This is a genomic window from Bradyrhizobium sp., from assembly GCF_027307225.1.
Lineage (GTDB): Bacteria > Pseudomonadota > Alphaproteobacteria > Rhizobiales > Xanthobacteraceae > Bradyrhizobium.
On record NZ_DAHUXJ010000142.1, the window covers coordinates 1 to 55,636 of the forward strand.

A 55,636-nucleotide genomic window follows, 5' to 3' on the forward strand; every position below is an offset into this window, starting at 1 on the left:
GCTAAACCTATTGGACCTGTTTCGGTTGGAGGGGCTCCGCTCACTACGACACCGGCGCTATCGGGGTCGATACAAAGCCCGGAAGGCTGATGCACGTGTAGGGCGCGGGGCTTCGGTCTCGCGCTCTTCGGTCAGCCGATCGCCTCGCCAGACGTTTTGGCCTCCCCACGTCCTTCCCAATTCGGATTATTGGGAAGATCTGACAACCAAAACTCACGCCAACTGATTGAAAAGATTGGTCGGGGCAGCTGGATTCGAACCAACGACCTGCAGTACCCAAAACTGCCGCGCTACCAGGCTGCGCTATACCCCGATCCTCGGAAGACCACGTCGATACACGCTTAGGCCCCCATCAGCAAGGCGGGACGCATCGGGCGGTTTTCGAGGGATGCCTCAAAAAGGCAGTCAAGACAATCAGATAACGCCTTGACTGCGCAAACGAATGAGGACGCTTGATCGTTTTGCCGGGGAGTGGCTTATTTGGTGTTGAAGAGCGGATGCGCCACGCGATCGCCGGCCTCAATGCCGTACTTCTGCGCGGTGCCGGCGATGACCTCGAGCACGCCCTTTGCCAGCCCCCGGGACGGAATGATCTTGGTCGACAGCGGCTCGGTATTTTCTGCGATACGCAGGATCCGGCCATCTGCCCGAATGAAAATCATATCGAGCGGGATGTAGGTGTTCTTCATCCACATCGAGACTTCCTGCTCCGGCGAGAAATCGAACAGCATGCCTTTTCCCTCGGGAAGCTCCTTGCGGTACATCAATCCCGTCGTCTTCTCCTCTTCAGTCGTCGCCATCTCGACTGAAAACACATGCACACCCGTCTTGGTCACGATCTCAAGCGGCTGAATCGATGCCGCATACACAGAGCCCGCAAACGTCGCGACCGCGCCGGCCAGCGCCAGAAGCATCCAAATTCGCAGTTTCGGAAAACGCCAAGCGGCGGCCGGACCAGACTTCATCAACATTCGCCTCACCACGCCATAATTGTAGCGCACCGGCCACTCGTTCCGATGCCGCGCGGTTGTAACATCCGCGCAGCCGCTTGCGGCAGTCACTTTCGCGATTTTTAGGGCTGAATGCGCGCCTTGGACGGCGCATCAGGCATAACACGCCGAAATCAACTCGGCGGACGGGTCGGGCATTTAGTGCGACGACAGACCCGGCGAGCCGGTCTCCGGCTGGATCTCGGCGGCCATCATGCCTTTGGAACCCGGTCCAAAGCGGACCAGCACGTATTGTCCAGGACGCAGTTCCGTCATGCCGTAACGGCGGAGCGTTTCCATGTGGACAAAGATGTCAGGGGTACCCTCGCCGCAAGTCAGGAAGCCGAATCCGCGAAGCCGGTTGAACCACTTCACCTGCGCTCGCTCGAGTCCGCTGGTCGGGGTGACGTTCACATGCGTCCGCGGCGGGAGCATTTGGGCGGGATGGATCGCGGTCGACTCATCCATCGAGACGATCCGGAACGCCTGATAGCCCTTGGCCCGTTGCACGCACTCGCAGACCACCCGCGCGCCCTCATATGCGGTTTGATAGCCGTCGCGGCGCAGGACCGTCACATGCAGAAGCACATCCGGCCAGCCATTGTCGGGTACGATAAAGCCGTAGCCCTTTGAGGCATCGAACCATTTGATAAGGCCGCTGATTTCGACAAGGTTGGCTGCGGCATCGCCCAGCCCCTGCATTGCATCGAGCGCTGGATCGCGCGGATCACCGGCCGAAAATCCAGAACCGAGTCTTCCCGGTGCAGCCGCCCCCCCGGGCGATTGACCTCCGAACTTCTTGGACTCAAATCCGTCCGACCCCATGACCCCGGACCCCACACATCAACATCCCGCCAGCGAACGCTGCGGTGACCGTCGCGTCTGCCAATCTTCAAGAAGACGCCAGCGAATCTTTCGAATCAAAAGATAACACTCCCGACCGCGGCGCATAGACAAAAAACGATTCTTTCGGAACCTATGAACAGCCTTGCGCATTGGCGAATCAATTAGACATCAGTTCCCCACAAATGGCCCGAGCGTGTCCCCGATATCGTGGCGGATCACCAGATCGGCCATGTCGTCCTGTTCGGTCGGCTCGTTGTTGATGATGACAAGGCGCGCACCCAAGTTCTTCGCCATCAAGGGAAAACCGGCGGCCGGCCAAACGACTAGCGAAGAACCAATCGCAATGAACAGGTCGCATTGCTGCGTGAGTTCCGTCGCGCGGCGCATCGAATCTTCCGGCATTGCCTGGCCGAACGAAATGGTCGCCGTCTTGACCGGCTCGTCGCAGGTAGAGCAGTCCGGCGCATGACCCGAAGCTTCGAAACGCTCCTTCACCCAACCAAGGTCGTAGGTTAGGCCGCATCCGATGCAACGTGCATAGGTCGTGTTGCCATGCAACTCGATGACGTGGCCGTCCGCGAAACCTGATGCTTGATGCAAATTATCAATATTCTGGGTGACGACCGCCGGGACCTTCCCGGCGCGATAGAGCGAGACCAGCGCCCTATGACCGCGTCCCGGCGAAGCGGCGGCGAACGTCGGCTCCATCGCAAAGCGGCGCCGCCAGGATTCATCCCGCGCAGCGCGGTCGGCGACAAATTCATCAAAACGGATCGGCCGGTTGCGTGTCCACAACCCACCGGGCGAGCGGAAATCCGGAATTCCACACTCCGTCGAAATCCCGGCGCCTGTAAAAGGAACGATGACGTCGGCTTCTGCGATCATCTCGCCAAGCCGCTCGATGCCGCTGCTGCTGTCCGAAGCAATCACTGCCGACAAGCCCTGGGGTTTCCGCATATCACATACAATACGGATGGCCTGATGGCTATCTCGCGATCGCTCAGGCAGCTTCTGCGACACCATCTCACACTTCGCCGACCTTTCGGACGGCTTCGTCGCCCTTCTTCGGCTTGGCGACAACGGGCGCGGTCAGCGTTTTTTGGTGAGCCTGCCATATTGGCGACTAGGCGCAGCGTCGCTTATCCACAATCACAATCTCGGGGCGGCTTATCCAATTCACGCCTCAATCTCAGATGCCAATATCTTCGGGACGCGAATCAACAGAGATGGGCAATGACCGAAAAAAATGATCGGCTCGCGCGCGAGCGCGAAGAGATCGCCGCGCGCGTGGCGCGCTTTAAAGCGACACAGGAGAAATTCAAACGCGAACGTGAGGAATTTTTCACGACAACGCTCGAGAACGCGCGCCTTGGCGAGGGCTCACACCGCGCGCTGGACCGGACGCCCTCGTGGCCATGACAGGCTAGTGCGGCGAATTTGAAGTTCCTATCAGTTTCGCCGTGAGTTCGTTATAGGAACTTCAAATTCAAAGCCGCACTAGAATCACATAATTGGCTAGCGCTCCTTTGATTCCGAAGTTCGCGTCGGAGGGGCCGCAATAGCTTGCGCACTTCGGAATCGGAGCTCTAGGGATTTCCGACCCAAATCAGAAAAGCCCGGAGATACTCCGGGCTTCTCTTTATGATTAGGCCGATTGCCTATCTGTAGTAGCGGTGCCAGTGGTGATGGTGGTGCCAGTACGGCCCACCATAATACGCATAACCCGGACCATAGGCTGGCCCATCGTACGGACCGTAGCCATAGCCATAGCCGGGACCGTCATAACCGTAGGCTCCCGCGGCGCCCGCCGCCACCGCGCCAGCGGCCAAGCCGAAAGCCAATCCGGGTCCGATTCCGCGCGCCTCTGCCGGGGCCGCGACGGTGGTTGCGCCAAGCGCTGCAACCGTCGCCAATACTGCCAGTGTCTTCGTCATGCGCGTTCCTCTTCCTCCGTTGTACACGCGTAGCCAACGCGGCGCGACGGTGATGGTTGCGGAGGGAACCATGGATGAAATTTAAGATAGGCCGGAACTAAAAAAGGAGCGATCGAATGGACCGCTCCTTTTTGTACGTCAACTTGTCACGGCTTACGGGCAAGGATGTCTCATGCCATCGAAGCCGAGATAGGTGCCGCTTGCGGGATCATATGAGCGGTAGCGTTGCGCACAGTACGACGCATCGGCTACCGCCGGGCCTTCAGCCGGGACAGCCTGCTCGAACGCGACCGTTGGTCCGGCATCATAGGCGTAGCTGTCGCCATAGTAGCCGTTGTCATAGGCGTAGTTGTCGCCATAATAATATGGATCGTAACCATAGCCATAGCCTCCCGCAGCGATTGCTGCGCCGGTGGCTACGCCTGCGACCGCGGCACCAGCCGCAAAGCCGGCATCACGTCCAAATCCCCGGCCGCGATCGCCGCGGAATTGGCCTCGTTGCGCAAACTGCCGATTGCCTCTGGCGAATTGCCCATTACCGCGCGCGGCGAAATTGGCGCTGCCGGCGTTGGCCCGCGCTCCCTGAAAATTAGATTGCGCACGTGGACCGCCGCCCATGTGTCCGCCGCCCATCGAGGCGCCGCCCATGTGTCCACCGCCCATGTGTCCAGCGGCCGCATGAGCGCCGCCCCGGCCCGCGTGCGCCTGCTGCGCCAGCGCGGGGGTTGCAAGCGCCAGCGAAAGCGAAAGAGCCGTAGCTCCCAAAACTCCAAATCTGGTCATATCTTTTCTCCAAGAGAGTGAAGTCAGACAAACAGCCGCGCGCGCTGATCGTTCCGATGCATTGCAAAATGTACGGGGATCAGCGGACCAGCATCGTGATGATGACAAGAACAACGGCCCCTATCAGTCCTGCCAGAAAGATGGCACGACGAAGCGGCGTATTCAGAACGATCTCCCCTCCCCGGGCTTTTTCTGCCGGATATGGCTTTTGTTCCATCATGCGGCTCCTCTACGGATTCAAGAATTTGAAGGTCGCGTTGGTTCCGCAAGCCGCAGCTGCCTGCTATTGAAGTTCCCGAGAGGTAGGAACAACAAACGGTCCACCCAGGGAGAACAAGAAAGATGCGATATCTCCACACCATGCTGCGCGTCCGCAATCTCGACACTGCGCTCAAATTTTATCGCGACGCGCTCGGTCTGAAGGAAGTCCGCCGGGTCGATAACGACAAGGCCAAGTTCACGCTCGTGTTCCTGTGTGCACCCGAAGACGAAGGTATTCTGGCAGCTTCGAAGGGCCGCGGCGCGCCGCTGGTCGAACTCACCTATAATTGGGAGGAAGAAAAATACGGGGAAGATCGCTATTTCGGTCATCTTGCCTATGAGGTCGACGATATCTACGCGACCTGCGCGCAACTAATGAAGCTCGGCATCACCATCAATCGGCCGCCGCGCGACGGACAAATGGCTTTCGTACGTTCACCGGATCTTCACTCGATCGAGCTTTTGCAAAAGGGCGATGCGAGGGCGCCGGCTGAGCCGTGGACGTCGATGCCCAATACCGGACATTGGTAGGCCTGGCCTGGAGCCTGCTTTCTCCGGCATCGGAACTTCGCTTCTCGCCACGCGTTGGCCGCTCATGGAAAACTGAGGAGGCTGAGATGGCGAGAGGGCTTTTGCTCTGGCTTTTGGGCGTGCCTATTCCGGTGATTATTCTTCTGTGGCTGTTCTTCGGCCACTGACAGATACCCAATCATACTTGAGCATTTGATATCAGGTTCTGCTGACGGCGGGGCCTGATCTTTTTTCGTCAGCATAATCCTCAGCCACGAAATTTCCCTTTGCTCAAGAATTTGCGCTATCACCCCACTGATCGCTAATGGGAGCAAAAATCGTGTCAAGCAACCAGAGCCAAATCACCATCTGGGGCCGCGCCAACTCCGTCAATGTCCAGAAAGTGCTGTGGTGCCTGCACGAACTTGAACTCCCCTATCAACGCATCGACGCAGGCATGGCGTTCGGCAAGAACCGCGAGCCGGAATATCTGGCGATGAATCCCAATGGCCGCGTACCGACGCTGGTTGACGGCGATTTCGTGCTTTGGGAATCCAATTCCATCATGCGCTACTTTGTTCGCGCCTATCGGCCGCAGTCTTCGCTTTACCCACAGGACCCGAAAGTGCGTGCCAGCACCGACCGCTGGCTCGACTGGACGCTGTCGACGCTGCAACCAGTCGAGCGTCCGGTATTCTGGGCGCTGGTGCGAACCCCGGTCGAGCAGCGCGACATGGTCGCGATCCAGAGGGATGCCGATGCCGAAGCGGCGCAGTGGCAGCTCATCGAGTCGTATCTCAAGACGCGCCGCTTTATCACGGGCGACGGATTCACTCTGGCGGATATTGCGCTCGGCGCCTTCGCACGGCGCTGGTTCGGAGTTGAGGGAATCACGAAGCCGACATTCCCCCACCTCGAACGCTGGTTCGCAGACCTCGTTAGCCGGCCGGGTTTCGTGCGATATATCGCGCCGCCGATGTCTTGAGGCAGCAAAGCGCGATTGGAAGCGGCGCGGTTATCTGACGAACTGGACGCCGAACGAGCGGCCGCGCCGCCAGACGACGTTGCATGGACGTCCCTTTTTCGCGTCGCGCGAAAAGGCGAGCCGCACCCGGCCCGATAGCACGGTCGAATCCGACACCGTGATCTTCGCGCCTGTGGACGACATGTCGTGCACAAGGCACTGACGAGCCGCAAAGCCACCTTCCAGAGTGATCCACGCCGTCTGCTGCACGGACCTGCGGACGTCACGTTTTTTGGCTGCGGGCACGATCGATTGTTCCAGTTTGAAATAATCCCTACCTTCCTATCGAAGGGGGCTTTAAAAACTGTTGCGCGGTTCGCGGAGTCGGCTTCCTGGCGCAAATCTGCGCAATGGCGCTCCCTAGCGGAATCGAACCGCTCTCTCCACCGTGAAAGGGTGGCGTCCTAACCGATAGACGAAGGGAGCAAGGCGCCCGCCGCGGCTGCCTCACTTGGATAACCGGAAGAATATATCCAGCAAATCAATGCTTTGGATGGATATCTTCACTCCGCCGGTTCGGCCGAAAAGGCGGCGAAGACCAGCGCGCGAACGTATAATGGCGTTTGCGTCCCCCGGCAAGCCGGGCGTGGACCAGTTTGCCCACAGCCTCTTTGGCGAGCCGCGCCAGCGTTTCGTGAACGGCACCGTCTTCGGGGACCAGCAGTCTCCCCCGAACCCTCCGTTCATTTCGTAGCCGCCAGCTTCGGCGGGTGAATTGCAAAGAGGGCACCACGTTTCGTGTCTAACGACGCTCGATTTCGCGACGAACAATATAGTGATCGCAGAGATCGCCAACACCGGTGCGCGTCTGTCGACTTCAATCTCATCGAGAGCCCGGAAAGATTTCAGAAGCAACAATCAAGCCTGCTGAGGATATCGAGCTCCTCCTCTCGGTTGGCCAAACATCCAGCCAAGCTATTGATTTTCACTCGAAAGCGATGCTCCCATGGGAGAAGCATCGTCATTATCCATCACGAGGATCCGCAATTTTGCCGGAGGCCACAAAAGCGGCGCGCCGTCTCGAAAGCTTCAGGCGCTTGCTCACCCATATCAACGAACGGATCCTGCCTGATCTCGGCTTCGTGTTGTGGGATGGTTCCACCGTACCCGCCGATCTTCGCTCCGACGCGCTGGCCTTCGCTATCGCCGATGAGGGCGCCATAGCCGCCATGATCCGGCGGCCGAACGTCGACACCTTCCTCAATCTCTGGGTCACGTCGCGGTTTGATCTGCGCAACGGATCGTTCTTTGATCTCGCTGCGCGACGGCCGAAGACGCGCACCAGAGACCTGATGAAATCGTTCAACAAGCGTCTCGCGCTCACGACGCTCGCGAAGTTTTTGCTCGTGCCGCGCGGCGGACCGTGGCCGCTGGAAGCCGTCCGCAGCGACAAGGCGCGCATGGACGGCTCGGAAGCGACCAACAAGAGGAACGTTCACTACCACTACGACCTCTCCAATCGATTTTACGAACTCTTTCTCGACCCGGAGATGGTCTATACCTGCGCTTACTTCAAAGACTGGAACAACGACCTCGCTACCGCGCAAGCCGACAAGCTTGACATGATCTGCCGCAAGTTGCGGCTCAAGCCAGGTGATACCCTTCTCGACATCGGTTGCGGCTGGGGAGCGCTCGTTTGCCATGCCGCCAGGCACTATGGGGTTCGTGCCCACGGCGTGACACTGGCGGAAGAGCAATTCGCCTACGCCAAGGAAAAAGTCAGCCGCCTGAAGCTTGAAGACAGCGTCACGCTCGAACTGCGCGACTATGCCCTCGTCGAAGGGCAGTTCGACAAGATCGCCTCGATCGGCATGTTCGAACAAGTCGGCATCGCCAACTATCCGACCTATTTCCGGACCGTCAACCGGCTACTGAAGCCGGGCGGCCTGTACCTTCACCACAGCATCGCGCTGCGCTCGAAGAGCTTCGAACGCTTCCGCAAAGGCCGCCGGCGCGACGCTGCGGCGGCAACCGCGATCGGCCGCTACATTTTTCCCGGCGGCGAACTCGATCACCTCGGAATGTCCGTTGCCAATCTCGAACGCTATGACTTTGAGGTGCACGACGTCGAAGCCTGGCGTGAGCACTACATGCACACGACCCGGCTCTGGCACGATCGGCTGTCGGCGAACTTCGGCGCCGCCGAGCGCGAGGTCGGCCGCGAGAAGGCCAGGCTATGGATCGCCTATCTCGCCGTGGTCTCGATTGCGTTTGCGCAGGGCACCATCGGGATTTTCCAGACCTTGGCCTCAAAGCGTGTTCGCGGTCCTTCCGGCCTGCCGCCGACCCGCGCCGATCTTTATAGGTAGCGGTCGCGGGAACCGCCGCACACGATCGCCACAGCTATTGACTTTGGTTCCCGGCCTTCGCTAGGCACGCCTATGTTGATATGGCAAGGGCGGCGCGAACGGATGGCTCTTCACCCCCGCAATCTAGCGATCCTGGCGGCTCTGGCGCTGGCCGGGTGCGGCGGCATCCCCAGTATGTCTCTGCCTGACGTCAAGGCGAGAAACGATTTCAAGGGCAAACCGGTGAGTGTGATCGTTGCCCGGCTCGGCAATCCCGATTTCCAGCAAACGATCTCGGGACAGAAATTCTTTATGTGGCGAATCGGTACCTCCACGCAGAATTGCCTGATCGCGGCCGGCATATCGGGCGACGTTGTCGATTCCTACAATGCTACCGGAGACGTTGCGATGTGCTCGCCTTACCTTCCCCCTGCCGAACCCGTTCAGGCGCAATAGCGACGGGCGAATCCGGGCGATGGGTGATCACGGTTCAAAAGCTGACGGCCCGCGGGTATTGGCCGATCTCAACGCACTCCGCGCCTTTGGCGCCTACAAGACCGGCGTGCACCGGCCCACCTTCTCGAAGCCGCATATTCAGTCGCTACAGTGGCTAGCGAAGAAATTGCCGGAAGCCGGCCTCACAGCGGAGATCGATGGCATCGGCAACGTGTTCGGCACCAGCGCGAAATTGGGACCGAAACTGCTCGCGGGCTCACACCTGGAGAGCCAGAATTTCGCCGGCTGGCTCGATGGGCCGCTCGGCGTGATCTACGCGCTCGAGGCCGCGCGCGTGATCAATACCGATCCAACCGTTAAAGGTGTCGTGGAAGTCGCATCGTGGTGCGATGAAGAAGGCCATTTCGGCCATTTTCTCGGCAGCCGTTCCTATGTCGGCGATGTCAGCAAGCAGGACATCGATGCCGCGCGTGACCGCACGGACGGCCGCGCCATGCGCGATGCGCTGCAAGCAGGCGGCCTTGCGGGCCGGCCGCGGAAGACCGCCGAACCCGGCCGGCACATCGGATATCTCGAGGCTCACATCGAGCAAGGGCGGACGCTTGAGGGATCGCAGCTCGGCATCGGCGTGGTCACCTCCATTGTCGGCATCTGGCAATTTCAGATCGTGGTGACGGGCGAGCAAAACCACGCCGGCACCACGCGGATGAAAGACCGGAAGGACGCCGGCATCGCAGCGGCCAGGTTATGCGTCGCCATCGACGACCGTTTTCCGGCAAGCGCGGGAGCGCGCACCGTATGGACGACCGGACGGATCACGCTCGACCCCGGCGCGCCCAGCATTATTCCCGGCCTTGCGGACGTGCTGTTTCAGGTCCGCGACGACAATTCGGAAGTGGTCGAGCGACTCGAAGCGCTACTCGGTGAGATCGCCGCCGAGATCTCCGCCACAAGCGGATGCGGTATCGAGGTCAAACAAATCCGCACCGGCAAGCCTGCCATGATGGACGCGAGCTTCCAACGCGCCATTGCGGAAGCCGCTTCGATCTTTGCCAGCGGGAAATCGCTATCGATGCCGAGCGGCGCCGGTCACGACGCCCAGGTTCTCGCGACAATCATGCCGGCAGGCATGCTGTTCGTGCCGTCGATCGGCGGCATCAGCCATCACTGGAGCGAGAACACCGACGATGCTGACATCGTCAGGGGTGCCGAGGTATTCGTCGAGGCCTGCCGGCGTTTGCTATCGCGCTGAGCGATCGAACTCTATTTTCCTTGCCAGCGTGGTGGACGCTTTTCCGCAAAGGCCTTGGGGCCCTCGATGTAGTCGGCGGACGCGATCATATCGCGTACGGCCGGATACTGGCGCTGCGCGACCAGCGCCTCCGGCAACGACACGTTCAATCCGTCCATGACTGCCTGCTTGGATGCCCGGATCGACATCGGGCTGTTCTGACAAATCTGGTCTGCCCAACGCTCCGCCGCGCGGAGCGCCTCGCCTGCCGGCACCACCTCATTTACAAAGCCGAGTTCAAGGCCTTCCCGCGCGGGAACGTGCCGGCCGGTCAGGATCATGCCCATCGCCCGCTTCAATCCGATCTGGCGCGGCAGCCGTTGCAGCCCGCCGGCCAATGCGGCCAGCCCGACACGCGGTTCGGGCAACGCGAATGTCGCATTTTCCGAGGCAATGACGAGGTCGCATGCCAGTGCAATTTCAAAGCCGCCGCCCATCGCCACACCATTGACGGCAGCGATGATCGGCTTGTCGCAGTGAAACCGCAGCGTCAGGCCGCCGAAGCCGCTAGCATTCCAGCCCCGCTCGCCGCCAGCGGCCTGCCATTTCAGGTCATTGCCGGCGCAGAACGCCCGTTCGCCCGCGCCGGTGACAATCGCGACCCATTGATCGGGATCGGCGTTGAACGCATTGAACACTTCGTGCAGCTCAAAGTGAGCCGGTTTGTGCAGTGCATTCATGACGGCAGGACGGTTGAGCGTCACGATGGTTACGCGGCCGTTATGTTTTACATCCACAAATTCAAAACTCATGACAACCTCCCCTGATATTTTGTCTTTATAATATATTTAGCGTCGACGCTTTTTGCAGGCGGCGGATAACAACTATTCTTCGCTCCCACGGGGAAAGCCCGCGCTTATTGCAGCTCAATGACGTTGCAGTTGGTCCGCCCTGACATCACGCAGTCCTGCATCTTGCTGGCTGCCGTCAAGGCGCGCGCCAGCCATAACCCGACCGCCAGCAACACGACCGCAATGACCAGCCCCGCGATCGCTGGCGTGCGGTTTCCCTCGGACTCAGATCCGCTTGGCCTGGCGTTTGCCGGTTTGGCATGTTGAGGCTTGGTATCGTTCAGAACGGGGTCTTGTTCTTTTCCGGTGTTCATGTGCCCTGCATCAATCAAGCGCGACGTCCCCAGGAAATGGCCGCCCAGACCCGTTCATGAAGGTAGTACCATGCAATTTTCGTCATGATCTCAAAGCCGGCGATCGAGCCAGCGACCTCAACTCTTCCGGTAAAGAACCAGCTGATCGCGAACGTATCGAGGGTTCCGAGCGTCCGCCAGCTGATTGCCTTGAGAACCGACCTCGAATGGGTTTCTGCCCCGCGGAAAATCACCGGCGCGCTCCTTTATTGTTGGCCACACCCTATCATGTGGCGACAGCCATCAGACCTGCAGTGTCATGCAGCGGGAGCAAAGGTCCCGGCAATTCGGTGAAACCGTTGATTCGGCTATCTAATTGTTAGCATCGAAAAGCTGCCAGCTTTTTCGGCCGAATTGCGCCCACAACAAGCGGTTGAACGGCCGGCGCCAAGGGCGATATCAGGAGGTTGCGGAAACGCGCGTGCCGCGGAACGCGCGTACTTTGCCATCGAGAGCGCCGAAAAAATGACATATCTGCCGGCGCGTTCGAAAGCTGAACCTTCGGACGAACCTTTGATTCTAACAGCTACGTCTCCCAACCAGAGAGTTACCGGCCTCGGCGGCAGGCGGGTGTTGGAATAGAACCAGTCGATGCTTGTCCTCCTTGAATCGCTCCCGACAGTCATCGGAACGGCGGCCGTCGCGCCGGCGCTGCTGATCTTGTGGCTCGTGGTGGCCGCGGGCGAGCGGTCGGGGCCACCGACCAAGGTATGGGCCGCCTTTTTTCTCGGCGCAGCGAGTATCTCTCTGCTCGGACTGATCCGCGCCCCCTTCATGGCGGTACTGGTCTCCCCTGAAAATCCCTGGCTGGCGCAGGGGCTGCACTCGCTTCTCGGCGTTGCCCTGCCTGAAGAAACGGTCAAGATTTTGGTGATCGCCGCGGTGTCCGCCTGGCGAAAGCCGTTCACCGATCCAATGGACACCGTGATCTACGGCGCCGCGGCGGGCCTTGGTTTTGCGGCCTACGAAAATCTCGCCTACCTCGTACAGCACGCGGACATGTGGCCGTCGCTGGCCGCATTGCGGAGCGTTCTGACGGTTCCTTTCCATGGCGCGCTCGGGATCATCGCTGGCGCCTACCTTGCGATCGCACGCTCCGGCACGGCGCTCGGCGCGCACCGTCACCACCGGGACTGGGCGCGCATTGCAAGCGCGATCCTGGTGCTGGCAGGGCCGGTCGGCCTGCACGCGGCATTCGATTTTCCGCTGCTGGCGCTACAGAAAAATCCGGACATCGATAACACGACCCGTCTTTTGCTCGGCGCGGCCAGCGTGCTGATCGGATTCTCCTCGATTGCCTTCGCCGCGCGACTGGTGCGCCGGGTTGGCCGTCACCACGCTCCCCGAACCGATCTCGCCCGCGAGCGACTCAGTCAGCTGCGGCGAATGTGGGCGCTGCTCGTGGTCGGTGGCGGGACCGGCTTCGCAGGTCTCGTTTTCGTGCTGACGTCAATCCATCACTGGCTGGTGAACCCCAATCGCAACGTGACGCTGGTACTTGTTCCGCTCGGCCTTCTTTCCATCCTCGTCGGCTTCGCGCTACTGGTCGTCACCACGGCCATCTACTTTCTGAGCCGCGATCGGCTGCGGACCAATACATCATAGCTGTCGTCCCTGCCCGGCCGACGCGCTATATTCGCGCAGTCACAGAAGTGCGTCACTCTGGCTGGAAACCGCTACGGGAGATTTCGATGACCATTCCGCACGACAATATCGAGCTGTCGACGAAAATGCGTGACGCCGTTCGCCAGCACTGGAAGGCTTTCCTGTTCGAGGGCATTCTGCTCGCGATTTTCGGCTTGGCCGCCATGATCGTTCCGCCCGCTGCAAGTCTCGCGGTCACGATTCTTCTGGGCTGGCTGTTCCTCATCAGCGGTATCGCGGGCCTTGCGCTGACGTTCTGGGCCCGTGGAATGCCAGGCTTCTGGTGGTCGCTGATTTCGGCCGCGCTTGCGATTCTTGCCGGCCTTATCCTGTTGGCGCAGCCGGCACAGGGCACGCTCACTCTGACCATCGTTGTCGGCGTTTATTTCCTGGCCGAGGGCGTCGCCACAATCATGTACGCGCTGGAGCATCGGCGCGAACTGTCGGAGCGCTGGTCGTGGATGCTTGTTGCCGGCCTCATGGACATCCTGATTGCGGCCATTATTATCGCGGGATTGCCGGGATCGGCGCTGTGGGCGCTTGGCCTGCTGGTCGGCGTCAATATGCTGTTCGGCGGAGCGGCGCTGATCGGGGTCGCGCTTGCCGCGCGCAACGCGTGAGCGCGGAGCTACCTCAACAGCCGCGGCAGATGCTCTTGAGCTTGCGGTCAAGCTCGGCATCTTCACGCTTCATCGCATTATTGGCGTTGGCGCCGTTGTTGCCGATATCTTTCTCGGACGGTACCTGGTCGGCCCGCGGCTGGCGATGACCGACGGGCGCGGGCCATGGTCCTTGTTTGCCCAATGACGAATTGCCGGCCTGCGCAACCGCTGCTGGTCCAGCCATCAGAAACACAAAAATCGCCGTCACCAAAAGTTTTCGCATCTGCATGATCCGTCTTGACGCCTGTTCGCCGCAATCCGCTTCCGGACGAAGCGGTCACGTCTCCGGGGGGTAGAGATGAACGTCACCGCAATAATCCACGACACGATAGCGGGTTTCTGCGGCTTGTTCACGATCTACGGACAAAGATTTTTCGACCGACACATAGGTTGGACCGGCGGGGGACTTGCCGTGGCCACCGGGGATATCGACGACAAACTCCGGCTGGCATAGCCCGGACACCCGGCCGCGCAGGGACCGCATGAGGTCCTGGCCCTGCGCCAGGGTCGTGCGCAAATGCGCCGTTCCCGGCGCCAGATCTCCGTGATGAAGGTAATAGGGCTTGATCCGGCATTCCACGAACCCGCGCATCAAGGCTTCCAGCGTTTCGCGATCGTCGTTGACGCCCCGCAGCAGCACCGACTGACTGACCATGGGGATGCCGGCATCGATCATGGCCGCGCAGGCGGCGCGCGCCTTTGGCGTCAGCTCCCGGACGTGATTGGCGTGAAGCGCCACCCAGGTCGTGGCGCCCCTCACCTTCAGCGCGGCAACCATCTTGTCGTTGATACGCTGAGGCTCGGCGACCGGCACGCGGGTATGGATGCGGATCACCTTCACGTGGTCGATCCCCGCAAGGTCCGCCATCACTTCGCAAAGACGCCGCGGCGACAACATCAACGGATCGCCGCCGGTCAGAATGACTTCCCACACTTCCGAATGCGCGCGGATATAGGCCAGCGCGTTCTGATAGGCGCCGTCCGAAAGCGCGGTTGCCTTGCCCGGTCCGACCATCTCGCGGCGAAAACAAAACCGGCAATAGACTGCGCAAACATGAACCAGCTTGAACAGGACGCGGTCGGGATAGCGATGCACGATTCCGGACACCGGCGAGCGGGGCTCGTCCCCGATCGGATCGGGCCTTTCGCCGGGCTGAGCCGCCAGTTCTTCGGTGCTCGGGATATATTGCCGCGCAATTGGATCGAGCGGGTCGTCGGGATCGATCAGCGCCGCCACCTCGGGCGTGACCGCAATCGCGTACCGCGCCGCGACCTTCTCCAGGCCGGGCAGGTCGGCCGCCGGCACCAGGCCGCGCGCGGCGAGTTCTGCCGGCTCGCGCAGGGTCGTGACAGGTTTAAAGCTGATGTCGCTCATGTCTCGCCAAACTTGTTATGTGGTTTTGGATTTGACACTGGTATCCAGAATCCGGGGAGACACTTAAGCCAAATTTCAAATCCGCCGCACTACGGCGGCGCCCAAACCACCTGATCGACCGACGCGGCACCGCTTGCCAACATCACCAGCCTATCAAGGCCAAGCGCGACGCCGCTCGCCTGGGGCATGTGAGCCAGCGCGGCGAGGAAATCTTCGTCCAGCGGATAGCGCTCGCCGTATCGGCGCTGCTTTTCGTCCATCGCAAGCGTAAAGCGATGGCGTTGCTCGGCTGCATCGGTCAATTCCCCAAATCCATTCGCGAGTTCGACGCCACAAGCATAAATCTCGAAGCGCTCGGCAACACGGGCGTCTGATGAGGCCACACGCGCCAGCGCCGCCTCCGGCGATGGATACTCGTACAGAACTGTTAGGCGTCCCTCCCCCAGATTTGGTTCAACGTGCTCTACCAAGATCTTGCTGAAGATATCAGACCAGGTGTCGTCGGTAGTAACACGGACCTTTGTTGCAACCGCTGCCGCAAGCCTGTCCCGGTGGCCTTCGCCCGCCTCAATGGTTGCGAGCAGGTCGATGCCCGCAAAGCGCTCGAAGGCCCGGGCTACTGTCAACATCTCGGGTTCGGCAAAGGGGTCAGCGATTTTCCCTCGAAAGGAAAACTGCCCGATACCCGTGGCCTTTGCGGCATGCGCAATCAGGACAATACCGTCGGCCATGACGGCATCGTAGGACTCGTTGGCGCGGTACCATTCGAGCATGGTGAATTCGGGCAGATGCAGCCGGCCACGCTCACGGTCACGGAACACCCGTGCTATTTCGAAGATCCTTGTCTCGCCGGCGGCGAGCAGCTTCTTGCAGGCAAATTCCGGCGAGGTCCGCAAATACCGCGCCACGCGGTTTCCGTCAGGAGCGGTCAGTTCAGTACCGGGCGCGTGCAAATGCGTCTCGTTACCCGGCGATACCTGCAGGATCGGGGTTTCCACCTCGACAAAGCCTTGCTCGTCGAACCAAGCCCGGATCGCCCGGGTGACGGCGTTTCGGGCCATCAAAAACGGCCTGCTATCGCTGTAGCGGCCGGCGGACCACCACGACAAAGTACTACTATCGGCGGTCATCGGCTCGTGGCCTTACCTCACGTCCCGTTGGCGCCGACATTCGTAAACACGCTCGCCACGAAATGGTGCGAATGTCAGAACCGGGACACTAGTGCTCCGATTCCGAAGTTCGTATCATATTGCGGCTCCACGTTTGCTAACTTCGGAATCAAAGGAGCACTAGCCAATTATATGATTCTAGTGCGGTTTAGAATTTTGAAGTTCCTATGACGAGGCTACCGCGAAACTGATAGGAACTTCAAATTCACCGCACTAGTGTGCTTGTTGCAGCTTCGGGACATGCATGGCCACCCAGCGACGTAGCTACGAGACAGGTCACAAGCCGAAATGCCTGGTTATCGTTGACGAAACCGCGGAGGGCGATCGCGCGGTTCACTATGCGAGCCGCTGGGCCGTGAGGGCCGGTGGCAGCGTGGTGATGCTTCGCATCGTCGAGATCGAAAACCAGAATCAACAGTGGCTGGGTGTCGCCGATATCATGCGGGCCGAGGCGATCGAAGAGGCGAATACGGCGCTCGATCGCGCGAGTGGCCGCGCCAACGGCATTGCCGCAATCACGCCCGAGCGGGTGATCCGCGAAGGCGATCCCACCGAACAGATGATCGACGTGATCGACAAGGATGTCGATATCATGATGCTGGTGCTGGCCGCCAACCCCGGCCCCGAGGGCCCGGGGCCGATCATCACCGCGATGGCGAATGCCGTCGGCACGTTCCCGGTGCCGGTCATCATCGTTCCCGGCGACCTCACGGACGCGCAAATTGACGCGCTTTCTTAGAGGTTTAGAGCGATTTTTCGGCCCTTGACCGTGCTTTCCAGATCGCCATCTGATAGACACACCTCACACGCCGGCCTTTAACCGGCGATGCCGGAGAGTTTCATGTTTATCCAGACCGAAGCTACCCCCAATCCCGCCACCCTGAAGTTCATTCCCGGCCGCGTCGTGCTCGACAGCGGCACCATGGAATTTTCGAACCGCGAAGCCGCCGGCCGCTCGCCGCTTGCCGAACGGCTGTTTAGCGTGCCCGGCGTGACGAGCGTTTTTTACGGCGCCGACTTCGTCACCGTCACCAAGGACGACAGCGACTGGCAGCATCTGAAGCCCGCAATTCTGGGGGCGATCATGGAGCACTATATGTCCGGCGCGCCGCTGCTGGCCGACGGCAGCGCGAGCGGCGATGAAACGGCCGACGCGGCGGACGAGTTTTTCGATGAGGCCGACGCCGAAACCGTCGACATGATCAAGGACCTGATCGAAACGCGGGTGCGGCCGGCGGTCGCCAATGATGGCGGCGACATCACCTTCCGCGGCTTCAAGGACGGCGTCGTCTATCTCAACATGAAGGGCTCCTGCGCGGGCTGTCCGTCGTCCACCGCGACCTTGCAACACGGCATTCAGAACCTGTTGCGGCATTTCGTGCCCGAGGTGAGCGAAGTGCGGCCGATGTGATGGAGGCGCGAATAGCGAATAGCGAATGGCGAATAGCTGGTGATCGCGCCCCTCTATTCGCTATTCGCCACTCACTATTCGCCTTTCATCCATGCTGATCCTCGCCATCGATACGGCGCTTGATGCCTGTGCCGCCGCGGTGCTCGACACCGAGACCGGCATATTGATCGCGCAGGAATCGCAGGCCATGAAGCGCGGCCACGCCGAAGCGCTGATGCCGCTGATCGGTCGCGTCATTGCCGCATCGGGAGTGGCTTTCGCCAGCCTCAGCCGGATCGCGGTCACGACCGGTCCCGGAAGTTTTACCGGGCTTCGGGTGGGCCTGTCGGCCGCGCGCGGCATTGCGCTTGCCGCCAATATTCCCGTGGTGGGCGTCACGACGCTTGCAGCCTATGCGGCGCCGATCGTCAGCCAGAATGCCGAGCACCCCGTGGTCTCTGCGATCGATGCCCGGCACGATCATGTCTATCTGCAGGTCGTCAGCGGCAACGGAAGCGCGCTGGTGCGGCCGCGCGTTACTCCGATGGCGGAAGCGCTCAGCGCCTGGCGGTTCGGCGCGCCGTATCTGGTGGGGAATGCCGCCGGCATCATCGCCGAGCGCTGCCCCGAGCATGCGGCTGCGCCGTTCAAGGTCGACGCGCAGCCAGCCCCCGATGTTTCCTGGGTCGGCTGGCTTGGGGCGGCGGTCAGCCCCAATACGGCCCCGCCCCGTCCCTTCTATCTGCGCGCGCCCGATGCCAAGCCGGCCAAGGAACAACTCGCTGGCGGCGTGCCACCGGCCTCACCATGATGTCATGGCTCTCCGGGCTGTGGAGCAAGGACCAGGCCGTGGTCGAACCCGCAAGCCAGCGCGACGCAGCGGCGCTGGCCCGGATTCACAGCGCCTCGTTCCATCGGGGCTGGGGCGAAGACGAATTCGAGCGCATGCTGAGCGAGCGAAACACGCTGGTTCACCGGCTCCGAACGGGACAAAAAATCGTCGGCTTTTCGGTGTCACGTTTGGGGGCCGACGAGGCCGAAATTCTCTCGATCGCCGTGGCTGAGACGCACCGCGGCCGGGGACTTTCCAGTGGCCTGTTGTTGGCCCATCTGGGCCACCTCGCCGGACGGGGCGTCCGGACTGTGTTTCTGGAGGTGGAAGAGAATAACCAGCCCGCCCGCCGGCTCTACCAACGGGCCGGATTTAGCGTCGTCGGACGCCGCGAACGCTATTACCAGCAGAGCGGGGGCGATGCTCTGAATGCGCTGGTGATGCAGCGCGACTTGTCGTGACATTTGCGCGATGGCAGAACGTGTTATGATCCGTGGTAGCAGTCCGACACATCCTGGTGACCGCCCGAAATGACCGCGCTTAAACCCAACCCCGCGCCCAAAGCGACCGGCATCGAGGCACGCTGCGCGGCGACCGGCATGCGCATGACCGAACAGCGCCGCGTCATCGCGCGCGTACTGGCGGAGGCGGAAGACCATCCCGACGTCGAGGAACTCTACCGCCGCTGCGTCGCCGTTGACGACAAGATCTCGATCTCGACGGTCTATCGCACGGTCAAGCTGTTCGAGGATGCCGGCATCATCGAACGGCATGATTTTCGTGAGGGCCGCGCCCGCTACGAACAGATGCGCGACAGCCATCACGACCATCTGATCAACCTGCGCGACGGCAAGGTGATCGAATTCACCTCCGAGGAGATCGAGAAGTTGCAGGCCGAAATCGCCCGCAAACTCGGTTATCGTCTGGTCGATCACCGGCTGGAACTCTATTGCGTCCCGCTGGACGACGACAAATCCTGAAACGGGCAGCAGCGACGCCGTTCCAATTCAACATTTCGAGTTACATGAAACCGCCCCGCAAACTCCATATCAAGTCATATGGCTGCCAGATGAACGTCTACGATGCGCAGCGCATGGTGGACACGCTGGCGGGCGAGGGCTTTGTCGAGAGCGCAAGCGTCGACGACGCCGATCTCGTCATCCTCAACACCTGCCACATCCGCGAGAAAGCGTCCGAGAAAGTCTATTCCGAACTCGGCCGGCTCCGCGTCATGAAGGAAGAAGCCGCGCGACAGGGTCGGCGGATGAACATCGCCGTTGCTGGCTGCGTCGCACAGGCGGAAGGTGGCGAGATCATCAATCGCGCGCCCGTGGTCGACGTGGTGGTCGGACCGCAAAGCTATCATCATCTACCGGAACTGCTGGCGCGAGCCGAAAAGGACGGCCGTGCGCTCGAGACAGAATTCCCGGCCGAAGACAAATTCTCGTTTCTGCCGCCGCCGAAGCCGGATGTGATCCGCGCACGCGGCATCTCCTCGTTCGTCACCATTCAGGAAGGCTGCGACAAGTTCTGCACCTTCTGCGTGGTGCCGTACACGCGCGGCGCCGAAGTCTCGCGGCCCGTTTCAAAGATTGTCGACGATGTGAGACGCCTCGCCGATCACGGCGTGCGTGAGATCACGCTGATCGGCCAGAACGTCAACGCCTATCACGGCGAGGGACCCGACGGGCGAACCTGGTCGCTCGGCGTCCTCTTGCGTCACCTAGCGGAAATTCCCGGCATTATCCGTCTGCGCTACTCGACCAGCCATCCGCGTGACGTCGACGAGGCGCTGATCGAAGCGCACCGTGACGTCCCGGCCGTGATGCCGTTCGTGCATTTGCCCGTCCAGTCGGGCTCCGACCGAATTCTTTCGGCCATGAACCGCAAACATACCGCCAACGACTATCGCCGCGCCGTCGACCGATTCCGCGCAGCCAGCCAAGACATTGCATTTTCATCAGATTTTATCGTCGGCTTCCCCGGCGAGACGGAGGAAGATTTTCAGGCCACCCTCGCCCTGGTCACACAAATCGGATACGCTGGCGCTTATTCGTTCAAATATTCGCCGCGGCCCGGCACGCCGGCGGCGGAAATGCAGGAGATGGTGTCAGCGGAAGTGATGGACGAGCGATTGGCGCGGCTTCAGGAACTGATCGATAGCCAACAATCGGCCTTCAACAAGGCCGCGATTGGGACCACCGTCGGTGTGCTGTTCGAGCGCGCCGCCCGCAACCCGGGTCAGATCGTCGGCCGCACCGCCTATCTTCAACCGGCCCATGTGATGGCGCCCGAGACCATCATCGGGCAGGTCCTGCCGGTCAAAATCGAAAGCCTGGAACGCTACAGCCTGCTCGGCGAACTCGCCTCTTCGCTTCCAGTCGTCCCTGCCGGTTCCGGCGCGCAGCCGGCGATCAACGCCCATGAAACGCGAATGGGAGCCTGAACCCTTGCCAAAAAGCGCATCGGATTCGCCTTCGCTCGCTCCCTCCCGCAAGCCCGACCGCGACATGCAAGTTACGCCCGAGACCCAATTCGTCATCGATTTCGACGACAACCGCGCCGCGTCCGCGCTGGTTGGTCCATACGGACAAAATCTCGCATTGATCGAGCGGCGGCTCGGGGTCGTCGTCGATTCCCGCGGCAATCACATCACGGTTGCCGGCTCGCGCGACGGCTGCGACGCAGCGCGGCGCGTGCTGGAGACGCTATATACGCAGGCGAGCCAGGGACATGACATCGCGCAAGGCGACGTCGAAGGGGCGATCCGCGCGGTGATCGCGCAAGGCTCTCTGTTCGAGTTCGATCCCAAGACGGCCAAGTCTTCGTTCGAAACCATCAATCTGCGCAAGCGTCCGGTGCGGGCGCGCACGGCGGCCCAGGATTCCTACATTCGCGCCCTGAAGCGCCACGAAATGGTATTCGGCGTTGGCCCGGCCGGCACCGGCAAGACCTGGCTTGCGGTTGCGCACGCCGCGCAATTGTTCGAGCGCAAGGAAGTCGACCGCATCATCCTGTCGCGCCCGGCGGTCGAAGCCGGCGAGCGGCTCGGCTTCCTGCCCGGCGATTTGCGCGAAAAGGTCGATCCCTATTTGCGCCCCATTTACGATGCGCTCTACGACCTGATGGATTCGCGCATCGTCGAGCGTGCGCTGCAGACCGGCGAAATCGAGATCGCGCCGCTGGCGTTCATGCGCGGCCGTACGCTCACCAATGCCGTCATCATTCTGGACGAAGCTCAGAACACGACATCGATGCAGATGAAGATGTTCCTGACGCGCCTCGGCGAGAACAGCCGCATGATCATCACCGGCGATCCTTCCCAGGTCGACCTGCCGAACGGTCAGGCTTCCGGCCTTGCGGAGGCGGTCAAACTGCTCGATGGCGTGACGGGCATCGCCCAGGTCCATTTCACCGCCGAAGACGTGATCCGCCATGAACTGGTGGCGCGGATCGTGGCGGCTTATGAAGGGTTGCCGCAACGGCCGGCGCCCAACAAGAAGTGACGCCGCGAACTGCGCGCTGGCGCCGTAGACAGAACTCCGAACCGATGGCACCGTCTGCCCTTCCGATTACCGAAATTCTCATCACAGCCGATTGCTGGCAGGCCGAGCCTGAAGCGGGGGCGGTGATCGATCGCGCCATCGCGGCTGCGGCCGAGTTCATCACCGCCGATGTCGGCGACAGCGAACTTGCGATCATGCTGACCGACGACACCGGCATCCAGACGCTGAACCGCAACTGGCGCGGCATCGACAAGCCGACAAATGTGCTGTCGTTTCCGGCGTTGCAGCCGCGCGGCCCGCGACAGGAGGATGACGCACCGCGCATGCTCGGCGACATCGCGATTGCCTATGAAACGACGCGCCGGGAATCCGATGAAGAACAGAAGCCGTTCCATCATCATCTCAGCCATCTGGCCGTGCACGGCTTCCTGCATCTGATCGGCCACGATCACGAAAAGGATCAGGAGGCCGAGACCATGGAGTCGCTCGAGCGCGAGATCCTGTCGCAGCTCGGCATTCCCGACCCCTATGCGGAGCGGAATTAAAATGCCGGACTCCGACCCGATCCAAGATAATCCGCGCAACACGCGCAACCTGCCCGCGGTCGTGCAGGAGGGCGAGCTCATGCGCCCGGCTGCGGACAATTGGCTGGTGCGCGCCATCCGAACGCTGTTCGGCTGGAAGCAGGGATCGGTCCGCGACGACCTGCAGGTCGTACTCGACACCTCGACGCCCGACGAGGTCGGTTTTTCGGCGGTCGAGCGCACCATGCTGCGCAACATCCTTTCGCTGCACGAGCGGCGGATCGCGGATGTGATGATCCACCGCGCCGACATCGTCGCGGTCAAACGCGACATTCCGCTCGGCGATTTGATGAGCTTGTTCGAGAGCGCCGCCCATTCGCGGCTTGTGGTGTACAACGAGACCCTCGACGATCCCGAAGGCATCGTCCACATCCGCGACCTGTTGGCGTTCATGACGGCGCGGGCGGCGAAACCAGCGACCAAAGCCAGGACCAAATCCAGGAAGCCGCCTCCCGCAGGTCTTGATCTGCGCGCGGTCGACCTGGCACTGCCGCTTTTCGAGGCCAACATCATCCGCAAGCTCCTGTTCGTGCCGCCTTCGATGCGGGCGATCGATCTGTTGGCGCAAATGCAGGCCTCACGCATCCACCTTGCGCTGGTCGTGGACGAATATGGAGGCACCGATGGTCTCGTTTCGATCGAGGACATCGTCGAACAGATTGTCGGCGAAATCGACGACGAGCATGACAGCGACGATCCGCCCGCGATCGTGCGGCAGGCGGATAATTCCTTCATCGCGGACGCGCGCGCGAGCCTCGACGATGTCCGTTCCGTCATCGGCGAAGACTTCGTGACCGGAGAAGCCGGCGAGGAAGTCGCGACGCTGGGCGGCTTTCTGGTCAGCCATGTCGGCCGCCTGCCGGTGCGCGGCGAAGTCATTTCCGGGCCCGGCAATTTCGAAATCGAGGTGCTCGACGCCGATCCGCGGCGCGTCAAGCGATTGCGCATCGCCACGCGCAAGGAGCGCATGCCGCTGCGCACCCAGCGTGAAAGCCGCCGCCGCGAGGCGGCGTCCGACACCACGCAACCGGGCGACCAGAGCAACCCGCCCGGTGACGGAGCCGCCTCGTCGTGACGATCTCTCAAAAACTTCGCTCAGGCGGTCTTGCGATTATTCTGACCTGGGGATGGAAACGGGCGGCGATCGCGCTGCTCGCAGGCGCACTTTCCTCGCTCGCGATGGCGCCGTTCAATGCGTGGCCGGTCCTGTTTCTGACCTTTCCCGTCATGGTCTGGCAGATCGACGGCGCGGGCGCCGGGCGATGGCGCGGCGTGCCGGCCGCGGCGCTGACCGGCTGGTGGTTCGGGCTGGGTTACTTCGTGCCCGGGCTTTACTGGATCGGCGAAGCATTCCTGGTCGATGCGAAGACCTTCGCGTGGTTGATGCCATTCGCTGTTCTGGGACTGCCGGCCTATCTCGCGCTGTTCATGGCACTCGGTTTTGCGCTCGCGCGGCTGTTCTGGACACGCGATGCCTCGCGCGTGATCGCGCTCGCCGCGGGCCTGACGATGAGCGAATGGTTGCGCGGCCATGCGCTCACGGGCTTTCCCTGGAATACGCTTGGCTACGCGCTGACCGAACCGCTGGTGCTCGCGCAGACGGCGTCGCTGATCGGATTGTGGGGCCTGACATTCCTGGCGGTCGCGGTTTTCGCAAGCCCGGCGGTCCTGATCGACGGCAGCTCGCGCGAACGAAAACCTTGGATCGCGCCGGCATTTGCCCTCGTCGCGCTGCTCGCCATGACGATCTTTGGCGGGATCCGCTTGAACCAGCATCCGACCGTGATGCTATCGGGTCCAAAGCTGCGGATCATGCAGCCGAACCTGCAGCAGGATGCGAGGTTCAATTACTCCGCCAAGGCCGAGGTGATGAAGAAATATCTCGCGCTGTCCGACCGCGCCTCCGGACCGCAATCGACCGGCATGCGCGACGTGAACATCCTGATCTGGCCGGAATCGGCGTTTCCGTTCTTCCTCACTCGCGAACCTGACGCGATGGCGCAGATCGCCGATCTGTTGCCCAAGGGCACGGTGTTGGTCACAGGCTCGGTGCGCGCACCCGACGTGCCGCCGGGCACGCGGATCAGGCGCGCCTACAACTCGGTCTACGTCATCGACCACGACGGCAGCGTGTTGTCGGTCTACGACAAGTTGCATCTGGTGCCATTCGGCGAATTTCTGCCCTTCCAGGACTGGATGGAAAAGATCGGTTTCGAACAACTGACCAAGGTTCAGGGCGGATTCATTCCTGGCACGCACCGGCGCAGCATGAACATTCCCAATGCGCCCCGCATGCTACCTCTGATATGCTATGAAGCTATCTTTCCCGGCGATGTTGTCGAACGACACGACCGGCCGGGCTGGATCGTCAACGTCACCAATGACGGATGGTTTGGAATTTCCACCGGCCCCTATCAGCATCTGCAACAGGCACGCATGCGCGCCGTCGAACAGGGGCTGCCGCTGGTTCGTGCAGCAAATACAGGCATCTCCGCAGTGATCGATCCGATGGGGCGCATCGTCGCGCGGCTCGGACTTGGGCTTGAAGGCGTGCTGGACTCAGGCCTGCCGGCCGCGATCCCGCCGACGATTTATGCGCGCGCGGGTGATATTCCGATCCTGATCATCCTTGCCGCAGCATGGCTCTTCGTGATCCGGCGTCGCACCGCAAAATAGTTCAAAAATAATTCAGAGAGCGTCATTTCAGCCACAGCTTCGCGCTGAGCCGCATTTGACGGCTTCCGCGCCTGGGGCATAATCGGTGGTTGGTGCCCCAATTCCAAAGTTCGTCGGATTTTGCGGAGCCACGTTTTGAACTTCGGAAGGACACTGGCAGACGTACTATCGAGTGTGGCTTTGATTCGGAAGTCCGCATGACTGACTCGCGACACTAGCGACGCGGAATTCTGAATCGCCCCACAGGCGGCACCGTGAGGAGGTTGGCGATGTCGACCAAAGCGCCCAACCCTGTTGACAAATATGTTGGCAGCAGGGTGCGTATGCGCCGCATCATGCTCGGCATGAGCCAGGAAAAATTGGGCGAAGCGCTCGGCCTTACCTTTCAGCAAGTGCAGAAATACGAGAAGGGCACCAATCGCGTCGGTGCGAGCCGCATTCAGCAGATCGCGGAAATCCTTCAAGTACCGGTCTCGTTTCTGTTCGAAGGCGGGCCAAGCGGAACGGCGAACGCGAACGGCGCGATCGGTGGCCCCTCAACCTCCTACGTCTCTGATTTTCTCGCAACGTCGGAGGGCCTGGCACTGACTCGCGCGTTCACGCATATCACCGATGCCAAGCTTCGGCGCAGCATCGTCGACCTCGTCGAACAGATCGCCGCGCATGAGGGCACGGACAAGCGTCCTATTTAAGCGGTCGGCACTGATCGCTTTCGCAACTTCGCCGGTTGCCGGAATCAACAATAGTGCTATTGAACCGGCCTTCGAGCGAACCTGCAGTTCGCTTCTGCGCCTGCGCGGAAGCAAGTTTGAAATCAAACAAGGCAGCCGATGGCTTCTACCCGCCCCTTCGATACCGATGAGATCCTCGATGGAATCCGTCGCTGGGTCGAGATCGAGACACCGACTGACGCGCCTGATCAGGTCAACAAGCTTGCGACGGTGGCCGCTGACGGTTATCGCGGCCTGCCTGCGACCGTCGAGCGCATCAAAGGCCATTCCGGATACGGCGATCATCTCGTGGTGCGATCGTCATGGGGTGAGGGGCAGCCGGGAATTCTGGTGCTGAGCCATCTCGACACGGTGCATCCGATTGGATTCATCGAACGGCTGCCGTTTCATGTGAAGGGCGACAGCGCCTTCGGCCCCGGCATCTACGACATGAAAGGCGGCGCCTATCTCGCTTTCCATGCGTTTCGCGAGCTCTGTGCTGGTGGCGAAGGTTCGCCGCTCGGCATCACGCATCTTTACGTCTCCGATGAGGAGATCGGCAGCCTCTCCTCCCGTGCCTTGATCGAGGCAGAAGGGCGCAAGGCGAAATACGTTCTGGTGACGGAGCCGGCGCGCGACGGCGGCAAGATCGTCACCAGCCGCAAGGGCGTTGCGCGGTTTGAAGTATTCATCAAAGGGGTGCCCTCTCACGCCGGCACGCGGCCGCAGGATGGCCGCAGCGCCATCCGCGAGCTGGGCAATGTCATCCAGACGCTCGAGGCGATGAACGATCTTTCGCGCGGCATCACGGTGAACGTCGGCGTCGTCAAAGGCGGCACCAAACCCAACGTGATCCCCGAAGAAGCGTATGCCGAAGTCGACATGCGCGTGCCGACCGTCGCGGATGCCGACGAGCTGGTGCCGAAGATATTGGGCCTGACATCAAAGACCGAAGGCGTCAGCGTCAAGGTGACGGGCGAGCTCAACCGCCCACCGTTCGAGAAAAGCAATGCCGGCGCCTCACTATTCGAGCACGCCAAGACGCTCGCCGCCGAGATCGGCTTCGAGCTTCGCGACAGCTACTCCGGCGGCGGCTCAGACGGCAATTTCACGGCACCTTTCACCGCAACGCTTGACGGTCTCGGCGTCGATGGCGAGGGCGCGCATACCCACTACGAGCAGATGTACATTTCGTCGATCGAGCCGCGGACGCGGCTCTTGTACCGGCTCTACCAGACGCTGCGATGAACCAGCCAGACGGCGACAACGATGCGGGCAGCCAGGCGCAGCGCGCCTTTTTCGGCCGCCGCAAGGGGCACAAGCTGCGCGCCCACCAGGCCGACCTGATCGCGCAGCTGCTGCCGCAACTCTCACTCGACATTGCTGGCCCACCGATCACCGATCTGAACGCGCTGTTCGGCACGCCGGTCGACCAGGTCCGGCTCGAGATCGGCTTTGGCGGCGGTGAGCATCTCATCGCCGAGGCGCGCGCCTTTCCACATACCGGGTTCATCGGCTGCGAGCCCTATGTCAACGGGATGGCCAAGATCCTGACGTTGATCGAAACAAACGATGTCAAGAATATCCGCCTGTTCGCTGGCGATGCCGCCGAACTGCTGGCGTGGCTACCTGCAAGCTCTCTTGCACGGATCGACTTGATCCATCCAGATCCATGGCCGAAGCGGCGGCACTGGAAGCGGCGCTTCGTGCAGGACACGATGATCGCGGCGATGACACGCGCGTTGAAGCCTGGCGGAGAGTTTCGCTTTGTCAGCGACATCAGCGACTATTGTGCCTGGACGCTCTCGCATTTTGCCCGCGCGACGGATTTTGACTGGACGGCCGAGCGTGCCTTGGACTGGCGCGAACCGTGGCCGGACTACACGATGACGCGCTATGGCCGCAAAGCCGAGCGCGAAGGCCGCGTAGCCGCCTATCTGATTTTTAAAAAGATCGGCAAACGCGAGGGCTAGTACCGCCTATTTGACGTTCCTGCACTACACTAGACCGGCAGCGCCAACATCACGCCGTCTCGCGCGCCCGCCAGAAGCTCACCACCCGTTCGGCGGTGGACGGCGACAGGCGCATGAAATTCATTCGGATAGCGTCGATATCGGCCGAAGCCGGTATCCGCGCCGGCCCGAGCCGCAACAGAACCAGTGAGCGCACGGTCGGCCAGTCGAGCCCGATCGATTTGGCGATGATCAGGATGGGATCGTGGCGATCGCCAACCATCAGGCGATCGACGGCGGAGATCGGCACGCCTGACATCGCCGACAAGGCGGCCACCGTCTCCGCGTATTTGAAACCCTTGGCGAAGCCGAGCAGCGCCTCTTCGTCCAGATCGCCGGCGCGGTAGAGCGTGAGGATCGTGCGTTGTGCCGGCGCGAAGTCCCGCTGCTTTTCGGGCTGCTCCGCCTTGCCGGAAATCTCGCCCATCGCCTTTGCGACGGCGGCCTGCCGACCCGGCTCGGCAATGTCGAACAGGCGCCGCCGCAAGACGTCGACCGATCCCGACAGAAGCTCCTTCAATAGCTTGTCCGGTAGATCCTTTCGCTGGCCGACCGTGAGCGTCAGCATGCCGTCCTTGGTGGCGCGTTTGACCAGCGCCGAATAGCCGATCGCCGAAAAGCTCGCCCCGGCATTGGCAGCCGCGCGCCGGATGACGTCGCGCTCGCCGCGCTGAACCATCACGTCGGTCAGACCCGGCGAAAGTTTCGGACGCTCGGTCATCGCAAGCAGATGATCCTGGCCTTTCGCCCGCGCAATCTCGACCAGCGCTCCCTCGTCGAGCACCGGCGATCGGCGCAGCACGGGACCCGCTACCGATATGTTGTCTTCGCGCGCGAGTTGGCCGATCAAGGTTGGCGGCGCATTGGCAAGCGCGGCGATGCGTTCGGCAACTGCAGCCCGAACCGCCATCTCGGTCTGCGGAACGATGCCGGTCAGGATGAGGTCGAACAGTTCGATGTGGCTGGGCTGGAAGCTGGCCGATCCCTGCACGAACAATTCAGCGATGCCGCGGCTCACCCTGGCGAGACGCTTGGGATCGCCGCGCTTGACGATGTCATCGAGGTCGGGGAACAGCGACGTGGCGACGGTCATCAAATACACCTACCCGGCCCGGCTTCCCCGACCTGAGACCCCACACAGCACGCGGAGACGCCAGGCCGGGGGCAATCTAGGGGGGCATGGTGAAGGAAGGGTTAGGTTTACCGTGCGCCGGCGCCAGCAAAATTAGCGTCTCCGGCCTTCTGCGGGACTTGTCGAGCATCGGGAAAAACGCTATATCGCCCTCGACTTACATTTCTCATACGATCACGTAGGAGAGTGGGCCCCCCGGGACCCGCTCTTTTTTATTACCTGGAGGGACTTAGGCTCGATGGGCCCGGGAACCCGACAGGGAGAAGCGAGTAAGATCACGCAAACGCCCGAACACCCATTTGACCCTCGATATGACCGACCCGACGCCTGGTTCCCTTGAGACCGATCTGCTCGACGAGCCGCGGCTTGTCGTCGAGCCGGGCGCGGCGGCGCGCGTATCGGCCGTCGCGGCGCCGGTTTTGCACGGCATGGGCTATCGGCTGGTGCGGATCAAGATTTCGGGAGAGGCTGGCTGCACCGTGCAGGTCATGGCCGAACGGCTGGACGGTTCCATGCAGATCGAGGATTGCGAGGCGGTCTCACGGGCGCTTTCGCCGGTGCTCGATATCGCCGACCCGATCGACCGCGCCTATCGGCTGGAAATTTCCTCGCCCGGCATTGATCGCCCGCTGGTGCGCCGCTCGGACTTCGAACGGTTTACCGGCCACGTTGTGAAAATCGAGATGGCGGTCGCCCGTCAGGGCCGCAAACGGTTTCGCGGAACGATCGCCGGCGTCGAAGGCGGCGCGGTGCGGCTGCATCGCGACGATGCCAGGGCCGATGACGATGCCGACGTGTTGCTGACGATGGAAGACATCGCGGAAGCCCGGCTTGTCCTCACCGACGAACTGATCGCGGAATCGATGCGTCGCGGCAAGCAAGCCGAGCGCGAATTGAAGCGCAGCCTCGGCCTCGAACCGCCGGCAGCGCCGCACGCCGATATTCACACACCGAAGCGAGCGAAGAAGCCGCTTCCGAAGAACACCAAACAACATCGCCTGGCCGCCGAACGCGCACGCCGCGGCGATACCGATCCTGAAAGAGGAGACTGAGCCATGGCCGTCAGCGCCAACAAGCTTGAACTGCTGCAAATCGCGGACGCCGTTGCGCGCGAGAAGTCGATCGACCGCGGCATCGTGATCTCGGCGATGGAAGACGCCATCGCCAAAGCGGCCCGCGCCCGCTACGGCAGCGAGACCGACGTGCACGCCGAGATCGACGCCAAGAAGGGCGAGCTCCGGCTGTCCCGCCACATGCTGGTGGTCGAGACCGTCGAGAACGCCGCCAATCAGATTTCGCTCGCCGATGCGCAGCGCGCCAATCCCGGCGCCCAGGTTGGAGACACCATCGCCGACACCCTGCCGCCTTTGGAATATGGCCGCATCGCCGCGCAATCGGCCAAGCAGGTGATCGTGCAGAAAGTGCGCGAGGCGGAGCGCGACCGGCAGTACCAGGAATTCAAGGACCGCATCGGCGATATCGTCAACGGCATCGTCAAGCGCGTCGAATATGGCAGCGTGATCGTCGATCTCGGCCGCGGCGAAGCCATCGTGCGGCGCGACGAGATGCTGCCGCGCGAGGTGTTCCGCAACGGCGACCGCGTTCGCGCCTATATCTTCGACGTGCGGCGCGAAACGCGCGGGCCGCAGATTTTCCTCTCCCGCACCCATCCGCAGTTCATGGCAAAGCTGTTCGCGCAGGAAGTGCCGGAGATATATGACGGCATCGTCGAGATCAAGGCTGTCGCCCGCGATCCCGGCTCGCGCGCCAAGATCGGCGTCATCTCGCGGGATTCCTCGGTCGATCCGGTCGGCGCCTGCGTCGGCATGCGCGGTTCGCGCGTGCAGGCCGTGGTCAACGAACTGCAGGGCGAGAAGATCGATATCATTCCCTGGTCGCCCGATATAGCGACCTTCGTGGTCAATGCGCTGGCGCCGGCCGAAGTCTCCAAGGTCGTGATCGACGAAGACCGCGAGCGCATCGAGGTCGTCGTGCCCGACACCAACAACCAGTTGTCGCTCGCGATCGGCCGCCGCGGCCAGAACGTGCGGCTCGCCTCGCAACTGACCGGCTGGGATATCGATATTCTCACCGAGCAGGAGGAATCCGAGCGCCGTCAGGCCGACTTCGAAAACTCCACCCGCGTGTTCATGGAAGCGCTCAATGTCGACGAAGTGGTCGGCCAGCTGCTCGCCTCCGAAGGCTTCACGTCGGTGGAGGAACTCGCGATGGTCGACATCCGGGAACTGGCCGGCATTGAGGGTTTTGACGACGAAACCGCCAACGAGTTGCAGAACCGCGCCAAGGAATATCTGGAGCGGCTCGAGAGCGAGCTCGAAAACAAGCGCAAGGAGCTTGGCGTTGCCGACGAGCTGAAGCAGGTGCCGGGCGTCACATCGAAGATGCTGGTGAAATTCGGCGAGAACGACATCAAGACGGTCGAGGACCTTGCGGGCTGCGCCACCGACGACCTCGTCGGCTGGACCGAACGCAAGGAAGGCAGCGAGCCGATCAAGCATGCCGGCGCGCTCGACGGCGTGGATATTTCCCGCGACGACGCCGAGCAGCTGATCATGCAGGCCCGCGTGCTCGCCGGCTGGATTACGGCCGCCGACCTCGAGAAGAAGACCGAAGAGGCCGCCTCCGAAGATCAACCGGCCTGACGTTGGGAGCCATGTCACCCGCATGCCCGCCGTCGCCGATCCGGAACTCGACCATGGACCGCGGACCAACAGGTCCGCGACCATGCGGATGTGCGCGGTCAACCGGGACGTACGGCCGATCGATGAGCTGATCCGTTTTGTCGTCGCCCCGTCCGGCGAGGTGATCCCCGATCTCAAGCGCAAGCTTCCTGGCCGTGGCCTTTGGGTTTCCGCCGCCCGTTCCGCCGTTGCGGAAGCGGTGCGGCGTCACCATTTTACGAGGGGATTCAAGCGCGAAGTCCGTGTGGCGGCGACGCTTGCCTCCGATACCGAGGCCCTGCTGGCGCGGTCCGCCGCCGAGGCTCTGGCTGTGGCCGCCAAGGCAGGGCAGGTCATCTCCGGTTTCGCCAAGGTCGCCGACGCCCTCGATCGGCGGGGCCAGAACCCGGTCCGGGCGCTGGTGCACGCCAGCGACGGTGCGGCGGACGGAATCCGCAAATTGGACGCCCTCGTCCGACAAAACGGCAGGAATGACGGCAAACCTGCCGAAATTCTCATAGTTAATGTGCTGACTTCCGAGCAATTGGATTTGGTACTTGGGCGGTCAAATGTGATACATGCTGCCCTGCTCGCGGGCCCGGCGAGCGACACGTTCCTGTCACGTAGCCAGTTGCTGGTCCGATACCGGATGGCGGACGACGACAGACCCGCGGCCAAGAATTCGCCCATAGAGACCGTGCGGACAACAACGCACGACTAAACAGGATTAGGACTGCTGAATGGTTGATACCAAAACGCCTGCCGACAAGACGCTCAGTGTGCCGACCAAGACCCTGTCGCTCAAGCCGCGGGTCGAGACCGGAACTGTGCGCCAGAGCTTCAGCCACGGCCGGACCAAGCAGGTCGTGGTGGAAAAGCGCGGCAAGCGCCGCGTCGGGGGTGAGGCCCCCGCCGCCGACACGCATGCGCCCGAACCGGCGGTAACCGCGAAGGCTGCAAAGCCGGCCCCGGCCGCTCGCACCGCGTCGCCGCCAGTGGCCGCGCGCGGCAATTCCGGCGTGGTGCTGCGCACCCTCACCGAGGACGAACGCTCCGCGCGCGCGAGCGCCTTGGCGGACGCCAAGGTCCGCGACGTCGAGGAACGGCGGATTGCCGAAGAAGAGACCAAGCGCCGCGCCAGCCGCGAGAGCATCGAACAGGCCGAGCGCGAAGCGGCCGAGACTCGCCGCAAGGCCGAGGAAGAACGTCACCGTCACGATGAAGAGGCCAAACGCAAGGCCGAGTCCGAAGCCAAGAAGCGTTTTGGCGAAGCCGAAGCGCCCCGGCCAGCCACGACAACGGCGCGGCTTGCGACGCCGGCCGCCCGTCCCGCAATCCCGACGGCGCGTGCGCCCGGCGTTGCCGCCGATGCCTCCGACGAAGATGAAGGTCCACGCCAGATCCGGCGCGGCCCTGGCGCCGGTCGCCCTGCACCCGCCCCGAAAGCCAACAAGGCTGCTCCGCCCAAGCAGCGCGGCCGGCTGACGCTGGTCACCGCGCTGAATGCCGACGACGTGCGTGAGCGCTCGATCGCCTCGTTCCGCCGCCGCACCCAACGCCTCAAGGGTCACCAAACAGCCGAGCCGAAGGAAAAGCTTATTCGCGAGGTGACGATCCCGGAAGTGATCGCGATCCAGGAACTCGCCAACCGCATGTCGGAGCGCGCCGTCGACGTCATCCGCCTGCTGATGAAGCAGGGCGCGATGCACAAGATCACCGACGTGATCGATGCCGATACCGCGCAGCTGATCGCCGAGGAACTCGGCCACACCGTCAAGCGCGTCGCGGCTTCCGACGTCGAGGAAGGCCTGTTCGACGTCGTCGACGATTCCACCGATACCGAGCCGCGTTCGCCGGTCGTGACCGTGATGGGTCACGTCGATCACGGCAAGACCTCGCTGCTCGATGCGCTGCGTCACGCCAATGTGGTGTCGGGCGAAGCCGGCGGCATCACCCAGCATATCGGCGCCTATCAGGTGACCTCGCCGGAAAGCGGCAAGAAGATCACTTTCATCGATACGCCCGGCCACGCTGCGTTCACCGCGATGCGCGCCCGCGGCGCCAAGGTCACGGATATCGTGGTGCTGGTGGTCGCTGCCGATGACGGCGTCATGCCGCAGACGGTGGAAGCGATTAATCACGCCAAGGCGGCGAAGGTGCCGATGATCGTCGCCATCAACAAGATCGACAAGCCCGACGCCAGGCCCGAGCGCGTGCGCACCGAACTGTTGCAGCACGAGGTTCAAGTCGAATCGCTTGGTGGTGACGTCGTCGATGTCGAGGTTTCCGCCAAGAACAAGACCAATCTCGACCGTCTGCTCGAGATGATCGCCTTGCAGGCCGAAATCCTCGACCTCAAGACCAACTCGACGCGCCCCGCCGAAGGCACCGTGATCGAAGCCAAACTCGATCGCGGCCGCGGCCCGGTCGCCACCGTGCTGGTGCAGCGCGGCACCTTGCGGGTCGGCGACATCATTGTGGCCGGCGCCGAAATGGGCCGCGTTCGCGCGCTGATTTCCGATCAGGGCGACACCGTCGAGGAAGCCGGTCCATCGGTTCCCGTCGAGGTGCTCGGCTTCAACGGCCCGCCGGAAGCCGGCGACCGTCTCGCCGTCGTCGAGAACGAAGCCCGCGCCCGCCAGATCACGAGCTATCGCGCCCACCAGAAGCGCGAGAATGCGGCTGCCTCGATTTCCGGCATGCGCGGCTCACTCGAACAGATGATGTCGCAGCTCAAGACATCCGGCCGCAAGGATTTCCCGCTCGTCGTCAAGGCCGACGTGCAGGGCTCGCTGGAAGCGATCCTCGGCTCGCTGGAAAAGCTCGGCACCGACGAAGTCGCCGCGCGCATCCTGCATGCCGGCGTCGGCGGCATCTCGGAATCCGACGTGACGCTGGCGGAAGGTTTCAATGCCGCGATCATCGGCTTCTCCGTCCGCGCCAACAAGGAGGCGGCAGCAGCCGCCAAGCGCAACGGCATCGAGATCCGCTACTACAACATCATCTACGACCTCGTGGATGACGTGAAGAAGGCAATGAGCGGCCTGCTTGCGCCGACGCTGCGCGAAACCATGCTCGGCAATGCGCAGATCCTGGAAGTGTTCAACATCTCCAAGGTCGGCAAGGTCGCGGGTTGCCGCGTCACCGACGGCACCGTGGAACGCGGCGCCAATGTCCGCCTGATCCGCGACAACGTTGTCGTGCACGAAGGCAAGCTGTCGACGCTGAAGCGCTTCAAGGACGAAGTGAAGGAAGTACAGGCCGGCCAGGAATGCGGCATGGCGTTCGAAAACTACGGCGACATGCGGGTCGGCGATGTCATCGAATGCTACCGTGTCGAATCGATCCAGCGCTCGCTGTAAGTCCGAATCTTGCAGAAGCGTTGAAATTTTCAAACTAGGTCATGCCCCGCGGAAGCGGGGCATCCAGCGGTCAGCGGAATAACTTCAGGCGCGGCGTACTGGATCACCGGCTTTTCGCGGGTGATGACGACGATCAGGATTTTGATAATGCCCCGCCATCATCGCAAGAGTTCCGCCAGCGGCGGCTCGCAGCGCCAATTGCGCGTCGGCGAGACGGTGCGCCATGCGCTCGCCGAGATTCTGGCGCATGGCAACGTCCACGACCCCGATCTCGAGGGCCACATCATCACGGTGCCGGAAGTGAAGATGTCCCCGGATCTCAAGCTGGCGACCGTCTACGTGATGCCGCTCGGCGGCCGCGACACCGAGGTCGTCATCGCCGCGCTCAATCGCAACAAGCGCTTCCTGCGCGGTGAAGTGGCTCACCGCGTTAACCTGAAATTTGCTCCTGAGATTCGATTCCGCGTCGACGACCGATTCGACGAAGCGGAACGTATCGAGAAATTACTGCGAACACCTGAGGTGCAGCGCGATCTGGCACCCGATTCGGATGACGAATGATGATTGTGACGACGGCCAACCACGCCATCGAACCTGAAAACGCCGATTCAACAGCCCCGGAAAAAAATATTTTTCCGGAGCGGCGCGTCAACAACGATCCGCGCGAGAGACAACCGAAGAAGGGAACCCAACCGCGCCGCGAGAAGCGCGACGTCCACGGCTGGGTGGTGCTCGACAAACCGATCGGCATGACGTCGACGCACGCGGTCGCCGTCGTGAAGCGGCTGTTTTCGGCGAAGCGCGCGGGTCACGCCGGCACGCTGGACCCCCTCGCTTCGGGCGGTTTGCCGATCGCGATCGGCGAAGCCACCAAGACGGTTCCCTTCGTCATGGACGGCCGCAAACGCTATCGCTTCACCGTAACCTGGGGTGAGGAACGCGACACCGATGACACCGAAGGCCGCGTCGTCCGAACCAGCGACTTGAGGCCATCCGCCGAGGCGATCAACGCCCTGCTGCCACAATTCACCGGCCTCATCGAGCAGACCCCGCCGCAATATTCGGCCATCAAGATCCAGGGCGAGCGCGCCTATGATTTGGCGCGCGACGGGGAAGCGGTCGAGTTGAAACCGCGCCCGGTCGAGATTCACCAATTAACCCTTGCAGAACAACCGGATAGCAGCCATTCCGTGTTCGAAGCCGAGTGCGGCAAGGGCACCTATGTGCGGGCGCTGGCGCGTGATATCGGGCGGATTCTCGGCTGTTTCGGCCATATCAGCGCGCTGCGACGGACCCTGGTCGGCCCCTTCGTCGAGAACGACATGATTCCGCTGGAACAGTTGGAGGCTTTGTGCGATAGAGCCGCGTCCGGTGAGGCTAGCCTCGCCGACGCGCTTTTGCCCGTTGAGACCGCGCTGGACGACATCCCGGCACTGGCCGTCACTCGGGCGGATGCGGCAAGGCTCCACAGGGGTCAGGCCGTTTTGTTGCGCGGACGGGATGCGCCCAATTGTAGCGGCACAGTCTATGTCACGGTGGCAGGCCGTCTTCTGGCGCTTGCCGAAATTGACAATGGCGAACTCATCCCCAAGCGCGTGTTCAACCTGAACGGACTGACTGCCAGTCCGGCTCGCAACAACGAAAGTAGCTGACGATGTCGATTGCCGCGGAACGCAAAGCGGAAGTCATCAAGAAGAATGCCAACAAGGCCGGCGACACCGGCTCGCCCGAGGTACAGGTTGCGATCCTGTCGGAACGCATCAACAACCTCACCGATCATTTCAAGAGCCACGTGAAGGACAACCATTCGCGCCGCGGATTGTTGAAGATGGTCGCCACCCGCCGCTCGCTTCTCGACTATCTGAAGCGCAAGGACGAGGCGCGCTATCAGGCGCTGCTCGAAAAGCACAACATTCGGCGTTGAGCTTGTAGTGAAGTACGCGCGCGTCGTTTGGCGCGCGTTTTTGCATGATCGATCGAGAGCCGCCAAGTGTTCGGCTTTCGCAACCGATGATGCGCAAGGGTTACGAAAAATCGTGCCCTTATCGAACGTCCAGCAGCAATCCGGCTCGCTGGGCAAAACGGGCAAGGTGCCCGTGATTTACGCGAAAGGATGGACGCCATCCTAAAGCCAGAAACCATGGCAGGATCGCCGGATGCTGACGCCGTATGGCCAGCATCCCGCCGTCTTGCGCATGGTTTTTTGTTTTGTGGCGTCCCTCCTTTCGTAATCACATGAAAGAAGATTGCAATGTTCAATAAGCATACCGTCGAGATCGACTGGGGTGGACGTCCCCTCAAGCTTGAAACCGGAAAAGTCGCCCGCCAGGCCGATGGCGCCGTTGTCGCCACCTATGGCGAAACCATCGTGCTCGCCACCGTCGTCGCCGCGAAATCGCCGCGCGAAGGCGTCGACTTCCTGCCGCTCACCGTCGACTATCAGGAAAAGACCTATGCCGCGGGCCGCATTCCCGGCGGCTACTTCAAGCGCGAAGGCCGCCCGACCGAAAAGGAGACGCTGGTCTCCCGCCTGATCGACCGTCCGATCCGCCCGCTGTTCGTGGACGGCTGGCGTAACGAGACCCAGGTGATCGTCACCGTGCTGTCGCACGATATGGAGAACGACCCCGATATCGTGGCGCTGGTGGCGTCGTCCGCCGCGCTGACGTTGTCCGGCGCCCCCTTCAAGGGTCCGATCGGCGCCGCGCGCGTCGGCTTCGCCAACGACGAATTCATCCTCAATCCGACGCTCGACGAGATGACCGAGACTCAGCTCGATCTCGTCGTCGCGGGCACCGCAGACGCCGTGCTGATGGTGGAATCGGAAGCCAGGGAACTCAACGAAGACGTGATGCTGGGTGCGGTGATGTTCGGACATCGCCACTTCCAGCCGGTGATCAAGGCGATCATCGAGCTGGCCGAAAAGGCCGCGAAAGAACCGCGCGAAGTCACCACGATCGACAATGCCGCGATCGAAAAGGAAATGCTCGGCCTGGTCGAACAGGATCTGCGCAAGGCTTACGCCATTGCGGTCAAGCAGGAGCGTTATGCTGCGGTCGGCGCCGTCAAGGAAAAGGCGATCGCGCACTTCTTCCCCGAAGGCCAGGAGCCGAAATACGACAAGCTCCGCGTCGCCGGCGTGTTCAAGGAACTGGAAGCCAAGATCGTCCGCTGGAACATCCTCGACACCGGCAAGCGGATCGATGGCCGTGATGTCAAGACCGTGCGCAACATCGTCGCTGAAGCCGGCGTGCTGCCGCGCGCCCACGGCTCGGCGCTGTTCACCCGCGGCGAAACCCAGGCGATGGTCGTGACCACGCTCGGCACCGGCGAGGATGAGCAGTACATCGACGCGCTGTCGGGGACGTACAAGGAAACGTTCCTGCTGCACTACAACTTCCCGCCCTACTCGGTCGGCGAGACCGGCCGCCTCGGTGGCACCAAGCGGCGCGAGATCGGCCACGGCAAGCTTGCCTGGCGCGCGATTCATCCGGTGTTGCCGCCGCACCATGAATTCCCTTACACGGTGCGCGTGGTCTCCGAGATCACCGAATCCAACGGTTCATCCTCAATGGCTTCGGTCTGCGGTGCTTCGCTCGCGCTGATGGATGCCGGCGTTCCGCTGAAGCGGCCGACCGCGGGCATCGCGATGGGCCTGATCCTCGAAGACAAGCGCTATGCGGTGCTCTCCGACATCCTCGGCGACGAGGATCATCTCGGCGACATGGACTTTAAGGTCGCCGGCACCGACCAGGGCATCACCTCGCTGCAGATGGACATCAAGATCGAGGGCATCACCGAGGAGATCATGCGGGTTGCGCTCGGCCAGGCCAAGGAAGGCCGCATCCACATCCTGGGTGAGATGGCCAAGGCGCTGACCGCCGCACGCGCCGAGCTCGGCGAATACGCGCCACGCATCGAGACCTTCAAGATCGCCACCGACAAGATCCGCGAAGTGATCGGCACCGGCGGCAAGGTGATCCGCGAAATCGTCGAGAAGACCGGCGCCAAGGTCAACATCGAGGACGACGGCACCGTGAAGGTCGCCTCCAACGACGGCGAAGCGATGAAGGCCGCGATCAAGTGGATCAAGTCGATCGCGTCCGATCCGGAAGTCGGCCAGATCTACGAGGGCACCGTCGTCAAGGTGATGGAATTCGGCGCGTTCGTGAACTTCTTCGGCGCCAAGGACGGCCTCGTTCACATCAGCCAGCTCGCTGCCAACCGCGTGCAGAAGACCTCCGACGTCGTCAAGGAAGGCGACAAGGTCAAGGTCAAGCTGCTCGGCTTCGACGATCGCGGCAAGACGCGTTTGTCGATGAAGGCGGTCGACCAGGCGACCGGCGAAGACCTCGAGGCGAAGCCGAGGGCCGACGCCGCGCCCGCACAGGCCGCCGGCGAGTAAACGCGAAGATAAATGGATAAAAAGGGCGGCTTTTCAGCCGCCCTTTTGTTTTGGCCCCGCGATGCCGCCTCTTGCTCCGAGGCCATCGTCCGCGAAGGCGGACGATCCAGCGTTCCAGAGACGCCCGTGCTGGGGCCGATAAGCCTCAGGCTACTGTATCCCCCGCCTGCGCGGGGGATGACGAACTGAGCGGCAGGCGACGCCTGCTTCTGATCACGCCGCGAGAACGAAACGATCGGCGTTCATCACCTTGACCCAAGCCGCCACGAAATCCTTGACGAATTTCTGCTTCGCATCCGCACAGGCATAGACCTCCGCAAACGCCCGAAGCTGCGAGTGCGAGCCGAAGACGAGATCGACGCGGGTGCCGGCCCACCTAACGGCCTTGGTCTTGCGATCGCGGCCTTCATAGGTGCCGTCAGCCGCCGGCTGCCAGACCGTGCCCATGTCGAGCAGGTTGACGAAGAAGTCGTTGGAGAGCGTCCCCGGCCTCTCGGTGAAGACGCCATGTTTGGACTTGCCGAAATTGGCGCCGAGCACACGCAAGCCGCCGATGAGGGCTGTCATCTCCGGCCCCGTCAACCGCAGCAATTGCGCGCGGTCCACCATCGCCTCTTCCGGCGCCATGAACTGCTGCTTCTTGGCGGTATAGTTGCGGAAGGCATCGGCGCGTGGCTCGAGCGGCGCGAAGGATTCGACATCGGTCTGATCCTGCGCGGCATCCGCACGTCCCGGCGTGAACGGCACCTTCACATCGACGCCGGCGTCCCTGGCCGCCTTTTCGACTGCGGCGGAGCCGCCGAGGACGATCAGGTCGGCGAGCGAGACCTTTTTGAACTCCTTCTGGATCGCTTCGAGCTTGCCGAGAACGGTCTTGAGCTCAGCCGGTTCGTTGACCTCCCAATCCTTCTGGGGCGCGAGGCGAATGCGCGCGCCATTCGCGCCGCCGCGCTTGTCCGAGCCCCGGAACGTCGAGGCCGACGCCCAGGCGACCGAAACAAGCTGCGACACGGTGAGGCCGGAGGCGAGAATCTTCGCCTTCAGCGCCGCGATGTCGGCCTCGCTGATCGGCGGATGATCGGTAGCCGGAACCGGGTCCTGCCAGATCAGCGTTTCCTTCGGCACCAGCGGGCCGAGGTAACGTGCGACCGGGCCCATGTCGCGGTGCGTGAGCTTGAACCAGGCCCGCGCAAACGCGTCGGCGAACTGGTCCGGATGCTGGTAGAAGCGCCGCGAGATCTTCTCGTAGGCCGGATCGAAGCGCAGCGACAGGTCGGTGGTGAGCATGGTCGGCACATGCTTCTTCGATTTGTCGAAGGCGTCGGGAATTGAGGCTTGAGCACCCTTGGCTTTCCACTGCTTGGCGCCGGCCGGGCTCTTCGTCAACTCCCATTCATTCTCGAACAGATTCTGGAAGAAGGAATTGCTCCACTTGGTCGGCGTCTGTGTCCAGGTGACTTCCGGGCCGCCGGTGATGGCGTCGGCGCCGGCGCCTGAGCCGTGCGTGCTCTTCCAGCCAAGGCCCTGATCCTCGATAGCGCCGCCTTCGGGGGCCGCGCCCACCAGCGACGGATCGCCCGCGCCGTGCGTCTTGCCAAAGGAGTGGCCGCCGGCAATCAGCGCGACGGTCTCTTCGTCATTCATCGCCATGCGAAAGAAGGTTTCGCGAATGTCTTTGGCGGCCGCGAGCGGATCCGGGTTGCCGTTCGGTCCTTCCGGATTGACGTAGATGAGGCCCATCTGCACCGCACCGAGCGGCTCTGCGAGCTGGCGTTCGCCAGAGTAACGCTCATCGCCGAGCCACGTGCCTTCGGGACCCCAGTAGAGCTCTTCCGGCTCCCAAACGTCGGCGCGGCCGCCCGCGAAACCAAACGTCTTGAAGCCCATCGATTCCAGCGCGACGTTGCCGGCGAGAATCATCAGGTCGGCCCACGAGATCTTCGAGCCGTACTTCTGCTTGATCGGCCACAACAGCCGGCGCGCCTTGTCGAGGTTGGCGTTGTCTGGCCAGCTGTTGAGCGGCGCAAAGCGCTGCTGACCTGCGCCGGCGCCGCCGCGGCCGTCGGTGATGCGGTAAGTGCCGGCAGAGTGCCAGGCCATGCGGACCATCAACCCGCCATAGTGACCGAAGTCGGCCGGCCACCACTCCTGCGAGGTCGTCATCAACGCGTTGAGGTCCTTGACCACGGCATTCAGGTCGAGGGTCTTGAATTCCTTGGCATAATCGAACGTCTTGCCCATCGGATCGGACAGCGTCGAATTCCGGTGAAGACGGGAAATGTCCAGCATATCGGGCCACCAGTCGCGGTTGGTGTGACCCTGCGCTCCGCCCGTAAACGGGCACTTCGTCTTGTCGTCCATGATCGTCTCCTCTTCTGTTTCGGGAGTTCCGCCCTAAGGCCAGCCGCCTCCAGTCTACGCAGCCATTTCCATCAGGTAAAATAGGGTTTAATGATAAGAGCGATAGGATAATCTGATGATCCAAACCCTCATGATCGGCGCGTCGTGATCAACGTCACGCTACGGCAGCTTCGCTATTTCGACGCACTGGCCCGTCACCGCCATTTCGGCCGAGCGGCTGAAGCCTGCGCGATCTCGCAGCCGGCGCTGTCGATGCAGATCAAGGAAATGGAGGAAACGCTCGGTGGCGTGCTGATCGAGCGCAGCGCACGCCAGGTGGCGCTGACCAAATTCGGCGAGGAACTGCTGCAACGTGTTCGCGACATCCTGCGGTCGGTCGACGAACTCGGCGATTTCGCGCGCGCCTCGCGCGACCGGCTGGCGGGACGATTGCGCGTCGGGATGATTCCGACGATCGCGCCCTACCTGCTGCCCAAGGTGATCGAGAATCTGGCGCGGCTGCACCCGGAACTGGATATTCACGTCCGCGAGACGGTGACCCCAAAACTGATCAAGGAAGTCGCCGAAGGCCGGCTTGATACCGCGATCGTGGCGCTCCCGGTTTCCGAACCTTCGCTGACCGAGATCGCGCTGTTCAAGGAAAACTTCCTGCTGGTGCGGCCCGGCGAGCAGGAGGGCACGCCGGTGCCAAGCCGCGAGACTTTGCGCGAAATGAAGCTGCTGCTCCTGGAAGAGGGGCACTGTTTCCGCGACCAGGCGCTGTCGTTCTGCAACATGCAGACGCCGCCGCGGGAAGTGCTCGATGCGAGTTCGCTGTCGACGCTGGTGCAGATGGTCGGCGCCGGCATCGGCGTGACGTTGATCCCCGAAATGGCGGTCGCCGTCGAGACGCGTTCGGCTTCAGTGTCGGTCGCGCGCTTCAGGAATCCGCAACCCTGCCGCACCATCGGCATGGTCTGGCGCAAGACCAGTCCGCTTGCGCGGCAATTGCAGCAGATCTCCGAGGTCGTATGCCTGGCGGCTGGCAAGGAGCGCAAGCGCCAGCCGACCTCACCCACTTTGCGCCGTCTCACGGCTTGAACGCTCAAGGACTTCGAAGCTCCAGCGACGCCGGAGGCAATAGCTGGCAACAGCCGATTGCGAGACGGCGCACGCGCCATCGTTGCTGCAAAGCTGGACAAAGAATTGCCGGCATATCTTAATGAGCGCTCAATTAGCAGGCGCGCTCCCCGCCTCGGCTCGGAAGCGATGTCACTGAAGGATAAGCCATCATGATGAAACTGTACTGGTCGCCTCGCTCGCGTTCGTTTTCAGCGCTTTGGCTGATGGAGGAAACAGGCCAGGAATATGAGCGGGTGCTGACCGACATCACCAAGGGCGCGCAGAAGACCCCGGAATATCTCGCCATCAATCCGATGGGAAAAGTGCCGGCGATCCAGGACGGCGAAACGACGCTCGCGGAGTCGGCTGCGATCTGTGCCTATGTCGCTGAACGCTATCCGCAGGCCAAACTCGCGCCCCCGGTCGGCGATCCCTTGCGCGCCAAATATCTCTACTGGCTGTTCTTCGGGCCGGGCTGCATCGAACCGGCGATGGTGCAGGTGGCCACCAAGATCGAGATGAACCCGGTCGCGGCCGGCTGGGGCGACGCGCAACGCGTCTACGATGTGCTCGATGCAGCGCTCGAGAAAGGGCCGTGGATTCTCGGCGAAAATTTTTCGGCCGCCGACATCGTGATCGGCGCCGGGCTGAATTTCTCGGTCCGCCTGTTCAAGATGGTGCCGACGCGCCCCTCGTTCGATCGCTATCTCGACCGTTGCGCGGCGCGGCCGGCGTTTCAGCGCGCCGGCGCGCTCGTCATGGGATGATGACCTGAATCGCGCTACCAGTGGCGCGATGAGGTCAAGTTCGAATAATACGTCAGCGGTAGCGCGCTCGTTCTCCCTTAGGGAGAGGTGAGCCGCTTTGCGGCCGGATCGATTCAACCAAAGCCAATTGCGCTTTAGCCGGGGACGACGCGAGGATCCACATCCTGCGTGTAATCGACGCCCTCGATGCCAAATCCGAACAGGCGAAGAAATTGGCTCTTGTATTCTCCTAGATCCGCCAGTTCGCCGAGCGTCTCAGTTGTGAGCAGCGGCCAACGCCGGCGCACTTCCGCCTGAACTTGGCCCGAGAGCTCCCAGTCGTCGACCCTGACGCGCTGCGCCTCGTCGAGTTCGACACCCGCGCCGAGGCGTGTCCGGAACAGGCGATCGATCTGCTCGATGCAGCCTTCGTGGAGTCCGAGCTGCTTCATCACCTTGAACAGCACGGTGCCATAGAGCGGCACCACCGGAATGGCTGAACTCGCCTGGGTGACCACGGCTTTCAGCGCCACCACGCGGGCCGCGCCCTCGCCGAGCCGGCCGCGGATCGCTTCCGCCTTGTTATCAAGATCGGCCTTGGCGCGACCGAGTGTGCCATTCCAGTAGATCGGCCAGGTCAGCTCGCTACCGATATAGGTGTAGTTGAGCGTCCGGAAGCCGGGGGCAAGGACGCGAGCGTCCGCGAGCTGGTCGATCCAGCGCTTCCAGTCCTCGCCGCCCATCACCGCGACCGTGGCCGTCGTTTGATCTTCGCTCGCCGGCTCAAGGGTCGTCTCGAAAACTTCGCCGGTTTCGGTATCTAGGGTCTTGATCTGGACAGGCGCGCCCAGCGGCTTGATGACCGAACGATAGGTCTTGCCTGTCTGCGGATCCGTCCGGACTGGAGCCGCCATGCTGTAGACCAGCATGTCCAGCTGTCCGAATTTTTCGCGCACGCGGTCGATAAAGGTCGTCTTCAGCTCGTCGGAAAACGCGTCACCCTCCAACGTGAGGGGAGATCGTCCGACCTTCCTGGCTTCGATTTCGAATGCGCGGTTATTGTACCAACCCGCACTGCCGGTCCTGGTCGCCGAAGGCTCGCGCTCCAACGACACGCCGATGGTGTCCGCCCCGCCGGCGAAGGTCGCAACGATGCGGCTTGCAAGGCCATATCCCGTTGAGCAGCCCAGCACAGCGACCCGCTTGGGACACTCCGCTATCGGGCCATGGCGAAGCACATAAGCGATCTGCTCGCGGACATTCCAAGCGCAGCCGACAGGATGCGCGGTCGTGCAGATAAAGCCTCGCACACGCGGTTCAATAATCATACGAGTGCCCACTTTCCGAAGTTCGTGTTACACCTCAGCACCCACTTTCACGAACTTCGGAAAGTCATGGGCACTAGCCCCGTTTTTGAATCGCGAATCACGCGTCCAGCCGCTTGAACACCAGCGTCGCGTTGGTGCCGCCGAAGCCGAAGGAATTCGACAACACCGTGCCGAGTCTGACGTTGTCGATGCGCTTGCGCACGATCGGCATATCGGCGAACACCGGATCGAGTTCGCTGATGTGGGCGCTTTCGCAGATGAAGCCGTTGTTCATCATCAGAAGTGCATAGATCGCTTCCTGCACGCCGGTGGCGCCGAGCGAATGGCCAGTGAGCGCCTTGGTGGCGGAAATCGGCGGACACTTGTCGCCGGTCCCGAACACCTTTCGGATCGCTTCGATCTCCGGCGGATCGCCGGCCGGCGTCGAAGTCGCGTGTGGGTTGATGTAATCGATCCTGGTGCTGACGGTGGACAGCGCCATCCGCATGCAGCGTTCGGCGCCTTCGCCCGAAGGCGCGACCATGTCGTAGCCGTCCGACGTCGCACCGTAACCGACGATTTCGCCGTAGATGCGCGCGCCGCGCGCCTTGGCATGCTCGAGCTCTTCCAGCACCACGACGCCGGCGCCGCCGGCGATGACGAAACCGTCTCGGTTGATGTCATAGGGCCGCGACGCAGTCGCCGGCGTGTCGTTGTATTTCGAGGACATCGCGCCCATCGCGTCGAACAGCACCGACAGGCTCCAGTCCAGTTCCTCGCACCCGCCGGCAAAGATGATGTCCTGCTTGCCGATCTGGATGGTCTCATAGGCATTGCCAATGCAGTGGTTGGAGGTCGCGCAGGCCGACGAGATCGAATAGTTCACGCCCTTGATCTTGAACCAGGTGGCAAGTGTCGCGGATGCGGTCGACGACATGGCCTTTGGTACGGCAAACGGACCGACCCGCTTCGGTCCCTTGGTACGCGTAATGTCGGCCGCCTCGACGATGGTGCGTGCCGACGGACCGCCGGAACCCATGATGATGCCGGTGCGGATATTGGACACTTCCGACGGCTCAAGGCCCGAATCCCGGATCGCCTGCTCCATCGCGATATGATTCCACGCCGCACCGTCAGCGAGGAAACGCATCGCGCGGCGATCGATCACGCTGGCTGGATCGAGCGTGGGCGCGCCCTGAACCTGCGAGCGGAAACCCATCTCGGCATATTTTTCGGCACGGCTGATACCGGACTTCGCCTCATGGAGGCTCGAAAGCACTTCCTGGGTGTTGTTTCCGATCGATGAGACAATGCCCATCCCCGTGATCACAACCCGCCTCATGACCGCCTCACCTGTCGTTGCCTTCTGCGATGTCCGTCAAAGTCGTCTCGAGCCGATGAAAAGTTCACGCCCCCGGCAGCACAGAGGCATCCTGCTTGAACAGCCCGACCTTCAGCTCCTTGGCGCGATAGATAATCTCGCCATCCATGGAAAGCCAGCCGTCGGCAATCCCCAGCACCAGCTTCGATCGCATCACGCGCTTGATGTCGATGTTGTACACAACCTTGCGGACGTTCGGCAGCACCTGGCCGGCGAACTTCAATTCGCCAAGACCGAGCGCGCGGCCGTGGCCCGCGCCGCCGATCCAGCCGAGATAGAAACCAACCATCTGCCACATCGCATCCAGACCCAGGCAACCCGGCATGACCGGATCGTTCTTGAAATGGCACCCGAAGAACCAAAGATCCGGCTTGACATCGAGTTCCGCGCGGATCAGGCCCTTGCCGTATTCGCCGCCGGTTTCACTGATTTCGGTGATGCGGTCGAACATCAGCATCGGCGGCAAAGGTAATTGGGCATTGCCCGGGCCGAACAGCTCGCCGCGGGCGCAGGCCAGGAGATCTTCGTATTCGTAACCGCTGCGCCGATTAAGCATGTGCCAGCCTTTGCTAAGAGCCCCGATCAAGCCTTTGAGCGCAACGAATCCGCGAAAAAGCGGGAATCGGCGCCCATCATGCGGATTGGCCCTTAATCCCGCAGGCCGGGAACCCGCGGCAGCGGGCGTTTGCCGATGCCAATCCCACATGGTCGAAAACGGCCGGTCTCTATCACAGGGCAGGCAGCCGGCAAAGCGCGGGACCGAGGCTAATAGCCGCTTTTGCCCCGGTTCGAGTGAGGCTCGGACATGCCCCCGAAAGGGCTTAACCCTGGGATCGTTCTAGTTGCGAAAAACTTGCATCTGTGGCCACCCCTCCTTATATTCCCTAGGCAATATCGTAGTTCTTTTCAGAGTCTGACGTGGAAATGAGCGATAACGGTCCGATCTTGAATACTGAAGCGGCGGGTTCCGAGCCGAGGGCGTCGGGGCGCGAGCCTGCGCTGACCGGATGTCCGTGGCACGACGTCAACGAGATGTTGCAGGCCGCGGGCCTGCGGCCGACCCGTCAGCGCATGGCGCTGGGCTGGCTGTTGTTCGGCAAGGGAGCGCGCCACCTGACCGCCGAAATGCTTTACGAAGAGGCGACGCTGGCAAAGGTCCCGGTGTCGCTGGCGACTGTCTACAACACGCTCAATCAGCTGACGGATGCGGGCTTGCTGCGTCAGGTCAGTGTCGACGGCACCAAGACCTATTTCGACACCAACGTGTCGGCGCATCACCATTTCTATCTCGAGAACAACCACGAGCTGATCGACATTGAAGACCCGCATCTGGTTTTGCAGAAGATGCCCGAAGTCCCCGAGGGCTATGAGATCGCCCGGATCGACATGGTGGTTCGGCTGCGCAAGAAGCGCTGATCTCGTCGTCCCTGCGGAAAGCAGGGACCCATAACCACCAGCGTTGATTGTTGACCATGCGGCCCAAGTCGCTTCGCGGATGAGCCGCGGTGTATGGGTCCCCGCGGTTCGCGGGGACGACTTTGATCAATCCACCTTCTCGTCGGCGTAGACGCCCCACAGCCGCTGCTGCTCGATCCAGCCGTCGAAGCCATTGCCAGCGATATGGCACCAGCCGGCGCCGCAATGCTTGACCTGCGCGACCACGCCGACCTGCAGGCGGGCGGTAACGGCGCTTTTCTCATCGGCATGATCATGGAGCGAGGCAAGGTCGTCCTTGTGCTTCATCGTGACGACCGCGGTGCGGCGGCCGGACAAAAGCGAGTGATAGACCCAGCCCTCGGCGCCCTCGGAATCGCGAACCCGGCGCCAGTTCTCAAACTCGGCCGTGATTTCGACCGGCAGGCCCGCGCGGGTGTAGACCCAGGACACGTCATTGTCCTTGGTGGGACCGGCGCGGACATTCACATGATCGGACTTGAGGCTGACGTAACGCGGGACCGGCAACCCGCTGGTCGCGGATTCCTTGGCCGAGGCGGCCAAGCTGACCGTCACGCAGAGCAGGCAGACCAAAAGCACTTGCGAACAAAAACGCCCCAACTCCATCAACGCGTCTCCCGCCCGCCGACACCCTCCGGCTCGGATTCTTCGAGCCGCGACCCCAAACCCCGCTGCCGACCCGCTTTGCGCCCTGAGCTTAAATTCCGGCCCCATCTCGCGGGTTCTTGTTTTGCCCCGGTCTTCTGCTAGAGAGGACCGAACGGCACGAAACAGAGCCGCCGGGAGGCTAACGGAAACGCCCGGACTACGTGGCAGCGGCAGTGTCGAACACCCGGGTTAATGAGGTCTGAACAACCTCATGAGAGCAGGACATGTCGGTTAAGAAGAAGCCTCTCGTTGTCGTCACGCGGAAGCTGCCGGACTCGATCGAGACCCGGATGCGGGAACTGTTCGATGCGAGGCTCAACCTCGACGACACGCCACTGACGCAGGAACAACTGATCGATGCGGTGCGAACCGCCGATATCCTGGTTCCGACCGTTACCGATGCGATCAGTGAGGAATTGCTGAAGCAGCCGGATTTACGGCTGAGGATGATCGCCAATTTCGGCAATGGCGTCGACAATATCGATGTCACGGCGGCCCATGCGCGCGGCATCACGGTAACCAACACGCCAAAAGTTTTGACCGAAGATACCGCCGATATGACCATGGCGCTGATCCTGGCGGTGCCGCGCCGGCTGATCGAGGGCGCTTCCGTGCTCACCGACGGAAAGAACTGGGCGGGCTGGTCGCCGACCTGGATGCTCGGCCATCGCCTCGGCGGCAAACGGCTCGGCATCGTCGGCATGGGCCGGATCGGACAGGCCGTCGCGCGCCGCGCGCACGCCTTCGGCCTGCAAATCCACTATCATAACCGCCGGCCCGTGGCCCCCCGCATCGCCGAGGAACTCGGCGCGACCTATTGGGAAAGCCTCGATCAGATGCTGGCGCGGATGGACATCATCTCGGTGAACTGCCCGCATACACCGGCGACCTTTCACTTGCTGTCAGCCCGGCGGCTGAAGCTGATCCGAAAAGACGCCTATATCGTCAACACCGCGCGCGGCGAGGTGATCGACGAGGAGACGCTGACCAAGCTGATCGAGGGGGGCGAGATCGCCGGCGCTGGCCTTGACGTGTTCGAGCACGAGCCGGCCGTGAGCCCGAAACTGGTGCGGCTGGCCAAGGCCGGCAAGGTGACGCTGCTGCCGCACATGGGCTCGGCCACCATCGAAGGCCGCGTCGAGATGGGCGAGAAGGTGATCATCAATATCAGAACCTTCCTTGACAATCACAAGCCGCCGGATCGCGTGCTGCCCAGCATGCTGTGAAGAACATATCCGTCGTCGTCCCGGCCAAGCGAGCCCTTGGCAACGCGAAGCGTTGTCCAATGCGAGCGCCGATCCGGGATCCATACCGCGAAACCCATCCGTGACACGCGATAGCAGACAATCTTCTCGGTAACGAAATCCTGTGGTTATAGGTCCCGGATCGGCGATCGCTTGTCCGGGACGACAGCGGAGGCCCGCAACTCCCGCTTCCGCCACTCGCCGAACCTCCCCTTAGAAAGGGGAGGTCGCTTTGCTCACGGAACAAAGCGGGAGGGGATCATTTGACCCCTCCCAACCCTCCACTTTGCAGGGCCGCAGGCCGGGAGAGGTGAACGAGCATCATCACCGCTGCTTGAACATGGGATCGCCGAAATCGTTGATCTGTGTGCCGTCGGGCCACCGCTTCTGGGGCGGATCGGCTGACGAGCAAACGCGCTCGCGCATAGTCTCGGTTTTCTTATGAACCCTGTTCAACTGATCTGCAATATTCGACGGGATTCCGCACTTGGCTGATTCAGCTTGCACAAAGTCGAGCATCTTCATCTCGGCCGCCATAAATTCATCAAGCAGCTTGCAGGCTTGGCGAGCCGACGCATGCCGTGCGCTTGCCGCCCTGATGAGTGCGCCGCGTCTCACGGCTTCATCGTGCAGGGTACCGTAATCGTTTGCGCAATTTCCTTGGGAGGGGCTCGGAGACGGCATGCCACCAAACCCGCCACTGTCTCCGCCGGCTGGCGGGTTCGGGATGCTGGTCGGCGGGTTGGCTCCAGGCAGCGGCGCGGGAAACGCGTTCTGTGCCGAAGCCATTCCGGGCGGCGCGAAGACGACCAGCAAGAGCAGCAGGATCGAGCGGCGGGCCATCGGATCTCTCATCTCCAGCAGCGCACTCAGAAGTATAGCCGGAATGCCGCTGCACGCTCAACAGGGGAGCGCCGCCCGGAGGCAGAAATGGGCGCGCTTCTCGCCCGGCTATGCAGCGGCAGGGAGTGGCTTTCCATCACCGATGCGCGCTCAGATCGGTGATGACCAGCGCATCGCCATTGAGCGGATTGAGCGGATCACGCCCGTAGCGCAGGGTCTCGAACCGCATCGACCGCGCATCCACCATCAGCAGCCGTCCGACCAGGCCGTCGCCAAAACCGACGATTTCGCGGATCGCCTCCAGCGCCATCATCGAGCCGAGCATGCCGGCGAGTGCGCCCATCACGCCGGCCTCCGCACAGGTCGGCACTGTGCCCGGCGGCGGCGGCTCCGGAAACAGGCAGCGGTAGGTCGGATTGAATTCTCCGTCGGCGTTTTTCTCATGCGCGCGAATCGTCGTCAGCGAGCCATCGAACATGCCCAGCGCCGCCGTGATCAATGGCTTGCCCGCCAGGAAGCACGCATCGGAAACGAGATAGCGAGTGTCGAAATTGTCGGACCCATCCAGCACCAGATCGTAACTGCCGATCAATTCGAGCGCGTTGCCTGCGTTCAACCGCGTGGCGTGCGCGGCAAATTTGACATGGGGATTGAGGCCGGCAATGCGTACGGCCGCACTGTCGACCTTCGGCCGGCCGACGTCGAAGGTGTCGTGAATGATCTGGCGCTGCAGGTTGGAGAGCGACACGACGTCGTCGTCCACCACGCCCAGGGTACCGACGCCGGCCGCCGCGAGATACATCAGCGCCGGCGCACCGAGACCGCCGGCGCCAATCACCAGCACGGACGCTTCCTTCAGGGCCGCCTGGCCCGGTCCGCCGACTTCGCGCAGCACGATGTGGCGGGCATAGCGTTCGAGTTCTTCAGAACTCAGCATGTCGCAAACTTACCTTTGCTTCGGCCACGACGTCTCATGAACCACCGGGCCGTTGGTGCCGACCCAACAGATGTGCTTAAAAGAGGCTTACATCAATGGACCTGAGTAGTGTTGTCATGAGATCGATGCTGATCGCAACATTGATATTCATGGCTGCGACGGCCTCTGCGCAAGCCCAGACGACGCCCCCCTCTCCTTCCAAGCTCAAACAAGCTGCAACGACGGCGACCCGCCATGCCCTGCAATCCCCTGCGGAAACCGCGGGTGCGATGGGCCAAAGCGAGCGGCTCGCGATCCAGTCCGACCTCGCCTGGGTCGGGCGATATAACGGCGCGATCTCCGGTGACGTTAGCGAGCGGATGGTGGAATCGATCAAGCTGATGCCGCAGCCGCCGTTGTTCGCGTGACCTGCGTAAGAAAGTAACCGTCGTTAATTCGGAAATTTCGGCTCGCCATACGGATAAAACCGCTTCAAATCGACATTCTCGTAAGGCAGCGCATCGAGATGCACCGTGCCGAGGAACGGCTCGGTCGGCTCGACCAGCAGGATCGTTTTCGCAAAGCCGTTGTCATGGAAGCCGCGCCGGAAATGAACGCGCGACTTGATCGCAAACACCTCGAACGCGTCGATGTCGAGCCCGAGCTGCTTGAGTTCGGACAGCTCCATCACCTGCACCAGATAGGTCGAGAGCACGAGCACATTGCCGCGGCCGAACGAGATCGTGACCCAGAACTGACCCTGACCCTCGCCTGCCATGAGGATCGTGCCCTTGACGCGGAGCGGCGCGCCCGCGGATTCATCGACACGTCCGCCGATCTCCATAGCGAACGCATCGCCCGCCTTGGCGCCTTGCGCCTTCAGCTTCGCAGTCGCGTCCCGATCGGCAATGGTCGCGATCAGCGTGTTGGAGAGATCCTGCGCGACGACCTCCTTCAGCAAAAAGGTCGCCGAGCCCGAGCGGTCGCTGTAATCAGCCAGCACGACCGGCGTGGCTCCTGCGGCCGCAGCCTGCTTGGCGAGCCGGACGCCATCGGGAATGCGATGCACCTTCGCTGAATTCAGGAGCGCCTTACGCTCCCGCCACGCCGTGTCCGCCATGTCGCGCGCGATCTTTTCCGCCAGCTCCGCCTTGCCGTTGGTCATCACCTGAATGGTCATGCCGACGTCGACCACGTCGGCGAAGGGAAAGCCGAAGAACACATTCACATAGACATCGACCTCGCGCGCCTCCCAGGTGAGCGCCCGCTGGATCAGGTCCATCCAGGGCGAGGCGCCGGTCCATTGCAACACGGTCGGCGAAATGATCGGCACCTTGCGCGTGACATGGGCCGGACGATAGTCGCCGCGGATCGCCCGCACCAGCATGCGCGCGGCGCGCTCGCCTTGCAGATAGCCGTCATAATGCGGAAAATATTTCACGCAAAATGCCATGTCGGCCGATTTCAGAAACGCCTCATCCTCGTTGCCGTGCAGATCGAAAGTCCCGGCAATGAACGCCTTCGGCCCAACCACCTCGCGCACGCGCCGCGCCAGTTCGGCTTCCGGGCGCGCCACGCCGCGCACCGCCATCGCGCCATGCAGGCAGAGGTAAACGCCGTCGAACGGGCCTTCGGCCGCAAGGCCTTCGATCATCCGGCCGACGAAGGTCTCGTAAGCCTGCTCCGTCACCCAGCCCGACCCCATGTAGGTCTTTGGCCAAAGCGGCGATTCAATGCCGACGAGTTCGACGGCCTCGAACTCGCGCGCCACCTTCACGAAGCCGCCCATGAAATAGGCCGGATCGAAATTGAGCAGCGCCTCGCCTTTCGCGGGCGACCCCGGATAGATGAAGTCTTCAAGCGTCGTGTCGTTCTTGAGAAACGTCACGGTCTCATGGGAGAAGTGCAGCACCGCGATACGAATCGGTTGAACCATGGATGACCCCGGAAAGCGCATACGCGCACAATGGCTCGCCGCCAATTCCTATCAGCGCGCCGCCAACCGCGGAACTCACGCTGCGCCATCGCAGCATTCGTTAATGCTTGTTAACACTTCGGTATTGGCCCGGATGCCGCTGACCTCACAAGTGTGTCATATTGCGACATCGTGACCGATCGTTAACGATTTGGACCGCATCTTTCAATCGGTCCACAGCGTCGCGATCAATGTTCAGCGTATCCGCGGGCTCCGTCACCCACTGGGATCGTTGAGGAATGCACACGATTGTTTTGGCGACCCAAAAAGGCGGCAGCGGCAAAAGCACGCTGGCGATCGGGCTCGCGCTCGCGGCCAAGAACGCCGGCCACAACGTGCGGCTGATCGAGACCGACCCGCAAGGCACTTTGTCGAACTGGCAGAGCCGGCGCGGCACGGCCGAGCCGATGGTCGAGGCCATCTACAATGTCGGCCGCATCGAAACCCGCCTAGAACAGCTCGACTGCGGCGGAGTTACGCTCACCATTATCGACACCGCAAGCGGCGTCAGCGCCATCACCGCATCGGCGATCCGTTGCGCCGACCTCTGCCTCATCCCGTCCCGCCCCACGATCACCGACATCGAGTCCAGCGCCGCGACGCTCAAGGCTGTCCGCGCCTGGCGCAAGCCGTTCGCTTTCGTGCTCAATCAGACGCCGGTGCGCGGCCGCCGCATGGACAACGCGACACAGACCCTTGGCGGCGATGATGCCCGTGCGATGAGCGAGATGATCGCGCGGCCCTTCATCTCGATGCGCAACGATCATCAGGATGCCCTCGCATCCGGCCTTGCGGTCAGCGAATATGCACCGGGCGGCAAATCAGCGGAGGAGATCGCTCAGCTCTGGCGATGGACCGAAGCCCGCCTCAACGGCGGTGCATTCGAACTGGACGCGCGTTCGGAGGCAAGTTCTCCGGCTCGGCCTGAAGCTGGTACGAGTCAAGCGGCGCAGCCCGCGCCCGCGCAGCCACCTCCGGGCCGCCTCGACGGCCTCGCCCCGTGGGACGCCTGCCTTTGACGTCGAGCGGATCAACAATGGAAAGCGGTCCTGAAGAGCGGCGTTATTTCTGACATTTCGGACACCAGAAGGTCGAGCGGCCGTTCTGGCTGAACCGGCGGACAATTCCGCCGCAGCCTTTGGTCTGGCACTTCTCGCCCTCGCGGTCGTAGACCTGAAACGAGTGCTGGAAGTAACCGAGTTCACCCGACGTCCGCCGGTGGTCCCGCAGCGATGAGCCGCCGGCCTTGATGGCCTGATTGAGCACGGCGTGGATCGCCTCCACCAGACGCCGCGCGTGATCGGTCGTCTCACCCTTCCTTGTGGCCAGCGTCGCCGCCAGTCGCCGCGGCGACAGATGCGCTCGAAACAGCGCCTCACAGACATAGATGTTGCCAAGCCCAGCGACGACGCGCTGATCGAGCAGCGCCGCCTTCAGGCCGGTTTTCTTGTTGGCGCATGCGCGCGCCAGCATGTCGGCATCGAACTCATTGCCGAGCGGCTCCGGACCCAGCCCTTCTAGCAGCGGCTCGTCGTCGATCGCCTTCCGCGCGATCACCTTCATGTAACCGAACCGGCGCGGATCGTTGAAGATGATCGCTGCCCCTGACGACATATAAAATACCACATGATCGTGGGCGCGATCCGCAGCTCGGGGATGGTGAAACTGACCCGGCGCGTGTCCGTTGTCGTCGTTGACGACGCGAAATGACCCGGACATCCCGAGATGCATCAAGAGCACGTCGCCGGAGGCGAGATCGGCCATCAGATATTTGGCCCGCCGGCCAAGCCCGGTCACGGTTTGACCCTCCAGCCGAGCGACAAAATCTTTTTGAAAGGGAAAGCGCAGGTCCTTGCGGCGGACTTCGGCCTTTTTGATCCGCGCGCCTTCCATGGCCGGCTGCAGGCCTCGGCGAACGGTCTCGACTTCAGGCAATTCGGGCATCGGTGCATTCACCTTGAAAGTCTAACGTGATAGCGCCATTGGAACTGCC

Annotated in this window: 58 protein-coding genes and 2 tRNA genes; 35 read left to right on the forward strand and 25 right to left on the reverse strand. The window is 62.2% G+C overall.

Translation table 11 applies throughout. From position 1 onward, the window contains the following. Window positions 1-236 precede the first annotated feature (236 nt). The 4 genes from M6D32_RS23435 to M6D32_RS23450 all read right to left on the reverse strand — a co-directional run bounded on the left by M6D32_RS23435 (window position 237) and on the right by M6D32_RS23450 (window position 2,765). A tRNA-Pro gene (locus M6D32_RS23435) sits at window positions 237-313 on the reverse strand. Window positions 314-476: 163 nt separating this feature from the next. Further along, window positions 477-914, reverse strand: a complete 438-nt coding sequence (locus tag M6D32_RS23440; RefSeq protein WP_298260950.1) for a DUF192 domain-containing protein — start codon at window positions 912-914, stop codon at window positions 477-479. Window positions 915-1,148: 234 nt separating this feature from the next. Next, on the reverse strand, window positions 1,149-1,814 hold the full coding sequence (locus M6D32_RS23445) for a cold-shock protein (RefSeq protein ID WP_298260766.1): 666 nt from the start codon (window positions 1,812-1,814) through the stop codon (window positions 1,149-1,151). A gap of 189 nt (window positions 1,815-2,003) precedes the next feature. Then, window positions 2,004-2,765, reverse strand: coding sequence for a Sir2 family NAD-dependent protein deacetylase (locus M6D32_RS23450; RefSeq protein ID WP_298260952.1), 762 nt, complete (start codon window positions 2,763-2,765; stop codon window positions 2,004-2,006). Window positions 2,766-3,068: 303 nt separating this feature from the next. Between M6D32_RS23450 and M6D32_RS23455 the strand changes: the two genes are divergently transcribed. After that, window positions 3,069-3,254, forward strand: coding sequence for a hypothetical protein (locus tag M6D32_RS23455; protein WP_298260768.1), 186 nt, complete (start codon window positions 3,069-3,071; stop codon window positions 3,252-3,254). A 239-nt stretch (window positions 3,255-3,493) separates the two neighbouring features. On the opposite strand, the gene M6D32_RS23460 is transcribed toward M6D32_RS23455, so the two are convergent. The 3 genes from M6D32_RS23460 to M6D32_RS23470 form a co-directional block, all read right to left on the reverse strand. Then, window positions 3,494-3,769 (reverse strand): hypothetical protein, encoded by a 276-nt coding sequence (locus tag M6D32_RS23460; protein ID WP_298260770.1) that lies wholly within the window; start codon window positions 3,767-3,769, stop codon window positions 3,494-3,496. A gap of 153 nt (window positions 3,770-3,922) precedes the next feature. Beyond that, window positions 3,923-4,552: a BA14K family protein gene (locus M6D32_RS23465; RefSeq protein WP_298260772.1), complete on the reverse strand. Its 630-nt coding sequence runs from the start codon at window positions 4,550-4,552 to the stop codon at window positions 3,923-3,925. Between the two features lie 79 nt (window positions 4,553-4,631). After that, window positions 4,632-4,769: a peptide ABC transporter permease gene (locus M6D32_RS23470; RefSeq protein WP_298260774.1), complete on the reverse strand. Its 138-nt coding sequence runs from the start codon at window positions 4,767-4,769 to the stop codon at window positions 4,632-4,634. A gap of 125 nt (window positions 4,770-4,894) precedes the next feature. On the opposite strand from M6D32_RS23470, the gene M6D32_RS23475 reads away from it, so the two are divergent. Further along, window positions 4,895-5,344 carry a VOC family protein gene (locus M6D32_RS23475; RefSeq protein ID WP_298260776.1) on the forward strand — a complete coding sequence of 150 codons (450 nt, stop codon included), beginning with the start codon at window positions 4,895-4,897 and terminating at the stop codon, window positions 5,342-5,344. 319 nt (window positions 5,345-5,663) lie between these two features. Beyond that, on the forward strand, window positions 5,664-6,308 hold the full coding sequence (locus tag M6D32_RS23480) for a glutathione S-transferase family protein (RefSeq protein WP_298260778.1): 645 nt from the start codon (window positions 5,664-5,666) through the stop codon (window positions 6,306-6,308). Between the two features lie 30 nt (window positions 6,309-6,338). On the opposite strand, the gene M6D32_RS23485 is transcribed toward M6D32_RS23480, so the two are convergent. Then, on the reverse strand, window positions 6,339-6,593 hold the full coding sequence (locus tag M6D32_RS23485) for a PilZ domain-containing protein (protein ID WP_298260780.1): 255 nt from the start codon (window positions 6,591-6,593) through the stop codon (window positions 6,339-6,341). A 105-nt stretch (window positions 6,594-6,698) separates the two neighbouring features. Beyond that, window positions 6,699-6,773 (reverse strand) — tRNA-Glu (locus tag M6D32_RS23490). Between the two features lie 563 nt (window positions 6,774-7,336). Here M6D32_RS23490 and M6D32_RS23495 point away from each other — a divergent pair. The 3 genes from M6D32_RS23495 (at window position 7,337) to M6D32_RS23505 (ending at window position 10,343) form a co-directional block, all read left to right on the forward strand. Next, on the forward strand, window positions 7,337-8,656 hold the full coding sequence (locus M6D32_RS23495; protein WP_298260782.1) for a cyclopropane-fatty-acyl-phospholipid synthase family protein: 1,320 nt from the start codon (window positions 7,337-7,339) through the stop codon (window positions 8,654-8,656). Between the two features lie 102 nt (window positions 8,657-8,758). After that, a complete protein-coding gene (locus M6D32_RS23500) occupies window positions 8,759-9,091 on the forward strand; it encodes a hypothetical protein (RefSeq protein WP_298260784.1) in 333 nt (110 codons plus the stop codon). Between the two features lie 19 nt (window positions 9,092-9,110). Further along, a complete protein-coding gene (locus M6D32_RS23505; protein WP_298260786.1) occupies window positions 9,111-10,343 on the forward strand; it encodes a Zn-dependent hydrolase in 1,233 nt (410 codons plus the stop codon). An 11-nt stretch (window positions 10,344-10,354) separates the two neighbouring features. Here M6D32_RS23505 and M6D32_RS23510 read toward each other — a convergent pair whose 3' ends face one another. From M6D32_RS23510 to M6D32_RS23520, 3 genes are all read right to left on the reverse strand, one after another. Further along, window positions 10,355-11,134 (reverse strand): enoyl-CoA hydratase-related protein, encoded by a 780-nt coding sequence (locus tag M6D32_RS23510; RefSeq protein WP_298260788.1) that lies wholly within the window; start codon window positions 11,132-11,134, stop codon window positions 10,355-10,357. A 104-nt stretch (window positions 11,135-11,238) separates the two neighbouring features. Continuing rightward, window positions 11,239-11,487, reverse strand: a complete 249-nt coding sequence (locus M6D32_RS23515) for a hypothetical protein (RefSeq protein ID WP_298260790.1) — start codon at window positions 11,485-11,487, stop codon at window positions 11,239-11,241. 14 nt (window positions 11,488-11,501) lie between these two features. Continuing rightward, the gene (locus tag M6D32_RS23520; RefSeq protein ID WP_298260792.1) at window positions 11,502-11,720 is read right to left on the reverse strand and encodes a DUF2061 domain-containing protein; all 219 of its coding nucleotides are present in this window, start codon (window positions 11,718-11,720) and stop codon (window positions 11,502-11,504) included. A gap of 397 nt (window positions 11,721-12,117) precedes the next feature. On the opposite strand from M6D32_RS23520, the gene M6D32_RS23525 reads away from it, so the two are divergent. Together M6D32_RS23525 and M6D32_RS23530 are read left to right on the forward strand one after the other, a co-directional pair. Continuing rightward, window positions 12,118-13,131 (forward strand): PrsW family glutamic-type intramembrane protease, encoded by a 1,014-nt coding sequence (locus M6D32_RS23525; protein WP_298260794.1) that lies wholly within the window; start codon window positions 12,118-12,120, stop codon window positions 13,129-13,131. A gap of 86 nt (window positions 13,132-13,217) precedes the next feature. Continuing rightward, entirely contained in the window at window positions 13,218-13,790 is a 573-nt protein-coding gene (locus tag M6D32_RS23530; RefSeq protein ID WP_298260796.1) for an HdeD family acid-resistance protein, read from the forward strand. A gap of 13 nt (window positions 13,791-13,803) precedes the next feature. Here the strand turns inward: M6D32_RS23530 and M6D32_RS23535 are convergent, their stop codons facing one another. From M6D32_RS23535 to epmA, 3 genes are all read right to left on the reverse strand, one after another. Beyond that, window positions 13,804-14,055, reverse strand: a complete 252-nt coding sequence (locus tag M6D32_RS23535) for a hypothetical protein (protein ID WP_298260798.1) — start codon at window positions 14,053-14,055, stop codon at window positions 13,804-13,806. Between the two features lie 54 nt (window positions 14,056-14,109). Continuing rightward, window positions 14,110-15,207 (reverse strand): lysine-2,3-aminomutase-like protein, encoded by a 1,098-nt coding sequence (locus tag M6D32_RS23540; RefSeq protein ID WP_298260800.1) that lies wholly within the window; start codon window positions 15,205-15,207, stop codon window positions 14,110-14,112. Between the two features lie 89 nt (window positions 15,208-15,296). Then, complete coding sequence (gene epmA, locus M6D32_RS23545; protein WP_298260802.1) at window positions 15,297-16,337, reverse strand: EF-P lysine aminoacylase EpmA; 1,041 nt, start codon at window positions 16,335-16,337, stop codon at window positions 15,297-15,299. A 283-nt stretch (window positions 16,338-16,620) separates the two neighbouring features. Here epmA and M6D32_RS23550 point away from each other — a divergent pair, with 283 nt between their 5' ends. The 13 genes from M6D32_RS23550 to trmB all read left to right on the forward strand — a co-directional run bounded on the left by M6D32_RS23550 (window position 16,621) and on the right by trmB (window position 28,047). Continuing rightward, a complete protein-coding gene (locus tag M6D32_RS23550) occupies window positions 16,621-17,115 on the forward strand; it encodes a universal stress protein (protein WP_298260804.1) in 495 nt (164 codons plus the stop codon). Window positions 17,116-17,217: 102 nt separating this feature from the next. Beyond that, window positions 17,218-17,787: a NifU family protein gene (locus M6D32_RS23555; RefSeq protein WP_298260807.1), complete on the forward strand. Its 570-nt coding sequence runs from the start codon at window positions 17,218-17,220 to the stop codon at window positions 17,785-17,787. Window positions 17,788-17,878: 91 nt separating this feature from the next. Beyond that, window positions 17,879-18,577, forward strand: a complete 699-nt coding sequence (gene tsaB / locus M6D32_RS23560) for a tRNA (adenosine(37)-N6)-threonylcarbamoyltransferase complex dimerization subunit type 1 TsaB (protein WP_298260809.1) — start codon at window positions 17,879-17,881, stop codon at window positions 18,575-18,577. Continuing rightward, complete coding sequence (gene rimI / locus M6D32_RS23565) at window positions 18,574-19,059, forward strand: ribosomal protein S18-alanine N-acetyltransferase (protein WP_298260810.1); 486 nt, start codon at window positions 18,574-18,576, stop codon at window positions 19,057-19,059. The genes tsaB and rimI overlap by 4 nt, the downstream gene beginning before the upstream one ends. Before the next feature lie 69 nt (window positions 19,060-19,128). Then, on the forward strand, window positions 19,129-19,578 hold the full coding sequence (locus tag M6D32_RS23570) for a Fur family transcriptional regulator (RefSeq protein WP_298260812.1): 450 nt from the start codon (window positions 19,129-19,131) through the stop codon (window positions 19,576-19,578). 44 nt (window positions 19,579-19,622) lie between these two features. Continuing rightward, window positions 19,623-21,044 (forward strand): tRNA (N6-isopentenyl adenosine(37)-C2)-methylthiotransferase MiaB, encoded by a 1,422-nt coding sequence (gene miaB, locus M6D32_RS23575; RefSeq protein WP_298260814.1) that lies wholly within the window; start codon window positions 19,623-19,625, stop codon window positions 21,042-21,044. 4 nt (window positions 21,045-21,048) lie between these two features. Continuing rightward, window positions 21,049-22,104: a PhoH family protein gene (locus M6D32_RS23580; protein ID WP_298260816.1), complete on the forward strand. Its 1,056-nt coding sequence runs from the start codon at window positions 21,049-21,051 to the stop codon at window positions 22,102-22,104. A gap of 44 nt (window positions 22,105-22,148) precedes the next feature. Then, window positions 22,149-22,649: an rRNA maturation RNase YbeY gene (gene ybeY, locus M6D32_RS23585; protein WP_298260818.1), complete on the forward strand. Its 501-nt coding sequence runs from the start codon at window positions 22,149-22,151 to the stop codon at window positions 22,647-22,649. A 1-nt stretch (window position 22,650) separates the two neighbouring features. Next, window positions 22,651-23,763: a hemolysin family protein gene (locus M6D32_RS23590; RefSeq protein WP_298260820.1), complete on the forward strand. Its 1,113-nt coding sequence runs from the start codon at window positions 22,651-22,653 to the stop codon at window positions 23,761-23,763. Beyond that, window positions 23,760-25,364 carry an apolipoprotein N-acyltransferase gene (lnt, locus tag M6D32_RS23595; RefSeq protein ID WP_298260822.1) on the forward strand — a complete coding sequence of 535 codons (1,605 nt, stop codon included), beginning with the start codon at window positions 23,760-23,762 and terminating at the stop codon, window positions 25,362-25,364. Before M6D32_RS23590 ends, lnt begins: the two co-directional genes overlap by 4 nt. Before the next feature lie 269 nt (window positions 25,365-25,633). Further along, the gene (locus M6D32_RS23600; protein WP_298260824.1) at window positions 25,634-26,056 is read left to right on the forward strand and encodes a helix-turn-helix transcriptional regulator; all 423 of its coding nucleotides are present in this window, start codon (window positions 25,634-25,636) and stop codon (window positions 26,054-26,056) included. A 138-nt stretch (window positions 26,057-26,194) separates the two neighbouring features. Further along, on the forward strand, window positions 26,195-27,322 hold the full coding sequence (locus M6D32_RS23605) for a M20 family metallopeptidase (RefSeq protein WP_298260827.1): 1,128 nt from the start codon (window positions 26,195-26,197) through the stop codon (window positions 27,320-27,322). Continuing rightward, entirely contained in the window at window positions 27,319-28,047 is a 729-nt protein-coding gene (trmB, locus tag M6D32_RS23610; RefSeq protein WP_298260828.1) for a tRNA (guanosine(46)-N7)-methyltransferase TrmB, read from the forward strand. Before M6D32_RS23605 ends, trmB begins: the two co-directional genes overlap by 4 nt. Window positions 28,048-28,096: 49 nt before the next feature. Here the strand turns inward: trmB and M6D32_RS23615 are convergent, their stop codons facing one another. Further along, on the reverse strand, window positions 28,097-29,179 hold the full coding sequence (locus tag M6D32_RS23615) for a DUF2336 domain-containing protein (protein ID WP_298260830.1): 1,083 nt from the start codon (window positions 29,177-29,179) through the stop codon (window positions 28,097-28,099). 350 nt (window positions 29,180-29,529) lie between these two features. Between M6D32_RS23615 and rimP the strand changes: the two genes are divergently transcribed. From rimP to pnp, 8 genes are all read left to right on the forward strand, one after another. Further along, a complete protein-coding gene (gene rimP, locus M6D32_RS23620; protein WP_298260832.1) occupies window positions 29,530-30,270 on the forward strand; it encodes a ribosome maturation factor RimP in 741 nt (246 codons plus the stop codon). 3 nt (window positions 30,271-30,273) lie between these two features. After that, window positions 30,274-31,881, forward strand: coding sequence for a transcription termination factor NusA (nusA, locus tag M6D32_RS23625; RefSeq protein ID WP_298260833.1), 1,608 nt, complete (start codon window positions 30,274-30,276; stop codon window positions 31,879-31,881). A gap of 22 nt (window positions 31,882-31,903) precedes the next feature. Beyond that, window positions 31,904-32,620, forward strand: coding sequence for an RNA-binding protein (locus M6D32_RS23630; RefSeq protein WP_298260835.1), 717 nt, complete (start codon window positions 31,904-31,906; stop codon window positions 32,618-32,620). A 19-nt stretch (window positions 32,621-32,639) separates the two neighbouring features. Further along, window positions 32,640-35,261 (forward strand): translation initiation factor IF-2, encoded by a 2,622-nt coding sequence (gene infB, locus M6D32_RS23635; protein WP_298260837.1) that lies wholly within the window; start codon window positions 32,640-32,642, stop codon window positions 35,259-35,261. A gap of 147 nt (window positions 35,262-35,408) precedes the next feature. Next, entirely contained in the window at window positions 35,409-35,822 is a 414-nt protein-coding gene (gene rbfA, locus M6D32_RS23640) for a 30S ribosome-binding factor RbfA (RefSeq protein ID WP_298260954.1), read from the forward strand. Next, window positions 35,822-36,913 (forward strand): tRNA pseudouridine(55) synthase TruB, encoded by a 1,092-nt coding sequence (truB, locus tag M6D32_RS23645; protein ID WP_298260839.1) that lies wholly within the window; start codon window positions 35,822-35,824, stop codon window positions 36,911-36,913. Before rbfA ends, truB begins: the two co-directional genes overlap by 1 nt. Window positions 36,914-36,915: 2 nt before the next feature. Beyond that, entirely contained in the window at window positions 36,916-37,185 is a 270-nt protein-coding gene (rpsO, locus tag M6D32_RS23650; protein ID WP_298260841.1) for a 30S ribosomal protein S15, read from the forward strand. A gap of 327 nt (window positions 37,186-37,512) precedes the next feature. Next, window positions 37,513-39,666, forward strand: a complete 2,154-nt coding sequence (pnp, locus tag M6D32_RS23655) for a polyribonucleotide nucleotidyltransferase (protein ID WP_298260842.1) — start codon at window positions 37,513-37,515, stop codon at window positions 39,664-39,666. A gap of 213 nt (window positions 39,667-39,879) precedes the next feature. On the opposite strand, the gene katG is transcribed toward pnp, so the two are convergent. Next, entirely contained in the window at window positions 39,880-42,027 is a 2,148-nt protein-coding gene (katG, locus tag M6D32_RS23660; protein ID WP_298260844.1) for a catalase/peroxidase HPI, read from the reverse strand. 144 nt (window positions 42,028-42,171) lie between these two features. Between katG and M6D32_RS23665 the strand changes: the two genes are divergently transcribed. Together M6D32_RS23665 and M6D32_RS23670 are read left to right on the forward strand one after the other, a co-directional pair. Further along, window positions 42,172-43,107, forward strand: a complete 936-nt coding sequence (locus M6D32_RS23665; protein ID WP_298260846.1) for a hydrogen peroxide-inducible genes activator — start codon at window positions 42,172-42,174, stop codon at window positions 43,105-43,107. A gap of 191 nt (window positions 43,108-43,298) precedes the next feature. Then, a complete protein-coding gene (locus tag M6D32_RS23670; protein ID WP_298260848.1) occupies window positions 43,299-43,895 on the forward strand; it encodes a glutathione S-transferase family protein in 597 nt (198 codons plus the stop codon). A 134-nt stretch (window positions 43,896-44,029) separates the two neighbouring features. On the opposite strand, the gene fabV is transcribed toward M6D32_RS23670, so the two are convergent. The 3 genes from fabV to fabA all read right to left on the reverse strand — a co-directional run bounded on the left by fabV (window position 44,030) and on the right by fabA (window position 47,118). Further along, a complete protein-coding gene (gene fabV, locus M6D32_RS23675; RefSeq protein ID WP_298260850.1) occupies window positions 44,030-45,202 on the reverse strand; it encodes an enoyl-ACP reductase FabV in 1,173 nt (390 codons plus the stop codon). A gap of 97 nt (window positions 45,203-45,299) precedes the next feature. After that, entirely contained in the window at window positions 45,300-46,523 is a 1,224-nt protein-coding gene (gene fabB / locus M6D32_RS23680) for a beta-ketoacyl-ACP synthase I (protein WP_298260852.1), read from the reverse strand. Between the two features lie 64 nt (window positions 46,524-46,587). Further along, the gene (fabA, locus tag M6D32_RS23685; RefSeq protein ID WP_298260854.1) at window positions 46,588-47,118 is read right to left on the reverse strand and encodes a 3-hydroxyacyl-[acyl-carrier-protein] dehydratase FabA; all 531 of its coding nucleotides are present in this window, start codon (window positions 47,116-47,118) and stop codon (window positions 46,588-46,590) included. A 368-nt stretch (window positions 47,119-47,486) separates the two neighbouring features. Here fabA and irrA point away from each other — a divergent pair, with 368 nt between their 5' ends. Further along, window positions 47,487-47,978: an iron response transcriptional regulator IrrA gene (irrA, locus tag M6D32_RS23690; RefSeq protein ID WP_298260856.1), complete on the forward strand. Its 492-nt coding sequence runs from the start codon at window positions 47,487-47,489 to the stop codon at window positions 47,976-47,978. A 126-nt stretch (window positions 47,979-48,104) separates the two neighbouring features. On the opposite strand, the gene M6D32_RS23695 is transcribed toward irrA, so the two are convergent. Next, window positions 48,105-48,623 (reverse strand): SH3 domain-containing protein, encoded by a 519-nt coding sequence (locus M6D32_RS23695; RefSeq protein ID WP_298260858.1) that lies wholly within the window; start codon window positions 48,621-48,623, stop codon window positions 48,105-48,107. A 266-nt stretch (window positions 48,624-48,889) separates the two neighbouring features. Between M6D32_RS23695 and M6D32_RS23700 the strand changes: the two genes are divergently transcribed. Next, on the forward strand, window positions 48,890-49,891 hold the full coding sequence (locus M6D32_RS23700; RefSeq protein ID WP_298260861.1) for a D-glycerate dehydrogenase: 1,002 nt from the start codon (window positions 48,890-48,892) through the stop codon (window positions 49,889-49,891). Window positions 49,892-50,233: 342 nt separating this feature from the next. Here the strand turns inward: M6D32_RS23700 and M6D32_RS23705 are convergent, their stop codons facing one another. Both M6D32_RS23705 and moeB read right to left on the reverse strand, forming a co-directional pair. Continuing rightward, window positions 50,234-50,752 carry a hypothetical protein gene (locus M6D32_RS23705; protein ID WP_298260863.1) on the reverse strand — a complete coding sequence of 173 codons (519 nt, stop codon included), beginning with the start codon at window positions 50,750-50,752 and terminating at the stop codon, window positions 50,234-50,236. Between the two features lie 136 nt (window positions 50,753-50,888). Continuing rightward, window positions 50,889-51,689 (reverse strand): molybdopterin-synthase adenylyltransferase MoeB, encoded by an 801-nt coding sequence (moeB, locus tag M6D32_RS23710; RefSeq protein WP_298260865.1) that lies wholly within the window; start codon window positions 51,687-51,689, stop codon window positions 50,889-50,891. A 116-nt stretch (window positions 51,690-51,805) separates the two neighbouring features. Between moeB and M6D32_RS23715 the strand changes: the two genes are divergently transcribed. Then, the gene (locus M6D32_RS23715; RefSeq protein WP_366145857.1) at window positions 51,806-52,096 is read left to right on the forward strand and encodes a hypothetical protein; all 291 of its coding nucleotides are present in this window, start codon (window positions 51,806-51,808) and stop codon (window positions 52,094-52,096) included. Window positions 52,097-52,119: 23 nt separating this feature from the next. Here M6D32_RS23715 and M6D32_RS23720 read toward each other — a convergent pair whose 3' ends face one another. Next, window positions 52,120-53,604, reverse strand: a complete 1,485-nt coding sequence (locus M6D32_RS23720; RefSeq protein ID WP_298260867.1) for a M81 family metallopeptidase — start codon at window positions 53,602-53,604, stop codon at window positions 52,120-52,122. 278 nt (window positions 53,605-53,882) lie between these two features. Between M6D32_RS23720 and M6D32_RS23725 the strand changes: the two genes are divergently transcribed. Further along, window positions 53,883-54,662, forward strand: a complete 780-nt coding sequence (locus M6D32_RS23725; RefSeq protein ID WP_298260869.1) for a ParA family protein — start codon at window positions 53,883-53,885, stop codon at window positions 54,660-54,662. Window positions 54,663-54,705: 43 nt separating this feature from the next. Here the strand turns inward: M6D32_RS23725 and mutM are convergent, their stop codons facing one another. Continuing rightward, entirely contained in the window at window positions 54,706-55,587 is an 882-nt protein-coding gene (mutM, locus tag M6D32_RS23730) for a bifunctional DNA-formamidopyrimidine glycosylase/DNA-(apurinic or apyrimidinic site) lyase (protein ID WP_298260871.1), read from the reverse strand. Between the last annotated feature and the right edge of the window lie 49 nt (window positions 55,588-55,636).

Coding starts and splice junctions, on each gene's coding strand:
- M6D32_RS23440 (WP_298260950.1), bottom strand. CDS start 914: ATGCTTCTGGCGCTGGCCGGCGCGGTCGCGACGTTTGCGGGCTCTGTG.
- M6D32_RS23445 (WP_298260766.1), bottom strand. CDS start 1,814: ATGGGGTCGGACGGATTTGAGTCCAAGAAGTTCGGAGGTCAATCGCCC.
- M6D32_RS23455 (WP_298260768.1), top strand. CDS start 3,069: ATGACCGAAAAAAATGATCGGCTCGCGCGCGAGCGCGAAGAGATCGCC.
- M6D32_RS23460 (WP_298260770.1), bottom strand. CDS start 3,769: ATGACGAAGACACTGGCAGTATTGGCGACGGTTGCAGCGCTTGGCGCA.
- M6D32_RS23465 (WP_298260772.1), bottom strand. CDS start 4,552: ATGACCAGATTTGGAGTTTTGGGAGCTACGGCTCTTTCGCTTTCGCTG.
- M6D32_RS23470 (WP_298260774.1), bottom strand. CDS start 4,769: ATGGAACAAAAGCCATATCCGGCAGAAAAAGCCCGGGGAGGGGAGATC.
- M6D32_RS23475 (WP_298260776.1), top strand. CDS start 4,895: ATGCGATATCTCCACACCATGCTGCGCGTCCGCAATCTCGACACTGCG.
- M6D32_RS23500 (WP_298260784.1), top strand. CDS start 8,759: ATGGCTCTTCACCCCCGCAATCTAGCGATCCTGGCGGCTCTGGCGCTG.
- M6D32_RS23505 (WP_298260786.1), top strand. CDS start 9,111: ATGGGTGATCACGGTTCAAAAGCTGACGGCCCGCGGGTATTGGCCGAT.
- M6D32_RS23510 (WP_298260788.1), bottom strand. CDS start 11,134: ATGAGTTTTGAATTTGTGGATGTAAAACATAACGGCCGCGTAACCATC.
- M6D32_RS23515 (WP_298260790.1), bottom strand. CDS start 11,487: ATGAACACCGGAAAAGAACAAGACCCCGTTCTGAACGATACCAAGCCT.
- M6D32_RS23525 (WP_298260794.1), top strand. CDS start 12,118: ATGCTTGTCCTCCTTGAATCGCTCCCGACAGTCATCGGAACGGCGGCC.
- M6D32_RS23530 (WP_298260796.1), top strand. CDS start 13,218: ATGACCATTCCGCACGACAATATCGAGCTGTCGACGAAAATGCGTGAC.
- M6D32_RS23535 (WP_298260798.1), bottom strand. CDS start 14,055: ATGCGAAAACTTTTGGTGACGGCGATTTTTGTGTTTCTGATGGCTGGA.
- M6D32_RS23540 (WP_298260800.1), bottom strand. CDS start 15,207: ATGAGCGACATCAGCTTTAAACCTGTCACGACCCTGCGCGAGCCGGCA.
- epmA (WP_298260802.1), bottom strand. CDS start 16,337: ATGACCGCCGATAGTAGTACTTTGTCGTGGTGGTCCGCCGGCCGCTAC.
- M6D32_RS23550 (WP_298260804.1), top strand. CDS start 16,621: ATGGCCACCCAGCGACGTAGCTACGAGACAGGTCACAAGCCGAAATGC.
- M6D32_RS23555 (WP_298260807.1), top strand. CDS start 17,218: ATGTTTATCCAGACCGAAGCTACCCCCAATCCCGCCACCCTGAAGTTC.
- tsaB (WP_298260809.1), top strand. CDS start 17,879: ATGCTGATCCTCGCCATCGATACGGCGCTTGATGCCTGTGCCGCCGCG.
- rimI (WP_298260810.1), top strand. CDS start 18,574: ATGATGTCATGGCTCTCCGGGCTGTGGAGCAAGGACCAGGCCGTGGTC.
- M6D32_RS23570 (WP_298260812.1), top strand. CDS start 19,129: ATGACCGCGCTTAAACCCAACCCCGCGCCCAAAGCGACCGGCATCGAG.
- miaB (WP_298260814.1), top strand. CDS start 19,623: ATGAAACCGCCCCGCAAACTCCATATCAAGTCATATGGCTGCCAGATG.
- ybeY (WP_298260818.1), top strand. CDS start 22,149: ATGGCACCGTCTGCCCTTCCGATTACCGAAATTCTCATCACAGCCGAT.
- M6D32_RS23590 (WP_298260820.1), top strand. CDS start 22,651: ATGCCGGACTCCGACCCGATCCAAGATAATCCGCGCAACACGCGCAAC.
- M6D32_RS23600 (WP_298260824.1), top strand. CDS start 25,634: ATGTCGACCAAAGCGCCCAACCCTGTTGACAAATATGTTGGCAGCAGG.
- M6D32_RS23605 (WP_298260827.1), top strand. CDS start 26,195: ATGGCTTCTACCCGCCCCTTCGATACCGATGAGATCCTCGATGGAATC.
- trmB (WP_298260828.1), top strand. CDS start 27,319: ATGAACCAGCCAGACGGCGACAACGATGCGGGCAGCCAGGCGCAGCGC.
- M6D32_RS23615 (WP_298260830.1), bottom strand. CDS start 29,179: ATGACCGTCGCCACGTCGCTGTTCCCCGACCTCGATGACATCGTCAAG.
- rimP (WP_298260832.1), top strand. CDS start 29,530: ATGACCGACCCGACGCCTGGTTCCCTTGAGACCGATCTGCTCGACGAG.
- nusA (WP_298260833.1), top strand. CDS start 30,274: ATGGCCGTCAGCGCCAACAAGCTTGAACTGCTGCAAATCGCGGACGCC.
- M6D32_RS23630 (WP_298260835.1), top strand. CDS start 31,904: ATGCCCGCCGTCGCCGATCCGGAACTCGACCATGGACCGCGGACCAAC.
- infB (WP_298260837.1), top strand. CDS start 32,640: ATGGTTGATACCAAAACGCCTGCCGACAAGACGCTCAGTGTGCCGACC.
- rbfA (WP_298260954.1), top strand. CDS start 35,409: ATGCCCCGCCATCATCGCAAGAGTTCCGCCAGCGGCGGCTCGCAGCGC.
- truB (WP_298260839.1), top strand. CDS start 35,822: ATGATTGTGACGACGGCCAACCACGCCATCGAACCTGAAAACGCCGAT.
- rpsO (WP_298260841.1), top strand. CDS start 36,916: ATGTCGATTGCCGCGGAACGCAAAGCGGAAGTCATCAAGAAGAATGCC.
- pnp (WP_298260842.1), top strand. CDS start 37,513: ATGTTCAATAAGCATACCGTCGAGATCGACTGGGGTGGACGTCCCCTC.
- katG (WP_298260844.1), bottom strand. CDS start 42,027: ATGGACGACAAGACGAAGTGCCCGTTTACGGGCGGAGCGCAGGGTCAC.
- M6D32_RS23670 (WP_298260848.1), top strand. CDS start 43,299: ATGATGAAACTGTACTGGTCGCCTCGCTCGCGTTCGTTTTCAGCGCTT.
- fabV (WP_298260850.1), bottom strand. CDS start 45,202: ATGATTATTGAACCGCGTGTGCGAGGCTTTATCTGCACGACCGCGCAT.
- fabB (WP_298260852.1), bottom strand. CDS start 46,523: ATGAGGCGGGTTGTGATCACGGGGATGGGCATTGTCTCATCGATCGGA.
- fabA (WP_298260854.1), bottom strand. CDS start 47,118: ATGCTTAATCGGCGCAGCGGTTACGAATACGAAGATCTCCTGGCCTGC.
- irrA (WP_298260856.1), top strand. CDS start 47,487: ATGAGCGATAACGGTCCGATCTTGAATACTGAAGCGGCGGGTTCCGAG.
- M6D32_RS23695 (WP_298260858.1), bottom strand. CDS start 48,623: ATGGAGTTGGGGCGTTTTTGTTCGCAAGTGCTTTTGGTCTGCCTGCTC.
- M6D32_RS23700 (WP_298260861.1), top strand. CDS start 48,890: ATGTCGGTTAAGAAGAAGCCTCTCGTTGTCGTCACGCGGAAGCTGCCG.
- M6D32_RS23705 (WP_298260863.1), bottom strand. CDS start 50,752: ATGGCCCGCCGCTCGATCCTGCTGCTCTTGCTGGTCGTCTTCGCGCCG.
- moeB (WP_298260865.1), bottom strand. CDS start 51,689: ATGCTGAGTTCTGAAGAACTCGAACGCTATGCCCGCCACATCGTGCTG.
- M6D32_RS23715 (WP_366145857.1), top strand. CDS start 51,806: ATGAGATCGATGCTGATCGCAACATTGATATTCATGGCTGCGACGGCC.
- M6D32_RS23720 (WP_298260867.1), bottom strand. CDS start 53,604: ATGGTTCAACCGATTCGTATCGCGGTGCTGCACTTCTCCCATGAGACC.
- M6D32_RS23725 (WP_298260869.1), top strand. CDS start 53,883: ATGCACACGATTGTTTTGGCGACCCAAAAAGGCGGCAGCGGCAAAAGC.
- mutM (WP_298260871.1), bottom strand. CDS start 55,587: ATGCCCGAATTGCCTGAAGTCGAGACCGTTCGCCGAGGCCTGCAGCCG.